Genomic DNA, 54960 nt, shown 5'->3' with positions numbered 1-54960 from the left:
GAACCATCGACGGGTGACTTTATTTTCACGGTTTCCAAGGAGGTCTCCAAATTAGCAGGCTAGTGTACGCAGATGGCCGTTGCGGCCATAGCGAAGGATGGGCTCGTCGCGCGTCACCAGAACCATGTCCAAGGCTCTCGCACTTGCCATCAGTATCCTGTCCATGGGATCGCCATGAGGCGGACCGGGCAAGTTGGAAGACGCAATCAGAATGGCTGGCGAGACAGCGCTGAGCTTTGCCGACATTCGCTCGATGAACCGGTCCACGAAGTCAAGTGGCGCCAATGGCAGATTGAGCCGGCCCTTGGCTACGCCGATTCCGATCTCCCATGCGGACATCGGCGAGAGATAGAGACGACCGTCATAGGCCGCCTCCGAAATCTCCCGGCTTGCACGCGGATCAATCGGACTGTCGTTCGCCACAAAGATCATCGCACATGTATCCAGAAGGAGGTTTGGCCCTTCGCTCATTTACGCACCGCGAGTTTGCCGTCGCGCGCATCAGCCTCGCCGCCCAGATAGCCCCGGTCCCACGGCTCGTCATCGAAAGGTTTGGTGACATCAAATCCGGCTTCGATTGTTATCAGGCCCTTCATGAAACCAAAACCGGGGTGGCGATCCTGGCGTGCCTCCTTTGGCGCAGCAGGCGCACCGCCACCGGGCGGCACCGAAACGGTCACTTTGCGAACGCGGCGAAATACCAGTTTCCCACTACCTATATTGACGGATTCCGTCTCGAACCCAGCCTCAAGCCACTCCCTTGTCATGGGATTATTGCTTGGATTGTTACTCCACCACGCAGGGTATTGCTTCGATGCTGGCAGCGGCAGATTGAGCACCCTCTCGATTTCGGCGAATGACATCGGCACGCGATCAACATTTTGGGCGACGAGAAAGTCCTTGAGCGGCGCATATTTGGACATTGCAAACTCCTGGATGTGGCGCATTGCAGTTTACAGTTGTCATATGGCACTCAGTTTCGCCGCTGTCAACATAAAGCTGTAATAAAGCTTTAGTACCGCTCGAACCCCCTGTGCAGTTCCCAATCCGTGATCCGGCGATCGTATTCGAACTGCTCCCAGCGGGCCGTATGGACATAATGTTCGAGCACATCCTCGCCGAAGGCCTGCTTCAGCATCCTCGATTTCGCCAGCGTCTCGGTCGCGTCGCGCAGCGTTTTCGGGATCTCCGGCAGACGCGACGCCTGATAGGCGTCGCCGACGAAAGGTTTTTGCAGTTCCAGCTTCTCGTCGATGCCGCCAAGGCCGGCGGCGATCAGCGCCGCAAAAGCCAGATACGGGTTGAGGTCGGCGCCGCCGATGCGGCACTCCATGCGGATGCCCTTGGTGCCCTCGCCGCACAGGCGGAAGCCGGCGGTGCGGTTGTCCTCGCTCCACATGATCTTGGTCGGCGCGAAGGTACCGGCCTGGAAGCGCTTGTAGGAATTGATGTAGGGCGCCAGGAACCAGGTGAATTCCTTGGCGTATTTGAGCTGGCCGGCGGCCCATTGCTGGCCGAGCGTCGACAGCGTCCAGTTGGCCTTCTTGTCGTAGAACAGCGGCGTCTTGCCGTCGGCGCTCCACAGCGAATTGTGGATGTGGCTGGAATTGCCGGCCAGTGCGTAATTGTACTTGGCCATGAAGGAAATCGCCTTGCCTTCGGACTCGGCGATCTCCTTGGCGCCGTTCTTCAGGATGACGTGGCGGTCGGCCATGTCGAGCGCCTCGGCATAGCGCACATTGATCTCTTCCTGGCCCGGACCCCACTCGCCCTTGGAGTTCTCTATCGGGATACCGGCCGCTTCCATCTCGTTGCGCAGCCGGCGCATGACGCCTTCTTCCTTGGTGGTGATGCCGATCTGGTAGTCGCCGATATAGGGCGAGGCCGTGTCGAGGCCCTGCCAGTGCTTCTTGCGCGCGGAATTGTAGGTCTCGCTGAACAGATAGAATTCGAGCTCGGAGGCGAAATAGCCGATATAGCCGCGGTCACTCAGCCGCTTGATCTGCTTCTTCAGTATGGCGCGCGGCGAATGCGCGAGATCTTCATGGTCGTGGTGGTCGAGCACGTCGCAGATCACCAGCGCCGTCTTTTCCAGCCATGGAATCCGCCGCAGCGTCGAAAGGTCCGGCTTCATGACGAAATCGCCATAGCCCTTCGACCAGCTCGCCGCCTTGTAGCCCGGCACCGGTTCCATGTCGATGTCGGCGGCCAAGAGATAGTTGCAGCCATGCGTCTCGCCATGCGCGGAATCGACGAAATACTGCGCCAGGAACCGCTTTCCCGCGAGCCGCCCCTGCATGTCGACGATGCAGGCCAGCACCGTGTCGACCTCGCCATTGGAGACCGCTTTCTTCAACTGATCGAACGAGAAATTTCCGGCCATTCTTGTGGCGCTCCAATGCTTGTCGATTGAGAGGGGCAAACGAAAACCATGGCCGGCGCGAGGCCGGCCATGGTCATGATGATGGATCTCAGTGGCCGGTTTCGCCGACCGCTTGCTCCGCTGCCTTGATCGCCGCCTGCCGCGCCGCGATGATGTCGCCGAGTGGCGGGCCCCGGAACCGTGCTCTCTCGAAGCCAAACCAGACGATCGCCGTCAGAATCAGAAAGCCGACGGTGATGTAGAGCGCCCAGTCGTTCGGCGGCTGGATGCCGACGATAAAGATCAGGATCATCGACACGATCGACAGGAAGGCAAACAGCATGAACATACCTTTGCCCATGTTCCACGGGCCCATCTTGTCCCACTTGGGCGTTCCCCAGGCCAGCATGCCGAGCACGATCGGTACGATGAAGGACAGGAACAGGAAGATGACGGTGCACGACACCACGATTGTGTAGGCCGAGGTGCCTGCAACCGAAACCACCGACGAACCCCAGACAAACAGCACCGACAGGATCGCCGCCGTCCAGATTGCCGCCACTGGCGTGCGATAGGTCGGGCTGACCCTCGACAAGGCGCCCGAGGCCGGCAGCCCACCGTCGCGCGAGAAGGCGAAGATCATGCGCGACGCCGAGGTGACGGTTGCCAGGCCGCAAAGCAGCTGTGCGATGAACACGACGAGGTAGACGAGCTCCTTTATGCCGGGGCTGACGCGCTGGTCGAAGGCCCAGAAGAACACGTTCCAGCCCTGCTTGGCCGCATCATCCATGTTCGGGATCATCAGGATGAAGGCGGCGAGAAACAGATAGCCGAAGACCGCCGACCAGATGACCGACATAACCATCGCGCGCGGCACCGAAGAGGCTGCCTTGATGGTTTCCTCGGAGGTATGCGCCGAGGCGTCGTAGCCGGTTATCGTGTAGATCGGCAGCAACAGGCCAAGCGCGAACACCCACCAGTTCGAAACAGCCGGCCAGACACTGCCGCCAGCATCGCCGGAGTAGTTCTTGAACGTGAACAGCCGACTGAAATCCCAGGTCTCGGCGGAGATCAGGCAGACGAGAGCGATCAGGATCGCGCCGAAGAAGATTAGGTAGCCCGAAAAGTCGGTCAGCTTCGCCGTCAGCTTGATGCCGAGATGGTTGATCAGCGCCTGGGCGCCGGTGATGATGATCAGGAAGATCATCTGGTTGGTCAGCGTGCCTTCAATGCCGAGCGTCGGTCCGAAGGCGCCGAGGAAGAACGTCCAGGTGCCGACATTGATGGCGCCGAGCACCGTGATCAGGCCGAGCAGGTTGAGCCATGCCGTCACCCAGCCGGTGCCGCGATTGCCAAGGATCGAGCCCCAGTGGTAGAGGCCACCAGCGGTCGGATAGGCCGAGCTGATCTGCGACATGGCGACCGCGAAGGTCAGCGAGACGAAGCAGCCGACCAGCCAGCCAATGCCGATGCCGATGCCGCCGGCGCCGGAGGTAGCCTGCGCCAGCGAATTGATGCCGCCGGACAGGATGCAGATGATCGAGAAGGAAACGGCGAAGTTCGAAAAGCGGCTGAGACGCCGTTCCAGTTCCTGGGCATAGCCCATGTTGTGGAGAACCTTTACGTCCTCCGCCTTGTCAAGGTCTGTATAACCCGGTGCTGCCATTGGAAGTCCCCTTTTGGTTTTTAGCTGGCCGATTGTACTGACTTTCCCACTGCGCTTGGTCGGGAGCCGCTGGCCTCGTCGGGCTCCAGATCTAGAAAAATGCCTGTAAGCAGATCCGCCCATTTCCGCTGCCCGGCCTCGCCGGAGATTTCGTCGTTGCGGATTTCGATCATCGCGCAGGGTAGCCCGCGCGAGCGCGCATGGCGTTCCAGCGTGAAATAGACACGGTCGGCCGGTGAGTAGGGTTCGTTGACGCCGACCGTGATGCCGGCGAGCCGCTGCAGCGCGGCAATGAGTGGGGACGCGAGCCGGCGATCCTCGTCATGAATGATGCCGATGTGCCATGGCCGGCTCTTGCCCTTGTAGACCGGTGTGAAGGAGTGGACGGACACCAGCCGCGTCTCCTGCCCCCGCGCCAGCCTTTTGTAGATGACGTGCCCGACCGCGTCATGGAAGGGCTGCCAGGACAAGTCGACGCGCGCGGCGCGCTGCTTGTCCGATAGGCCGGCATTGCCGGGAATGGCCGTTGTTTCGCTGACAGACGGCACGAGATCCGGTGCGTCGAGCGGCCGGTTGCAGTCGATGACGAGGCGCGAGACCCGGGTCTCGACCAGCGTGGCGTCGAGCGCTGCGGCCATGCGGCTGGCAACAGGAAGCGCGCCCGGATCCCAGGCGATGTGGCAGGTGAGGTCTTTCGCAGGCAGGCCGAGCGTTCCGAATTCTGCCGGCAGGAAGTTGGAGGCGTGGTCGCAGGTGAAGACGAAGGGGCTAGAGCCGCCGGGGTTGGTCACCCTTACGGTCTCAGAGGATGCAAGGCTGGCGGGCCGAGCTGTCTCCATTGTCTGCCGTCCCCGGGGAGCGCTGTATCGTATGTTACGTATTTTGCCTCATTGCGTCCCTATGGATGATTTCATACAGTTTGTCAGGCTTTGTCAAACGCGATTTCGGTTAGCCGGGCCAAGAGCGGGGGAAAACATGATTTCCAGCATTGCCGAACTGATCTCGGACCGTATCGGCACCATGCCGGCCGGCGAGCGGCGCGCCGCGCAGACGCTGATCGCCAACTACCCGCTGATCGGCCTGAAGACTGTCGCCGAATTTTCGGCGGCAGCCGGCGTGTCGTCGCCGACGATCCTGCGTTTTGTCGCCCGGCTCGGCTTCCAGAACTATCCGGAATTCCAGTCGGCGCTGCAGGACGAACTGGCGGCGCAATTGCAGTCGCCGGCATCGCGCACGCTCAATCCGTCATCGCCGGGTGGTGGCGCGGTGTCGCCGATGCTGGAGGCGACGCTCGATAACATGCGTGAGACTTTCAGGCACCTGTCCGACAAGCAGCTTGCCGACATCGTCGCAAAACTCGCCGACCGGCGCGGCAAGACATTCCTGATCGGCGGCCGCTTCACCGATCCGCTGGCGCGCTACATGGCCGCCCACCTCGCCATCATCCAGCCCAACGTCTTCCATCTGGCGGGGCAGGAAAGCATCTGGCGCGACCGGCTGATCGACATGGGCAAGCGCGACGTGCTGATCATCTTCGATATCAGACGCTACCAGGACAGCCTGGTGCGCTTTGCCGAGACCGCCCATCAGCGCGGCGTGCAGATCGTGCTGTTCACCGACCAATGGCTGTCGCCGATCGCCCGCTTCGCCCGCCATGTCATCGCCGGACGCACCGCCGTGCCTTCGGCCTGGGACTCTTCGGCGGCCCTTTTCGTCGTCGCCGAAACGCTGATCGGCGCCGTCACGAGGCAGCTCGAAGCCGACGGCGCCAAGCGCATCCGCGAGCTGGAAAGCCTGCGCTGACGCTGCCTGTCTGTAACTCTCGCTACTTTAGCCATCCAACGTTACATAGATTTAATGTGTGGCGGCGGCAGAATTGCCATAAAGCCATGATATCAGCGCGGTTTCGCACGTACCGGGTGCGTCGCTGCGTTTTTATGCTTGGGGAAACCGGTAGACGTTTTTTGCCAACCGGAGTGCCGATGGCCGCCTGGAAACAAATAGTCTTTGCACTTGTGATCCTGGTGGCGGCGGCTGCCGCCTGGGTTCGCTTCTTTCCCGGCGCGCCGGATGTGCTGGCGCGCTGGGGCATCGACTGGGCTTATGCCGCGACGCCCCCGGCCGAGACGGGCGCAGCCACCGACGCCAGGCAGACAGGAGGCCGAGACGGAGCCGGCCAGTTGGTGACCATCGTCGCCTTGCCGGCGGCAAAGGCTGTCATCAACGACCGCCTGCAAGCAATCGGCACCGGCCGCGCCAACGCGTCGGTGACGGTCAATCCCTACAGTTCCGGCCGCCTCGTCGAATTCCTGGTCAAGTCCGGCGCCCATATCGAGAAGGGCGAGATCATCGCCACCCTCGATTCCGACACCGAGATGATCGCCCAGAATCGCGCCAAACTTGCCTTGCAGGACGCACAGGCCAAGCTCAATCGGGTCAAGTCGCTAAGGGCGTCCAACGCCGCGACAGCGGTCGCCGTCGCCGATGCCGAGGTGGTGCTGGCCAATGCCAAACTGGCGCTCAGCGATGCGGAACTGGCCTTGCAGCGCCGTTCGATCGTCGCGCCGATATCAGGCACTGTCGGCATCCTGCCGATATCGGCCGGCAACTACGCAACCAGCCAGTCGGCGATCGCCACCCTTGACGACCGCTCCAGCATACTCGTCGATTTCTGGGTGCCGGAGCGCTTCGCCGCCGCCGTCAAGCTCGGCGCGCAATTGTCGGCGACGCCGATCGCCAATCCCAACAAGGCTTATACCGGCACGGTCTCGGCAATCGACAACCATATCGACGAGACCAGCCGCACCCTTCTGGTCAAGGCGACGATCGCCAATCCGGCCGATTCGCTGCGTGCCGGCATGTCGTTCCAGATCACCATGAAATTCCCTGGCGACAGCTATCCAGCGGTCAGCCCGCTGGCGATCCAGTGGGGCTCGGACGGCGCCTATGTCTGGACGGTCGAGGACGGCAAGGCCAAGCGCATTGCGGTGCGCGTCATCCAGCGCAACACCGAGACCGTGCTGATCGACGCCCCGATCGTCAGCGGCGACATGGTGGTGACCGAGGGTACCCAGAGCGTCAGCGAAGGCGGCGAGGTCCGCATCGCCGGCGAGCAACAGCGCGCCGCCGACGCTGAAGGCCTATGACCGGGGCCGTCAATACCGGCAGCGAGACCGGCTTCACCGCCCTGTTCATCCGCAGGCCGGTGATGGCCTTCGTGCTGAACACATTGATCGCGGTTGCCGGCCTTGCCGCCTTCTATGGCGTCGAGATCCGCGAACTGCCGGATGTCGACCGCCCCGTCATCACCGTCAACACGGCCTTTGAAGGCGCCGCGTCCGAAACCGTCGACCGCGAATTGACCGACGTGATCGAGGGCGCCGTCGGCCGCGTCTCCGGCGTCAAATCGATCTCGTCCACCTCTTCGTTCGGCTCGAGCCGCGTCACCATCGAGTTCAACGACGGTGTCGACTTGAACGTCGCCGCCTCCGATGTGCGCGATGCCGTCGGCCGTGTCGCCAACCAGATGCCCGACACCGCGGACCCGCCGCGTATCGTCAAGGCCGATGCCAATTCCGAACCCGTGATGCGGCTGGCCGTCACCTCCGACACCATGTCGGTGCAGGACATGACGGTGGTCGTCCAGGACCAGATCGAGGACGAGCTTGCCGCCGTGCCCGGCGTTGCCGACGTCCAGGTCTCTGGCGACCGCGACAAGATCTTCCGCATCGATGTCGACCAGACCAAGCTGGCGAGCCTCGGCTTCACGGTCGCCGATCTGAGGACCGCCCTTGCCTCGGTGGCCTTCGATTCCCCGGCCGGCTCGATCACCACGACCAATCAGGATCTGATCGTTCGCACGACGGCGGACGTGACCACGCCGGAAGAGTTCGAGAACATCATCATCGGTGGCACGACGCGCATTCGCGACGTCGCCACCGTCACGCTCGGCCCCGACATCGGCCAGACCACATTGCGTTCGGACGGCAAGACCGGCATCGGCCTCGGCATCATCCGCCAGGCGGAATCGAACACGCTGGATATTTCGACCGGCGTGAGGGCCGCCGTCGCCCAGATGCAGGAGAACCTGCCCGAAGGCATGTCGATCAAGGTCACCAGCGACGACGCGGTCTTCGTCAACGGCGCCGTGCACGAGGTCGAGATCGCGCTCGGCCTGTCGGTCTCCATCGTGCTGATCGTCATCTACGTCTTTCTCCTCGATTGGCGCGCCACGCTCATTCCGGGCCTGTCGATGCCGGTCGCTATGATCGGCACGATCGCCGCGATCTACCTCGCCGGCTTCTCCGTCAACATATTGACGCTGCTCGCTCTGGTGCTGGCCACCGGCCTTGTCGTCGACGACGCCATCGTCGTGCTCGAAAACATCGTGCGACGACGCAACGAAGGCATGGGCCCGCGCGCCGCCGCCGTGCTGGGCGCCCAGGAAGTCTTCTTCGCCGTCATCGCCACGACGCTGACGCTGGTCGCCGTCTTCGTGCCGATCTCCTTCCTGCCCGGCCAGACCGGCGGCCTGTTCCGCGAATTCGGCTTCGTGCTCGCCATCTCGGTGCTTTTATCCTGCGTGGTGGCGCTCACCCTTTGCCCGATGCTCGCCTCGCGCATGCTGTCCACCGCCTCGTTCCATCATGAGGGCGGCAGCGGCGTCGGCGCCCGCATTGGCGGTGCGCTGAACGCGCTCTACCGGCGCTGCCTGCACGCCTGCCTCGGCGCGCCGTGGATCGTGCTGCTGGTCGCGGTGCTGTTTGCGGCTACCGCCTTCACACTGTTCGGCACCATCCGCCAGGAGCTGACGCCGACCGAGGATCGCGCCGTCGTGCTGTTGCGCATCAATGCCCCGCAAGGCGTCAGCCTCGACTACACGACGCAGCAGATGCAGAAGATCGAGAAATTGATCCAGCCGCTGCGCGATTCCGGCGAGATCCGCAGCACCTTCGAGAACGCCGGCCAGAACGGCGCCTACAACAGCGGCTTCATGGTGATGACGCTGGCGCCATGGGACGAGCGCACGCGCAGCCAGCAAGAGATCATGGCCGAGATCAGCCGGCTCACCAAACAGGTGCCGAGCGTGCGCGTCTTCCCGGTGCAGCCCAACAGCCTCGGCATCCGCGGCGCCGGCAACGGCCTGCAATTCGCGCTGGTCGGCAACAATCGCAAGGCGCTCGGTGACGCCGCGGTCAAGGTCATCGCCGAGATGCAGAAGGACCCGCGCTTCCAGTCGCCGCGGCTCTCCGTCGATCCGACGCAGCCGCAGCTGGCCGTCGCCATCGACCGCGAACGCGCCTCCGATCTCGGCATCGACATCACCGGACTTGCCGACACCATGCAGGCCATGCTCGACGGCAATGACGTCGTCGACGTCTATATCGCCGACCGCAGCTACGGGGTGAAGCTGGTCTCGACGACCAACCCGATCAACGATCCGACCGACCTGGAAAACGTCTTCCTGAAGACGGGTGACGGCCGCTTCGTGCCGATGTCGACCATCGCCACGCTGACCGAGCGCGCCGTGCCGCCGTCGCTGACGCGCGAGCAGCAGCAGCCGTCGGTGGCGATCACCTCCAATCTCAGCGGCGATTTCGCGCTTGGCTCGGCACTCTCCCGCGCCGAGGAAATAGCAACGCCGCTGCTGCCGCCGGGCAGCCGCATCCTGCCGCTGGCCGAGGCCGCCACGCTCGGCGAAACCAACAGCGCCATGATTACCATCTTCGGCTTCGCGCTGGTCATTATCCTTCTGGTGCTCGCCGCCCAGTTCGAGAGCTTTGTCAGCGCCGTCATCATCATGGCGACCGTGCCGCTTGGCCTTGCTTGCGCCATCTTCGCCCTCTTGCTCAGCGGCACCAGCCTCAACGCCTACAGCCAGATCGGCCTGGTGCTGCTGGTCGGCGTCATGGCCAAGAACGGCATCCTGATCGTCGAATTCGCCAACCAGCTGCGCGATCGCGGGCTGGGCGTGCGCGAGGCGATCGAGCAGGCCTCCATCATCCGCCTGCGGCCGGTGATGATGACGATGAGCTGCACCGTGCTCGGCGGCGTGCCGCTGGTGCTGGCCAGCGGCGCCGGCGCCGAGGCGCGCATCGCGCTTGGCTGGGTGATCGTCGGCGGGCTGGGCCTTGCCACCGTCTCGACGCTGTTTCTCACCCCGGTCGCCTATCTCCTGCTCGGCCGCTTCGTCACGCCGAAGGTGGAAGAAGAGGGCCGGCTGAAGCGCGAACTCGAGGAAGCCGCCTACGCCAACATCGAGCCGGCGGAGTAGCTTTCCTCGCCAGAGAATGCCGGCAGCAAGTGAGGGGCAGGAGCAACCTGAAAATCATCAGATGCATGTGGGATATGAACGCACGATCGCTTGGATCTCCATACCGAATTTTTGCGCCCGTTTAGCATTGGCTCGAGCGATGTCGAGTACAGCTTGCTTGACAAACGCAATGTCGTCAGACGGGAGGTTCAAGGAGAAGCCATGGGCATGGCAGGCGGCTAAAAACTGCTCTCTCCCGCCCATCTGGGTGATGAGGTCTACGACCTCGAAGACTTTCTCTGGTGTCATCGCGGGTGGCGTTTCGGGAACGGTGCTAATTTCCATGTCGTCGAAATTTATTGCCATTTTCATGCTCCTCCTCATCTATTCTCGACGGCGCTCGAACGCCTGCTGCAATCGCACGTTATTTAGTTCATCTTCGACGCGCTGCTCCGCGATCGTGAGAGCGCGTTCGCTAGGCCCGGTTGGCATAACAAGTGTGATGGCCACCTTGTGAACCTCAGATCGACCGTTAGAGACGGACCCCGATGCTTTTGAGAGCTCAAATGGCTCACCGAGCGGATTCAGACCGAGTGACGGACCAACCGAATTTTTGGCACTCGTCGTAAACTTCAAAGTTACGGTGTAAGGGGTCTTGGATGTGTCGAGATTGCCTGATTGGTTCATGCTTAAAAACGTCTGGGCATACCGGCGCAGTTCTAGGGCTCCGGTGATTGGATAGACGTAGTTTTTTGTGCGAGGGGGCGCTCGCTCGCAGTACTCGCGGTCCCGAACAAGAGTTACCAATCGACCGAAGCTGTCTAGGACGCGGAAATTCTCGACGCCATTCCGTTCCAGTGTAGCAGATGCCGTAAGGCCCAATCCGAACGTTCCTCGGGTCAGAGCTCCGACAAAGTCAACCGAACCAAGGGCAGCGTTGGTCTCTGTAACATCCAAGTTAAATTCGTACCCTATCAGAACATTTTGATATCTCTCTATGACCTCCCGAGATTTTTCGGGAAGCTTATCAACTTTTAGATTTGTAAATTCGGCATCTGTAGTGAACTTATTGTAAAGTTCTTTGTTACGTCGAATTATAGCCTGCCGCATCAGATCGCGAACCGCGTCTCTCATTTCGCACAGCACACGAAGCACTATGTCGTAGCTAGATACTTTTGAGTAATCCTGCGAGTGCGGTGGGATGGCACACGCGGACAAAAGTAATCCGGGTGCTATTAGTCCAAAAAAGTAAGGTCGCAAAATTACCCCTCCCCCAAAAGGATACTTCCGTAACCTCTACATAAGCAATTGCTTTGGGGTTGTGTCAATGTGCGTCATAATTTTTCCCGGTAAGCGACCGGTCAATTCTAATCCAAGAATGGCCGTTTACTGGCATGAATTTCGCTAGAACTTCGCTAGATATTGAAGGCTGCTATGGGATCAGTTGTTGATATTGCTTGCAAATTCGGCGGCAGCCTGACCAATCTCGTATCCCGCATGGGCACGGGCCGGGACAAGGCGTCGAGCAGCTACTATACCCTGCCGATCATCACGGATGATCAGGTGCTCAATGCATACCGTGGCGCATGGTTGCCGAGGAAGATCGTCGACATTCCAGCCTTTAATAGCGTGCGGGCGTGGCGTGACTGGCAGGCCGAAGGCGTCGAGATCGAACCGATCTTCGGGTCACCTTCTCCCCGTGAACGGGAGAAGGGAACGCCGCGCCATGGCCTCCATCGCCTCCAACGCGTTGCCGCTCGCGGTTCTTCGTGTAACCATCACCGACCAATAGCAGCGCTTTCATCTCGGAGAACCTCCTCTATTGGCACTAGTCAGGGCCGCATCGGCTCTGGCACTTTACCCGTGGCAAGGATGACCGTACTTCGGATAGCCTTGTCAACGCGAGCCCCTCACCCGGATAGCGAGAAGGCACGGAGGAGTTGCGAATGAGCTATCTTGACGAACTGTTTTCGGTCGCCGGCAAGACCGCGCTGGTCACCGGGGCAGCGACCGGCATCGGCCGCATGGCGGCGACCGCTCTGGTCCATGGGGGCGCCAGCGTGATGATCGCCTCGCGCAAGGGTGAGGACTGCGTCAGGGTCGCCGGCGAATTGAACGGCCTCGGCGCCTCCGGCCGGGCGGAAGGCTTTGCCGGCGATGTTTCCAGCGAGGCCGGCATCGCTTCTCTAGTCGCCGAGGTCAGGTCGCGGACCGAGCGGCTGCACATCCTGGTCAACAATGCCGGCGTCTCCTGGGGCGCGCCGCTGGAGGACTTCCCATACCACGCCTGGGCCAAGGTGTTCGGCGTCAACGTCACCGCCGTTTTCCATCTGACGCGCGAGCTTCTGCCGCTGCTCGATGCCGCCGCCAGCGACGAAGACCCGGCCCGGGTGATCAATCTGGGCTCGGTGATGGGCACCCAGCCGCTCGCCGACGACGCCTATTCCTACACGGCCTCGAAGGCCGCGGTTCACCATCTGACGCGCACGCTGGCGATCGAATTCGCCGCGCGTCGCATCACCGTCAACGCCTTTGCCCCTGGACCTTTCCAGAGCCGGATGACCGCTTTCGCCACCGCGACCGAGGAACAGGCGAAACATGTTGGCGGCCATGTTCCGATCGGGCGCATCGGCACACCGGATGACATTGCCGGCGCAACGCTCTATTTGTGCAGCCGTGCTGGCAGTTATGTCACCGGCGCCATCCTGCCGATCGACGGCGGGCAGTCGGTGCAGCATGGGCTGACACTGTTCAAGGAATGAGGCCGCCCGGGCGGTTGAAATGGAGGGCATCAGCGTGGAACCGATCAGTCTCGATGTGCTTCTGGCCAGCGTCGGCAAGGAAGTCGGCGTGTCACCGTGGCGGGTGGTCTCGCAGCGCATGATCGACCAGTTCGCCGACGCCACCGACGATCACCAGTTCATCCATTGCGATCCGGAGCGCGCCAGGCTGGAGACGCCGTTCGGCGGCACCATCGCGCATGGCTTCCTGTCGCTGTCGCTATTGTCGGCGATGACCTTCGAGACCATGCCGCCGCTCGAAAACAGCAAAATGGGCGTCAATCATGGCTTCGATTCGCTGCGCTTCCTGGCCCCGGTGAAGACCGGCTCGCGCATCCGCACCCGTTTCGTGCTCGCCGACGTCAAGGTCAGGCCGTCGGGCTGGGTGCAGACGGCGCACGACGTGACCATCGAGATCGAAGGCTCGAAAAAGCCGGCGCTGACCGCACGCTGGCTGACGCTGACACTGATCGAGCGCCAGCCAGAAGCGGCATGAAAGGTCAGCGGGAGTGCCGGGCGCGCAAATTCGCAGGCATCAGCGAGCGCCGGCTGAGATGAACTTCATGTGCCGGCCGACCTGCAGGCCAAGCCGGTCTGATGCCGCCTTGCCCGATTCCGTACAGCGTATATAATTTAGCCGGCCACCAACAACCGAAGGCAGGAAAAAATTGCCGCTGAGCGTCCAGACACGCCGCGAGAAGCAAAAGGCCGAACTGCGCTCCGAACTTGTCGAGGCAGCCCACAAACTTGTCCAGGAAGAAGGCTATGAGGGCCTCACCATCCGCAAGCTGGCCAAGCGCGTCGGCTATGCGCCGATGTCGGTCTATTCTTATTTCGCCGACAAGCAGGACATATTGTTCGCCCTGGCCGAGGACGCCTTCGAGACGCTTGCCCAGCGCATCGAGGAGCATCCGTCCGACGATCCGATCGAGGCATTGCAGGCGGTCATGACGGAATATGCCGCCTTCGGACTTGGCAATCCCAATGAATACCGCACCGTGTTCATGACCGAAAAGACCAGGCCGCCAGGGGGCAAGACCTTCGCCGAGATGCACGAAGCCAACCCGGCGATGAAGGTGCTGATCAGCAGAGTCGAGGCGTGCGTCGCCGCCGGCAAGCTCAAGGGCGATCCGCGCGCCATCGCCACCACGCTGTGGGCGGTCGGCCATGGCACGATCTCGCTGCTGATCACCTTCCCCTTCTATCCCTTCGGCGACCCGCAGGCTTTCGTGAAGCGGATGTGCGATTTCGCGCTGGCCGGTCTGATGACGCAAGATATGCCGCCGCTGACCGAAACGCCGCCCAACTGCTGACCACCTGCATGCACAGTTTGATCCGGCCTCACCGTGCGACATTTTGGTTTTTAAGAAAATTTGATTGTACGTGTACGATTTCTGACTTGAAGTCCCGCGTCTTCGGGCGTATTTGTACATTGCATCGTACATGTACGGAAAGATTTGACCGGAGACAGATGATGAAAAAGACAGTCCTCACCCTCGCCGCCGTGCTTGTTTTCTCGGGCGCCGCCATCGCCGGCAGCAGCCAGCCGGCGAAGCAGGCGCCGGCGGCGGCCTGCATCCACACCAACGCCAATGTGAAGCTCGATTGCGTAGCAACCGGCTCGGTCGAAAAGGTCGGTGGCGCGACCAAGACCGGCCCGGTCGACCGCAAGGGTCCGAAGCTTGGTATCGACATCAATCCGTGGATCGTGCCCAGCACGTTCTAAGGTTCGGTAACGCAACCCGAACGGTTGTGACGACCCCGATATGACGACAAAGGGCGGCAGGAAATCCTGACCGCCCGTTTTCTTGACCACCAAGCACAGCTTCGCCAGATGGATTATTTCTTGCGCTTCTTCATTCCCGCTACGGTCTTGGCTTTGCCCGGTCTTGCGGGAGCGCCGGAAATGGACGTTCCGGTGATCGACACCGGATCGCTGGCCGGAAACGTATCCTCGAGACCTTCGTCGAGTTCCTCTTCCGCGACCTCGCGATCTCTTTCCTGCTCGAGCGAGCGGACAGCCGAGGTTTTCCCGGCTGGCTTCGGCGCTGATTTCGGCGGCATCGGCACTCTCCCTCGACTTGCTCTGGCAAACGAGCCAGCGCGGCGATGGTTCCTGAAATCCATTCCGTCGGAGACTGTCGCGCTTTTCTGCTTCAAGCCGCCGCGTCGCCTGCCGCGTAGGATAGAAAAGTAAAGACATAATCGGAGAAGGAACGCCAGCATTCGACCCGGAATGCGTCCTCGGCGGTGCGCAACAGCACGATCTCGACCTTGCCCAGTATGGTGCGCGACGCTGCCCCCACCGGAAAGGCGTCGAGCGACAGATCCTGCGGACAGCCTGAGTTGATTGCCGAGGCAGCCGCCGGACCGGTAACTGAAATGGCGACGTTGCGGTGCGAGATGCCGACCGCCGAATGCAACGCCGTCACCTCAGCGCAATCGGCGAGCGGGTCCTTGCCGGCTTCGTCGATGACCAGCCATTCGTCCGGTCCAAGCCACAATGCCGTGCGCCCGGCCTTGGACGCCGAGGTCTTCGGCTTTCGCGGCAAGGTCACGCCAAGTGCTTTCGAAAGCGCTGCGACAGAGGCCTCCGGTGCGCGCAGCGAAATACGCTCCGCCGTCGGCAGCACGGCAAGCTTGACGCCGGTGGCGGAAAGTTCCTGGCCGGCGAGTGCGGCGCGGCGTTCGACTGACGGTGTCGCGGCGGCAGTTTTCCTGGTGGCGGCCTTAGCCATTGAGGCGCTCTCCCTTCTCGTCGAAGAACACCATTCCGCTAACCTCGACCTCGATCGTCCCGTTCGGCATCGGCACGTATAATGTCTCGCCCATGCGGTCGCGGCCGTCGGCAACCAGCGCCAGCGCGATCGAACGGCCGCAATTTTCCGACCAGTAGCTGGAGGTGACATGGCCGATCATTGTCATCGGGACCGCTTGCTTCGGATCCGCGACGACCTGCGCGCCCTCTTCCAGCACCACTTTCGGATCCTTGGTCTTCAGGCCGACAAGCTGCTTGCGGCCCTTGGCGACCAGGTCCGGCCGCGCCATGCCGCGAATACCGACGAAGTCGGTCTTCCTTTTGCCGACCGCCCAGTCGAGACCGGCATCGTTCGGCGTCACCGTGCCGTCGGTGTCCTGGCCGACGATGATATAGCCCTTTTCGGCGCGCAGCACGTGCATCGCCTCGGTGCCATAGGCGGTGGCGCCATGCTTCTGGCCCTCGGCCCATAGCGCCTCCCAGACCGCCTGACCGTAATCGGCGGGCACATTGACCTCGAAGCCGCGCTCGCCGCTGAACGACATACGGAACAGCCTGGTCGGCACGCCGCATATCCTGCCCTCGCGCACCGACATATGCGGCAGCGCCTCGTCCGACATGTCGATGCCTGCGACCAGCGGAGCGATGATATCGCGCGACTTCGGCCCCTGCACGGCGATGACCGCCCATTGTTCGGTGGTCGAGGTCAGCCAGACATTGAGATGCGGGAACTCGGTCTGGAGATAGTCCTCCATGTGGTTCATGACGCGCGGCGCGCCGCCGGTCGTCGTCGTCACATGGAAACGGTCCGGCGCCAGCCTGCCGACAACGCCGTCGTCATAGATGAAGCCGTCCTCGCGCAGCATGATACCATAGCGGCAGCGGCCGGGCTCGAGCTTCTCCCAGGGGTTGGTGTAGAGCAGTTCCATGAACTTGGCCGCATCCGGCCCGACCACCTCGATCTTGCCCAGTGTCGAGGCGTCGAACAGGCCGGCGGTCTTGCGGACGGTGACGCATTCGCGGTCGACGGCAGCGTGAATGTCCTCGCCCGCTTTCGGAAAATACCAGGCGCGCTTCCATTGGCCGACATCCTCGAACACCGCGCCTTGGGCCTCGGCCCAGGGATGGATCGCCGTCTTGCGGGTCGGATCGAAGAGCGGGCCGCGCGCATGGCCGACGATCGAACCGAAGGTGACCGGCGTATAAGGTGCGCGGAACGTCGTCAGCCCGACTTGCGGGATCGGCTTGCCCAGCGTCTCGGCGGCAATGACCAGGCCATGCATGTTCGAAGTCTTGCCCTGGTCGGTCGCCATGCCATTGGTGGTGAAGCGCTTGACATGCTCGATCGAGCGCATGCCCTCATGCACGGCCTGGCGGATGTCCTTGGCGGTGACGTCGTTCTGGAAATCGACGAAGGCCTTGACCGTCGTATTCGGCCCGGCTCCGGGGGCCGCACCAAGCATGCCGCGCGACCAGCTTTCGCTGGCATCGACCTTCGGCTTCGTGCCCTTAGCCACCTTCGCGCCGGCATCCTTCGCCGCCTTGGCGCCCGCCGCGTAGGCTTCGTCGATCGTCGCCGACAGCCCGTCCGTGCCGTTGCAGGCGCCGACCGAGACACAGTCCTGCGCGTAGGCGCCGGGCACGAAGCGCTTGGTTTCGTCATTGAAGGCGACCTTGCCGCGCGATTGCGAGAACAGATGCACCGAGGGCGTCCAGCCGGCCGACATCAGGATCGCATCGACGGGGATGATGCGCTCGCCGCCGCCATTCTTCGGCTGCACGGTCATCGACGACACCCGCAATTTGCCGCCGGCGCGGATCACCGCGCGGCCGAAATTGATCTCGATGCCAAGCGCCCTCGCCTCGTCGATCACCGGCCCGGTCGGATTGTCGCGCAGGTCGACGATGGCCGCCACGTTGACGCCGGCCTTCTTCAGGTCGATCGCCGCCGCATAGGCGGAATCATTGGCCGTATAGACGCCGACATTCCTGCCGACGGCGACGCCATAATGATTGAGAAAAGTGCGCGCGGCCGAAGCCAGCATGATGCCCGGGCGGTCGTTGTCGGCGAACACCATGTGGCGCTCGATGGCGCCGGTCGCCAGCACCACGCGCCTGGCACGGACCTGCCAAAGCCGCTCGCGCGGCAGGTCGCGGCCCGGGTTTTGCAGATGGTCGCTGACCCGCTCGACCAGCCCGACAAAATTCTGCGCATAATAACCGAAGGCCGTGCTGCGCGACAGCACGCGGACATTGTCCATAGCCTTGAGGCTGGCGACTGCTGCCTGCGCCCAGGCAAAGCCGTCCTGGCCGTCGATCCCAGCACCACTCTCGAAACGCAGGCTGCCGCCGAATTCCGCCTGCTCGTCGGCAAGGATGACGCGCGCGCCGGTCTCAGCCGCGGCAAGTGCGGCGGCGATGCCGGCAGCACCGCCGCCCAGCACCAGCACGTCGCAATGGGCGTAGCGCGCTGAATAGTGGTCGGGGTCCGGCTGGTCGGGCGCGACGCCAAGGCCGGCTGCCGCCCGTATCTTCGGCTCGTAGAGGTTTTTCCATGCTGCCTTCGGCCACATGAAGGTCTTGTAGTAGAAGCCGGCCGAAAACAGCGGCGAGGCGATGTCGTTGACCGCGCCGACGTCGAAGGCAAGCGACGGCCAGCGGTTTTGCGACTGCGCGGCGAGCCCATCATAGAGTTCCTGGACCGTCGCCCGCACATTCGGCGTCTTGCGCGCCGCGTCGCGCCTGATCTCGACCAGCGCGTTGGGCTCCTCGGCGCCGGCCGACAGGAAGCCGCGCGGCCGGTGATACTTGAACGAACGGCCGACCAGATGGACGCCGTTGGCGAGCAGCGCCGAGGCCAGCGTGTCGCCCTCGATGCCGGCGTAAGACTGGCCGTCGAAGCTGAAGCGGGCCGTCTTTGCCTGCTTAAGGCGCCCGGCACCGGGAATGCGGAAAGCGCCGCTCATTTGGCAACTCCCGGCACCTTCGCAGGTTTTGGTTCGCCGGCCTTGTAGGTCATGATGAACTTGTCGGTGACGGTGTCGCGTACGGCGTTGAAGAAACGCGCGCAGCCATGCATGTGCCGCCAGCGCTCATAGATGATGCCCTTGGGGTTCGAGCGGATGAAGAAGAACTTTTCGAAGTCGTCGTCGCTCTCGCCCGTAATGTTTGCCGAACGCGCAATATGCGCTTCGCCGGCGTTACGGAATTCGAGTTCCGGACGCTCTTCCTCGCAATAGGGGCAGCGGATGAGAAGCATTCTGTTTGTCCTACAAGTCGCCGTGGCCGATGGCCGGTTGGTCGCTAAGCCTCTCGACGGCCATCAGTGCGCCACCGCCGCCGCCGCCGCCTCGTCGATCAGGCGGCCGGTGCGGAAGCGCTCGATGGTGAAGGGCGCGTTGATCGGGTGCGGATCGTCCCTGGCGATGGTGTGGGCAAAGACGTGGCCCGAGCCCGGCGTCGCCTTGAAGCCGCCCGTGCCCCAGCCGCAATTGACATAGAGGCCGGGCACCGGCGTCTTGGCCAGGATCGGCGAGCGGTCGGGCGTGACATCGACGATGCCGCCCCAGGAGCGCAACATCTTCATGCGCGTGAAGATCGGGAACATCTCGCAGATGGCGTCGAGCGTGTGCTGGAGGATGTGCAGGCCGCCGGTCTGCGAATAGGAGACATACTGGTCGGTGCCGGCGCCGATGACCAGTTCGCCCTTGTCGGACTGCGAGATATAGGCATGCACCGTGTTCGACATCACCACGCAAGGCACCACCGGCTTGACCGGCTCCGACACCAGCGCCTGCAGCGGATAGCTCTCCAGCGGCATGCGCACGCCGGCCATGTTCATGATGACGGACGAATGGCCGGCGGCAACGACGCCGACCTTCTTGGCGCCGATGAAGCCGCGTGTCGTCTCGACGCCGGTGACCGCGCCGTTGGCCGCCCGCTTGACGCCGGTGACCTCGCAATTCTGGATGATGTGGACGCCGCGCGCCGAGGCGCCGCGCGCATAGCCCCAGGCGACGGCGTCGTGGCGAGCGGTACCGCCGCGACGCTGCAAGGCAGCCCCCACCACCGGATAACGCGCCTGCTTCGAGATATTGAGCGGCGGGCAGAATTCCTTCGCCTGCTCCGGCGTTAGCCACTCATTGTCGATGCCGTTCAGCCGGTTGGCGTGCACGTGGCGCTTCAGCACCTGGATGTCGTGCACATTGTGGGCGAGCATCATGACGCCGCGCGCCGAATACATGACGTTGTAATTGAGCTCCTGGCTCAGTCCATCCCACAACTTCAGCGCATGGTCGTAGATGCCGGCGCTCTCGTCATAGAGGTAGTTGGAACGGATGATGGTGGTGTTGCGGCCGGTATTGCCGCCGCCGAGCCAGCCCTTCTCCAGCACCGCGACATTGGTGATGCCGTGCACCGTGGCGAGATAGTAGGCGGTGGCCAGGCCATGCCCGCCGGCGCCGACGATGATGACGTCGTATTCCTTCTTCGGCTCGGGCGAGGACCATTGCTCTTCCCAGCCCTTATGGCCGCGCATGGCCTCGCGGGCGATGGCGAATACCGAATATTTTTTCAACGCTCAAGCCTCGCAGATAGCGGCCGGACATCCAATCGAGCCCCGGCGCGCCAGGTGTATCACTAGCGAAACAGCGCTGCCACCCTTGCGCTGTTTGCGACGGCGCTTGCCGTTTTGCGCCGTGACGGAGCAACGCCTCCGGAGCGATGAGCCAATCAGATCAAATGCGGACGCTTCGCAGGTATCGGGTGGCTCGCGGCGCCGTCATTTGCGACCAAGCCCCCGACCGCCGGCGAGGCCGGCAAGGAAAGCAAAGGACGCTGAAAAATGTTCGCACTCGCCAACAAGGTCGCTATCGTCACCGGCGCCAGTTCCGGCATCGGCCGCGCCACCGCGAAGCTCTTCGCCGAACAGGGCGCCAAGCTCGTCGTCGCCGGCCGCCGTCAGGCCGAGCTTGACGCGCTTGTCGGCGAAATCGAGGAGGGCACGGCAATCGCCCTTGCCGGCGATGTCAGGGACGAGGCCTATGCCAAGGCCCTTGTCGATCTTGCGGTGGGCCGGTTCGGCGGGCTCGACATCGCCTTCAACAACGCCGGCTCCGTCGGCCAGATGGGACCGGTTCCCGACATGTCGCTGAAGACGTGGCACGAGACCATCGACACCAACCTGACCGGCGCCTTTATCGGTGCGAAATACCAGGTGCCGGCGCTGCTGGAGCGCGGCGGCGGCTCGCTGATCTTCACCTCCAGCTTCGTCGGGCGCACCGCCGGCATACCGGGCATGGCGGCCTATGCCGCGGCCAAGGCCGGCCTGATCGGGCTGACGCAGGTTCTGGCCGCCGAATACGGGGCACAAGGGTTGCGGGTCAACGCACTGCTGCCCGGCGGCACCGACACGCCGGGCGCGACGACGACCACGCCGGAGGCACGGGCCTTCGTCGAAGGCATCCACGCCCTGAAGCGCATGGCGCAGCCGGAAGAGATCGCCCGCTCTGCGCTTTTTCTGGCGTCTGACGCATCCAGCTTCACCACCGGAACCGCGCTGTTTGCCGACGGCGGCGTGTCGATCAACCGGACGTGAACTGTCCGGCGGCGCGGTGATATCCATCAGCCGAAATGTCGCAAAACCGCCCCTTGATTTTCAGTGCGATTTGACGATTTCGTTTTCCCGTCGAAAACGAGCCGGAAAACATGCTGCTGATCAGAACCTATATCGCCCAGAGCGCAATCGAAGGCGTCGGCGTGTTCGCCGTCGAGCCGATCAAGAAAGGGTCGTCGATCTGGCGCCTCGATCCGGACTTCGACCGGCTGATCCCGATGGAAAAATACAAGGCGGCGCCGCCGCACCTCAAGGAATTGCTCGACAGATACGCCTATCCGAGCCCGGACCGGCCGGGATTCATGGTCTATGAAGTCGACAATGGGCGCTTCATGAACCATGCCGAACGGCCGAACACGGACTTTTCGCAATATGGCGGAGCAACCGCCACCCGCGACATTGCGGCCGACGAGGAGATAACCTGCGACTACGGCGAGTTCTTCGAGGATTTCGCCCGGCTTCATTTGGCGACGGCATAGCGGCAGGACCGAGGGGCGTCGTCGCGACTCGTCGTGTTTTGGCCTGGCTATCTGCATTCGGCAGTGGACAGGACGGCATGATTCTGCTATCAGCCGCCCCAATTCGTGGTGGAATTCGCCGCGGAGGCTTTCGGCTATGGCCGTTTGCCTGTTGATTTCAAACCCGAAAGACAGGATTGCACGTGCAGGTACTCGTCCGCGACAACAATGTTGATCAGGCGCTTCGCGCGCTCAAGAAAAAGATGCAGCGCGAAGGCATCTTCCGCGAAATGAAGATGCGCGGACATTATGAGAAGCCCTCCGAAAAGCGCGCCCGCGAGAAGGCGGAAGCCGTTCGCCGCGCCCGCAAGCTGGCCCGCAAGCGTGCACAGCGCGAAGGCCTGTTGCCGATGACGCCGCGCCCGGTCGCGGCCGGTGCTGCCGGCGCAGCGCGTCCGCCGCGCTGATACCGCCAATTTTTCGTCCTTTTCGAAGGATATCCAAGGTGGCGCGATGCGGAATCGCCGCCACCTTTTTGTTTAGAGCGACCTGCATCCATTTGGACGCGCAAGGTACGCTTTAACGCTTGGTGACAATTTCGACCCGGTTCGGAGGGGAAACGGACCTGACGGCGCGGCTGCAGTTAAGGACAGAGCAGACATGAACGCAAATACCGTGGAGCGCAGAACCGCATTGCACGGCTTTGCACTGACGGCAGCCCTGCTTTCCGGCCTGGCGCTGGCCGGCTGCCAGACGGCCCCGACCGGCGAATTCAACAATATCGACAAGGCGCAAGGCTCGACCGAGAACATCTCCTCGCTCTCGGCCGTGATCCAGCGCAATCCCCAGGATCCGGAAGGCTACAATGTGCGCGGCTCGGCCTATGGCCGCGGCGGTCAGTACCGGGCGGCGCTGAAGGATTTCGACACCGCCATCCAACTCAGTCCGAATTTCTACCAGGCTTATTCGAACCGCGCCCTCATCCAGCGCTTCCTCGGCAACCAGGAAGCCGCCCTTGCCGATTACAACCGCGCGATCCAGATCAATTCGAGCTACGACGCCGCCTATATCGGCCGCGGCAACCTCTATCGCAAGGCCGGTCGCACCCAGGACGCCTTTAACGATTTCCAGAAGGCGATCCAGCTCGACACAACCGATGCCCGCGCCTACCACAATCGCGGCCTGATCTATCAGAGCCAGGGCCAGCACGCTTTCGCCATCGAGGATTTCTCGACCGCCATCTCGCTGTCGCCTGACGCGGCCGAGCCCTACAACGGCCGCGGCCTGTCCTACCTCGCCATGAACGACGAAGACAACGCCTTCGCCGACTTCAACATGGCCGTCAAGCTCGACGGCAAGAACGCCGAAGCCTGGTCCAATCAGGCGCTGATTTACGAGCGGCGCGGCGACAAGGCCAGGGCGTCGAAATCATACCGCGAAGCGGTCCGTCTCGATCCGACCTACCAGCCGGCCAAGGACGGCTTGGCGCGCACCAACGCCGGCTGATCGAAGGCGGTTTCGGCTGAAGACGGAGCCCGTCATCGGTCCACGGCCGACGGCGGTTTGGCACGCCTATAACGCCGCATTACAGCGCCGCGCGTCCTTGGACGCGCAAAGGACGCTGTAACACTTTGATTTTGCGCATGATCCTTTCCGAAAATCGATTCGATTCCCGGGGTCATGCACGAACTCCCGCCTTGATCGCGCCAAGTTTTCGGCGGAACGCTCAGGATGCTCAGCCGTTGTTCAAGGCAATTCGCGAAAGGACCTCCCCATGATCAAGAAAACCGGCTGCGCCGCAGCGCTCGCCACGACCCTGCTTGCCGTTCCCGTCAACGCCGGAACGCTCCGGCTTGGGACGCTTGATTGCACCATCGACGGTGGCACCGGCTATGTCATCACGTCAAACAAGGGCGTGTCCTGCACCTTCCGCCCCTATGATCGCGGGCCGTCCGAGAAGTACACCGGGATGATCTCCAAGCTCGGCGTCGATATCGGCCAGACGCATCAGGGCCAACTGGCATGGGCGGTTCTGGCCGCCACCCGCAGCCATGACGAGGGCGACCTTGCCGGCAGATATTATGGCGTCAACGCCGAGGCGAGCGTCGTGACCGGCGGCGGCGCCAATCTCCTGGTCGGTGGACTGGACGGCGCCTTCATGCTGGAGCCGCTCAGCGTCCAGGCGCAGACTGGCGTGAACTTGGCGGTGGCGGTCGCCTCGTTGGAGCTGATCCACTCCTTCAAGTAAGCGGGCACATTTGCTCCCTCTACGCACGGCGCGGAACAGGATACTGTTTCGCGCCGTATACTTTTTTATGCATGGCGCCCAAGCAGCGGTTTTGGGATAACGACATTCATGCGCTTTAGGGGGACTCACCGTGCAGAAAATCATCATCGCCGCTGCCATTATCGGCATCTGGGCAGGTCAGGCTCACGCGCGCGATCAGGGCGTCGAGCTTGGCGTGCTCGATTGCGCCATCGGCGGCGGCACCGGCTTCATCTTCGGCTCGAGCAAGGATCTGAGCTGCACCTTCACGCCCGCCGACAGGACGTTTGCGCCGGAAGCCTATTTCGGTGTCGTCAACAGATACGGGCTGGACATCGGCACCACCAGACAGAGCGTGATGCAGTGGCTGGTGCTGACGCCGCTGAAAAACATCTACGCGCCGGGCGCGCTGGCCGGCGATTATGTCGGCGCCAGCGCCGAGCTGACGGCCGCGGTCGGCGCCGGCGCCAACCTGTTGGTAGGCGGCTCCTCGCAGGCCTTCACTCTGCAGCCGCTCAGCCTGCAGACACAGACCGGCGCCAACATCGCCATCGGCGTCAGCCAGTTCCAGCTGCGCAGCACGGCCGATTGATCGCGATGGCGGAGGCGCGATCGGAACTGGCGTTCGTCTCGATCCCATGCTAGGAACGAACAAACAGTGAACATATGTGGATCATTCGACAATCACCAAGAAAGCCAATTGACGTCTAGACGTCTTAGCGATAGCATATTTCTGGTGGTTTTGGGGAGACTCATGCGTCGAGCGCCGGGAAGTGTCAGAGATTCGATCGTAGGTTATCTTGCTGCAGCAGAATGCGCATCGTTGGGGGAGATCCACCAAGCCGTAGCCCTTAAGCTCGGGGGCGTTGCGCCATCCTCAATCCGTTCCTACATCAATCTCAATACGCCGGCACTTTTTGAGCGAACAGCGCGTGGACACTACAGGCTTCGCGACGGGCACGGCGAAGGGGCTGGGATCGAGGCGCAGCAACAAACCTACTATCTCGGAAAGTCCACGCTGATTCATGCTGATTGTTTCGGCTGGTTAAGGGATTGTGCGCCTAGGTCAGTACAGGCGGTGGTTACAGACCCGCCCTACGGATTGCTTGAATATACAGAAGACGAACAAGAGAAGCTTAGGCGAGGAATGGGGGGCGGGGTTTGGCGCGTGCCGCCGTCCTTCGACGGACATAGGCGTTCCCCTTTGCCACGCTTCACCGTACTCGATGAAGGCGCACATGCTGCGTTACATGACTTTTTCCTAGAGTTCGGCAGGCTTGTGCTCCGCGCGACGGTGCCAGGTGCCAACGTGATCGTCGCGAGCAACCCGCTCCTTGCGCATCTGGTTGCAGGTGCAATGACACAGGCCGGCTTGGAGCTTCGAGGGAATATTGTTCGTCTGGTTATGACCATGCGCGGCGGCGATCGGCCGAAGAACGCGCACTTAGAATTTCCGGACGTAAGTGTAATGCCACGCTCAATGTTTGAACCTTGGGTGGTTCTGCGTCATCCTTTGGACGGACGAGTGCAGGACAACCTACGCAAATGGAAGACAGGCGGCTTCCGTCGCATCTCGGCCGATAAACCTTTCGGCGACGTCATCAAGTCAAATCCTACGCCGGTGGGTGAAAAGCGCATTGCTCCGCATCCGTCCCTGAAGCCGCAGGCATTCCTGCGACGTCTCGTCTATGCCTCGCTGCCCATGGGGGACGGTATCGTCCTGGATCCCTTCGCGGGGTCCGGTTCTACCCTCGCCGCCGCCAATGCGGTCGGCTACGAAAGTATCGGCGTGGAAAGGGACCTGACCTATGTCACGATGGCCCGCAGCGTCGTCCCGAAGCTCGCCGCTCTATCTGTTCAGCAAATAGATCCAATTTGATCGGAGTTTTTGAACACCGGCGCGATCGAGTGTCGCCGTGCGGGTGCCAAGTTCGCCTCGCGGATTCTTACGAAAATCGGTCTCTTTCACGTGAGCAATATAGACTTCCGAGAAACGCATCGGGCGGCGATCACGAGCCGGCTCCGTAACGTGATCGGTCTCATATACAAAGACGCACATATGCTGCTCGCGCGCACCATGGGTATCGACAGCGCCACCTCGCTTGCGGGTACTCTTGATTTCGACGCCTTCCGTGCCGGATTTCACCGAGTTGTTGGGATAGACTCCTTGCACCAGAAGGTCGGGATGGCCGTTGAAGTGTCGGTTCTCGACAAGTGAGCGCGCATGCTTCGCCATGGAGGCAGTCAGCATGTCGGACATCATACCGGACATGGCGGCTGGCCGAAGCATGTCGTCGAGACGATGTAGGCCCCGATCCACAGCATGTTGTTTACATCATGGAAAAAATCATAGACGTCCTGCATCGCAATCTCGAAATCTTTAAGCCGAAGCTGATACGGCAGGACAGCTGCTGCGTTGAATTTTGACGTATCTACCGTTTCGCGATGCATAAGATTGATTCCCCTTACTCTATGACTAGGGGGAACCGTAATAGTCGTCCAGCAAAGAATCCCAAAAGTCCCTGGGTCGCTTTTTGGCAATTTCGGTTACCGAGGCGCCCCACCGAGATCGACGCTGCCTCGACGCCATAAGTGTTTAAAAAACCGCTTGAGCTCAACCGCGGTTGAGGTCCTACAAGCCATTCCCGAAGCGCCGCGTGCCCCATTTGGTCGCGAAGGACGCTCCAGCATTTTTTAAAATCGGCGTATAGGAAAGTTCGGGAGGACGGGGTGACCGAGACCAGCACAAACAGAGTGGACTGGGCCGCGCTGTGGGCGAGCGGCGATCTGGCGCGCTTCTGCTTCATCAGCCTTGGCATCCTGCTGCACGCCACCAACGAGACGATGGTGGCGACGATCATGCCGGCCATGGTCGGCGAGTTGGCTGGCGTGCAACTGGTCGGCTGGTCGCTGGCGATCTACGAGCTTGGCGCCATCGTCGCAGGGGCCGCCGCCGGACGGCTGGTTAGCTTTGTCGCGCTGCGCACCAACATGGTGGTTGCCGCCCTGCTCTACGCAGCCGGCGCCTTGGTCTGCGCCACCGCGCCTTCCATGCCACTGTTTCTCACCGGTCGCCTGATCGAGGGTTTCGGCGGCGGCGCGCTGGTATCGCTGGCCTTCGTCTCGGTCGAGCGGCTGTTTCCGCGCGCCATCTGGCCGCAGCTCTTCGGCGTGATGTCGGCGATCTGGGGCGTCGCCGCCTTCAGCGGGCCGATGTTGGGTGCCTTGATGGCCGAGTTCCTGTCCTGGCGCTGGGCCTTCGGCATGTTCACGCTCGGCGGCACCACCATGGCCTTGGCGAGCTTCATCGTGCTCGACACGCCCGGGGCGACCAGGCCGCAGTCGATCGTTGGCAAACTGCCGCCCTTCCCCTTTGCCGCGCTCGGCTGCCTTGCCGTCGCCGTGGTGCTGATCGCCTTGGCCGGCGTCGACATCGCCCTGCTGCGCTCGTCCCTGCTGCTGGCCCTCGGCTTGATCGGCCTTGCGCTGTTCGTTCGCATCGATGCGCTGAAGCCGCGCTCGCGGCTGTTCCCGTCGAGGCTGTTTTCATGGCGCTCGCCCGTCGGCAGCGGCATGACCATGGTCGCCGCCTTTTCGGTGGCAACCTGCTCCTTCGGTGTCTATGGGCCGCTGCTCCTAACCAGCCTGCACGACATTCCGCTCCTGACCACCGGCTACATCATCGCCGCCGAATCGATCGCGTGGTCGATCCTGTCGATCCTCGTCGCCAATGCGCCGCCGGAGCGCGAACGACTGATCATCACCGGCGGCGCGGTAATGATCGCGGCCGGCATCGCCGGCTTCGCCTATACTGTGCCATTGGGCTCGATTCCGCTGATCCTGCTTTGCGCCCTGTTGCAGGGTGGCGGCTTCGGAATTGCCTGGCCTTTCGTCACGCGGGTGATCGTGGCATCGGCCAGGGCCGACGAGCAGACGATCGCGTCGGCTGCGGTGCCGACGATGCAGCGCATTGGCTATGCGGTGGGTGCGGCACTTGCAGGCATCATCGCCAATGCGAGCGGCTTTTCCGACGGCCTCGACCGCGAGGCGGCGGCGAACGTCGCAAGCTGGCTGTTCCTCGCCTTCGTGCCGCTCGGGATCTTGGGATGCCTTGCCGCGCTGAGGATTTCGGTGGCGACCGATAGGCCACAGGAAGCTGTCACGTAGAGCGTTAGACGACGATCGTCTTCAGCCGTCCCGCGATCAAGGCGGCAAGCCGCGCCGCCACCTCGTCCTTGCTCATCTCCGGCCATTCCTCGACGCCGGCCTTCGAGACGATCCGCACCTTGTTGCGGTCGCCGCCCATCACGCCCGGAGGGCCGACGCCGCTTTCATGCGACACGTCGTTGGCGACGATGAGATCGGCGCCTTTCTTCCTCAGCTTGGCCTCGGCGTTGCTGACCAGATCCTGCGTTTCGGCGGCAAAGCCGATGACCAGCCCCGGCCTCAGCCTGTGATGGCCGACCCCTGCCAGGATGTCCGGGTTCTCGACCATCTGCAGCGCCGGCGGTCCCTCGCCCGCCACCTTCTTGATCTTCTCGCCGGCCGTACCTGCGGTGCGCCAGTCGGCGACCGCCGCGACGAACACCGCCGCATCCGCCGGCAGAAGCTGTTCGACCGCGTCCTTCATCTCGGCCGCCGTTTCGACATGCAGTGTGGTGACGCCGACCGGATCGGCAATCGACACCGGACCGGAGACGAGGCGCACATCGGCGCCCTGCCTTGCCAGCGCAGCGGCAATCGCATGGCCCTGCTTGCCGGACGAGCGGTTGGCGATATAGCGCACCGGATCGATCGGCTCATGTGTCGGCCCGGAGGTGACGATGATCCTTCGCCCTGAAAGCGGTTTCGGCCTGGTATCGAGCAACGCCTCGATGGCGGCGACGATCTCCAGTGGCTCGGCCATGCGGCCCTCGCCCGCCTCGTTGCTCTCGGCCATCTCGCCCTTTGCCGGACCGATGAAGGCGATGCCATCCTTGGCAAGCGTCGCACGATTGCGGCGGATCGCCGGATGCGACCACATTTTTGGGTTCATGGCCGGCGCCAGCAGGACCGCCTTGTCGGTGGCGAGCAGCACGGTCGAAGCCAGGTCGTTGGCGTGGCCATTGGCAAGTTTCGCCATCAGGTCGGCGGTGGCCGGCGCGACGACCAGAAGGTCGGCCTCGCGCGACAGCCTTATATGCCCGACATCGTGCTCGTCATTGCGATCGAAAAGTTCGGTGAAGACGTGATCGGCCGACAGCGCCCCGGCCGACAGCGTGGTGACGAATTCCTGTGCGGCGGAGGTCATCACCACCCGCACCGCGGCGCCGCGCTCGCGCAGCCGGCGGATCAGATCGAGCGCCTTGTAGGCGGCAATGCCGCCGCCGATGATGAGCAGGATGCGCTTGCCGGAGAGGGTCATGGCCGAGACCAGTTCTTGTCCAACGTCATGCTGGCTTCAGTGCCGGCGTGATATCGGTATGGATGAAATCATCGCCCTTGAAAAGCAGTGGCAGATCTCGGGTCTTGGCGAGAGCGTAGGCGAAGCAGTCGCCCATGTTGAGGTTGGCGGGGTGGCGGGTGCCGCGGCCATAGGTTGAATAGGCAAGGCGAGCTGCGAAAAGTTGCACCAAATCGAAGGCTAGAATTTCGAGTTGAAGCTCCGAGACTATCGCTTCAAGTCGGGCAGTTCCCTCCGGATATCTGCCTCGCAAGGCGACGCAGTATGCTTCATATAGCGTGCCAGAGCTGATCGTCGGCAACTCCGATCGGGCGATGGCGTTGGCAAACAACACGTTGTCTGATTCCCGCCCCAGAATGGAAATCAATGCCGACGTATCGACGACAAGAGCGCTCACCGGAGGCCTTCGTCCCACATTTCATCTGTGAGTTTCTTCAGGTCGAAAGGCTCCGCTGGTTTCACGCCAAGCGCCAGAACCTTGTCAACGTCGATCCTTCGTCGTGCAGGGCTTTTAACCTCTCTCGCAAGAACTTCCCGAGCCTCCTGCTCCATCGAAACACCGCGCGCGGCGGCGCGCTCGCGAAGGGCCTGCTTCACGCTGTCGTCAAGATTGCGAATGGTAAGAGTGCCCATGGCATTGCTCCTTCTCATCCAACATAGTCGATGAAAGGAATGCTTTCAATGACAGCGTCGCTAGCACTGCTGTCATTGCTTGCATTTCACAACAACCTCCAGGCGATATAGAGCAGCGTCAGCGCGATCACCCACAGCGCCAGCCGGCCGGACCTTGTATAGTGCGCCTCGGCCTTGCCGATGGCGCGCGCGGTTGTTTCGTCGAAGCGCAGCCCGTGCTCGGCCATCAGGTCGATCTCGCGCGACAGCCGCTCGGTGCGCGCGGCCAGGTCCGGCGCCTGACGAGCCAGCGTCAGCATCGCCTTGGCGCCATCGCGGGCATCGGTGAGCAGGCCGCGCGGGCCGAGATTGCCCGCTATCCAGTCGCCGACCACCGGTTCGGAGGTCTTCCACATGTTGAAGGCGGGATCGAGCGTGCGGGCGACGCCTTCGACCACCACCATGGTCTTCTGAAGCAGCACCAGCTCCGTCCGCGTCGCCATGTCGAAGAGATCAGTGACCTCAAACAGCAGCGTCAGCAGCTTGGCCATCGAGATGGTCTCGGCCGACTGACCATGGATCGGCTCGCCGATGGCGCGGATCGCCTGCGCGAAGGCGGCGACATTGTGCTGGCGTGGCACGTAACCCGCCTCGAAATGCACTTCGGCGACGCGCAGATAGTCGCGGGTGATGAAGCCGTAGAGGATTTCGGCCAGGAACCGGCGCTCCTTCTTGCCGAGCCGGCCGGCAATGCCGAGATCGACGGCGACGATGGTGCCGTTGGCCTCGACGAACAGGTTTCCCGGATGCATGTCGGCATGGAAAAAGCCATCGCGCAGCGTATGACGCAGGAACGACTGGATCAGGTTGGCGGCAACCGCCTTGAGATCGTGGCCGGCATCGATGAGGCCGGCAATGTCGTTCATCTTGACGCCGTCGACCCATTCCATGGTCAGCACGTCGCGCCCGGTACGTTCCCAATCGACGGACGGGACACGAAAGCCGGGATCGTCCTTGGTGTTCTCGCCGAGCTCCGAAAGCGCTGCCGCCTCTAGCCTCAGATCCATCTCGATCTTGGTGGTCTGGGCAAGTGTCTCGGTCACCTCGACCGGCCGCAGCCGGCGCGACGACGGGATGTATTTCTCCTGCAGGCGGGCGGCGAGGAAATAGCTTTCGAGATCATGGAAGAAGCGGCGGCGCACGCCCGGTCGGATGACCTTCACCGCCACCCTTGAAGCAACGCCGCCATGGACGGTTTCGGCGGAATGGACCTGGGCGATCGAGGCGGCGGCGACGGCATCGCCGAAACTGAAGTAGAGATCACCGATCTTGCGCCCGAGCGAGGCCTCTATCGCCGCGATGGCCTCGGCCTGCGGAAATGTGTGCATCTTGTCCTGCAGCATGGCGAGATCGAGCGCCATGTCGTTGCCGACGACATCGGGCCGCGTCGCCAGGAACTGGCCGAGCTTGACATAGGAGGGGCCGAGCCGCACGACCGCCTTGGCCAGCCGGTCGCCGCGCTCATAGGCGAGCGCGCGGCGGCGCGTGAACAACCGCGCCAGGCGCCAGCCGAACTTCGGCAGGCCGGAAAGCTCGTCGCCCGGCAGAGCCGCGACGACGCCTTCGCGGACCAGCACCCAGCCGGCCCGTACGAGCCTGAAAGCAGCGCCGACGGAACTCATGATCGGGCCAGCCTCAAAGCTTCCAGCCCGAATGCAGCGCGGCGATGCCGCCGGAATAGTTGCGGAACGAGGCGCGATCGAAGCCCGCGCGGGTGATCATGTCAGCAAAATTCTGCTGGTTGGGAAATTTGCGGATCGATTCCACCAGATAGGAGTAAGGCTCGCCATCGCCGGTGACTGCCTTGCCGATCCTGGGGATGGCATTGAACGACCAGGCTTCATAGGCCTTGTCGAGCAGCGGCATCTCGACCTCGGAAAATTCGAGGCAGAGAAAGCGCCCGCCGGGCTTCAGGACGCGATAGGCTTCAGCAAGCGCGACATCGATGCGCGGCACGTTGCGGATGCCGAAGGCGATGGTGTAGGCGTCGAATGTGGCGTCGGGGAAAGGCAATCCTTCCGCATTGGCCTCGACGAAATCGGTGTTGTCGGACAGGCCCTTTTTCTCGGCCCGGTCGCGGCCGACGGCAAGCATCGAGGCGTTGATGTCGAGAACCGTGGCGTGCGCATGGCCGCGGCTCGCCTCGACGATCCGGAAAGCGATGTCGCCGGTGCCGCCAGCGACGTCGAGAACTTTCCAGCCCGGTCGCTTCGGCGGATTGAGCCACGTCACCATGGCATCCTTCCACAAACGGTGCAGCCCGGCCGACATCAGGTCGTTCATCACGTCGTAGCGGTTGGCGACCTTGTGGAAAACGTCGTTGACCAGGGATTGCTTGTCGCCTGCCCCTACGCGCTTGAAACCATAGGAGGTTTCCATGCCGCCCGCAGCCGTGGTTCTCTCAACTGACATTATTTTGATCCGTCATAAAACCGGCGGAACCATAGCCGATCGATGGTGCGGGCGCTATTGTTTAAGGCGCGGTGTTCGGCCGCGCTTCCAGGTGGTGGGCTTATACGACCTGGACCGACCTGACGGGATGATTGAATGCCTTTGAAAGCGGAACTGCACTGCCACATCGAAGGGGCAGCGGCGCCCGAACTCGTCATCAGCCAGGCACAAAAATATGGCAAGGACGCCTCGCCCTACATCCAGGACGGCTCATTCGTCTGGCACGATTTCAGTTCTTTCCTCGCCGCCTATGATTTCTCCTCAGATTTGTTCCGCACGGAGGAGGACTATGCGCGGCTGGCCGATCATTATCTGACCAGCCTCGCCCGCGACGGCGCCATCTATTCCGAAATCTTCACTTCGCCTGACCACGCGACAAAGGCCGGACTGTCGCCCAAGGCCTACACCGACGCGCTTGGCGAAGGCATGGCCCGCGCCAAGGCCAAGACCGGCATAGAGGGCCGCATGATCGTCACCGGCGTGCGCCACATCGGCGTCGAGGCGATCGAGCAGGCGGCGCGTTTCGCCGCCCGCTGCGGACATCCGCTGGTCACCGGCTTCGGCGTCGCCGGCGACGAGCGGATCGGCGACCTGGAGGACTATGTTAGGGCCTTCGAGATCGCCCGCGAGGCCGGTCTCGGCATCACCGTCCATGCCGGCGAACTGATGGGCTGGGAGAGTGTGGCGGCAGCACTCGACCACATCCGCCCTTCCCGCATCGGCCATGGCGTCCGCGCCATCGAAAACCCCGACCTGGTCAGGCGCATCGCCGACGAAGGCGTCGTCCTCGAATGCTGCCTCGGCTCCAACATCGCGCTGAAGGTTTTCGACAGCTTTGCCGACCACCCTTTTCCCGTACTCAAGGCAGCGGGCTGCAAGGTGACGCTCAACTCCGACGACCCGCCCTATTTCTGGACGTCGCTGAAGCGCGAATACGACCTTGCCGCCGAGCATTTCTCGATGAACGACAAGGCGCTGGCCAGCATCACCAGAACGGCAATAGAGGCCGCCTTCGTCGACAGGAAGACCAAGGCGATGCTGCTGGGCCGGCTCGACGTCAAGGGCAGATGAATGGTGAATGGTGAATGGTTCGCCCGGCGCTTCGGTCCGTCAACCGCGAGTTTTTCCGCTGAACCAAGGACTCGCAAACCTATTCACTATTCACTATTCACTATTCACCATTCACCATTCACCATTCACCTGCGCAGCTAGGAGAACACCATGCAGGGCGTCACCGTCGTCGACCATCCGCTTGTCCAGCACAAGCTGACCATCATGCGCAAGAAGGAAACCTCGACGGCCGGCTTCCGGCGGCTGTTGCGCGAAATATCGCTATTGCTGGGTTATGAGGTCACCCGCAACCTCGAATTGACGACGACCACCATCGAAACGCCGATCGAGACGATGGAAGCGCCGACGCTGGAGGGCAAGAAGCTGGTCTTCGCCTCGGTGCTGCGCGCCGGCAACGGCCTGCTCGAAGGCCTGCTCGACCTGGTGCCGGCGGCGCGCGTCGCCCATATCGGCCTCTACCGCGACCATGAAACGCTGGAGGCGATTGAATATTTCTTCAAGGCGCCGGGCGATCTCGCCGACCGGCTGGTGATCGTCGTCGATCCGATGCTGGCCACCGCCAATTCGGCGATCGCGGCCGTCGACAAGCTGAAAGGGCGCGGCGCCACCAACATCCGTTTCCTGTGCCTGCTGGCGGCGCCGGAGGGCATCGAGCGCTTCACCAAGGCGCACCCGGATGTTCCGGTTTTCACCGCCTCGATCGACCGCCAGCTCAACGAGAAGGGCTACATCATGCCAGGTCTCGGCGACGCCGGCGACCGCATGTACGGGACCAAGTGATCGGAGCCTCCGGCCGCAGGTTTCTGCCGTTTACCTCTCGTTTACGCAACAGCGCGGTTTCAGCCCCCGTTAAAGCGGCAAACACCATATCGGGATTAGGCATCGGCGTTCACGAAGGCCGATCCATGTTGCGCAAGCTTCTCATTCTAGGCGTGTTCGCCGGAACATCGGCGTCCATCCCGATGCTCTATCAGTCGAATCCGCAAATGCTGGACGGCCTGCTGAAATCGGCGGCCGGGTTCAAGCCGGATGTCGAAGCGCCAACGGACGTGAACCTGGCCACCGTTCCCAGCAAGCCGGCGACATCGCAGCCGCTCGGCCGCAAGGTCGTCGTCGTGGCGGACGCGCGTGGGCATTTCACCTCGACATTCAAGCTCAACGGCCGTCAGGTCGACGGCATGATCGACACCGGCGCAACGCTCGTCGCCCTCAACACCTCCACCGCGCGCCGGATCGGCATTTCGCTGAACGCATCCGACTTCCGCCACCAGGTCAACACCGCCAATGGCACGATCAAGGCTGCATTGGTGACGATCGACCGCCTGCAGATCGGCAAGATATCAGTCGAAAGCGTCCAGGCGGTCGTGCTCGACGACAGGGCGCTGCGCACCAACCTGATCGGCATGAATTTTCTCCAGCGGCTCGAAAAATACCAGGTCGAAAACGGCGCGCTGCTGCTGGTGCAGTAGACCATGATCCCGAAAAGTGGAAACCGGTTTTCGGACAAGATCATGGTCAAAACAAAAGAGATTACCCGCGCGGCAGGATCCGCCGGATGACGGTTTTTTCCGCCGCCGGCTTCGACGGCCCGACCGCATAGGCCGAAAGCACGGTGGCTGCCGCCGCCTCGGCAGCCGCGGTAGTGCGGGCATGGATCAGTGCCAGCGCCTCACCGGCCCGCACCTCCGCCCCGACCGGCAACAGCCTGGTGATGCCGACCGCGTGGTCGATCCTGTCGTCCGGATGCCTGCGTCCGCCGCCGAGGCCCACCACCGCAAGCCCGACGTCACGCGTGGCGATGCCGGTGACAAAGCCGTTTCCGGTCGCCTTGACCGCAAGTTCCACCGCCGTCTTCGGCAGATATCTTTCCGGCTTTTCGACGAAATCGGCCGGACCGCCGAGCGACGCCACCATACGCCCGAAGACAGAAGCCGCGCGGCCGCCGGCAAGCGTCTCGGTGGCGCGACGCATGCCGTCCTGGTTGGACGACACAAGGCCTGCCGACTGCAGCATGTCCGCTGCCAGCGCCAGCGTCACGTCTTCCAGCCGGCGGTCGCGAAAACGGCCGGTGAGGAAGTCAACGGCATTGCGCACCTCGACCGCGTTGCCCGCGGCTGACGCCAGCGGCTCGTTCATGCCGGTGACCAGCGCCGAAGCCTTCAGTCCCGCGCCATTGGCGACTTCGACGAGGCTGTTCGCCAGCGCGGTGGCATCGCGCGACTTCTCCATGAAGGCGCCATTGCCGACCTTTACGTCGAGCACCAGCGACTGCAGGCCGGCGGCCAGCTTCTTCGACAGGATCGAGGCGGTTATCAACGGCACGGATTCGACCGTTCCCGTCACATCGCGGATCGCATAGAGCCTGCGGTCGGCGGGCGCCAGATGCGCGGTCTGGCCGATGATGGCGCAGCCGGTTTCGAGCACTGCCTTGTGCAAGCGCGCCACATCCGGCTGGCTGACATAGCCGGGGATCGCATCCATCTTGTCCAACGTGCCGCCGGTATGGCCGAGACCCCTTCCTGAAATCATCGGCACATAGGCGCCGCAGGCGGCAACGATCGGCGCCAGCATCAGCGAGACATTATCGCCGACGCCGCCGGTCGAATGCTTGTCGGTGACCGGGCCGGGCAGGTCCGACCAGTCGAGCACACCGCCGGAATCGCGCATGGCAAGCGTCAGCGCGATAGCCTCGTCGCGGCTCATGCCGTTGAAGAACACCGCCATGGCGAAGGCCGCGGCCTGGCCGTCCGAGACCGTACCCGATGTCAGGCCTTCGATGAAACCCGCGATCTCCTGCGGCGACAATCTCTGGCCGTCACGCTTGCGGCGGATGATTTCCTGGGGAAGCATCAGCTCTCCGGCAACCCGTCCTGGAACACACGCTGGAGAATGGTCGCCAGCCGCGCGCCGCCGACCGGCGCCATATCCTTGGTTTCCTGGTGCGAAAGCTCCGCCCCAGTCATCCCCGCGGCAAGATTGGTGATGACCGAACAGGCGGCAACGCGCAGGCCGAGGAAGCGCGCGAGAATGACCTCCGGCACGGTCGACATGCCGACGGCATTGGCGCCCATGATGCGCGCCATGCGGATCTCGGCCGGCGTCTCGAAGCACGGCCCCGAGAACCACATGTAGACGCCCTGGTGCAGCGCGGTAGCCGTCGCCGCCGCTGCCTTCTCGATCGCCTTGCGAATGCCGGCATCATAGGCTTCGGTCAGGCCAACGAAGCGGCGGTCGCTCGGCTCGCCGATCAGCGGATTGGAGCCCGAGAAATTGATGTGGTCGGTGATCAGCATCACCGAGCCTGGCCCCATCTCGGGATCGACCGAACCAGCCGCATTGGTGAGGATCAGCTTGGTGACGCCGATGCCGGCGAGCACCTCCAGCGCCGGTCGCATGGCGGCAGCATTGCCGTGCTCATAGTAATGCGCGCGGCCGGACAGCATCAGCACCGGCGTACCGGCGAACAGGCCCGCCACGACCTCGCCGGCATGGCCGCTGACGCCGCTTCGGGGAAAGCCAGGCAAGTCGGCATAGGAAATGCGAACCGCGTCCTTGACCTGATCGACAAGCCCGCCGAGGCCCGAACCGAGCACCAGCGCGGTTGTCGGCGCCAGTCCGTCCAGCCTTTCGACGAGATGATCGAGTGCTTTTTCCGTCATTTCAGCCAGTTCTTCATTTCAAGATGTCGGCCTGAAAGCCGTAGGGCAGCATGTCGCCCATCGTCATGGTCTCGACCACACCGCTATTGTCACAGAGATAAACTTTGGTTTCGGGCTGGCAGAATTCGGCCAGCCGCTGTCGGCAGCCGCCACAGGGCGAGCATTTGGCCATGCGCTCGGCAATCACCGCGATCTCCGTGATCTTGCCGCCGCCGCCCATGATGTAGTGGCTGAGCGCGGTGGTCTCGGCGCACCAGCCTTCCGGAAAGGCCGCGACCTCGATGTTGGCGCCGGCAAAGACCCGCCCTTCCTCGGTGCGAAGTGCGGCCCCCACCGGGAACTTCGAATAGGGCGCATAGGCCTTGGCCATGGCAGCCTTGGCCGCTTCGAACAGATCATGCGACATTCAGTTCTTCTCTCCGATGATCTTGTTCAAAACCCGGCGCTTCCTTCCCGCGAGCCTATCCACATTTTCGGGTTCAGTTCAGCGTTCCTTGACATAGGGCACTCCGCCGGCGCGCGGCGGGATCGCCTTGCCGATGAAGCCGGCGAGCAGGATCACGGTCAGCACATAGGGCAGCGCCTGCATGAACTGCACCGGCACCTTGCCGATGACAGGCAGCGGCGTGCCTTGCAGGCGGATCGACAGCGCATCAAGGAAACCGAACAGCAGGCAGGCGAACATGGCGTTGACCGGCTTCCACTTGGCGAAGATCAGCGCGGCCAGCGCGATATAACCCTTGCCGGCGGTCATGTCCTTCACGAAGCCGCCATTCTGCACCATCGACAGATAGGCACCGGCAATGCCGGTCAGCACGCCGGTGCAGATCAGCGCCCGGTAGCGCAGCCAGGCGACGGAAATGCCAGCGGTGTCGACGGCCGCCGGGTTCTCGCCGACGGCGCGCAGCCTGAGGCCGAAGCGGGTGCGGAACAGCACCCACCAGGTGAACGGCACCATCAGGAAGGCGATATAGACCAGTATGGAGTGGCCGGAGATCAGTTCGGCATAGATCGGTCCGAGGATCGGTACCTCCCTCAAGGCATCGGCGCCCGGCCAGGTGATCGCCTCGAAGCGCTCGCCTGGCGCCAGCGCCGGCGTGCGGCCGCCCTGCTGGAACCAGGCCTGGCCGAGCATGATGGTAGAGCCGGCGGCGATGAAATTGATCGCCACGCCGGAGACGATCTGGTTGCCGCGATGGGTGATCGAGGCAAAGCCATGGATCATCGCGAAGGCAACCGAGATCAGGATGGCCATGCCGAGGCCGATAAGGGCTGAGTGGAAGACCGAGGCGGCCGCGGCGCCGGCGAAGGCGCCGACCAGCATTTTGCCCTCGAGCCCGATATCGAAGACGCCGGCGCGCTCCGAATAGAGGCCGGCGAGGCAAGCGAGCAGCAGCGGCACCGACAGGCGGATGGTCGAGTCGAGTATCTGGATGATGGCGTTGAACAGATCCATCTCAGGCACCCTTCCCCTTGGCCGCTTCCATGCCGACCGTTCTCGGGCTGATGGAGGCGAACAGCGCCTGGACGTAAGGGCGGAACATGTGCTCGAGCGCGCCGGCGAACAGGATGACCAGGCCTTGGATGATGACGATCATGTCGCGGGAAATAGCCGGCATTTCGAAGGCGAGCTCGGCGCCGCCCTGGTAGAGCATGCCGAACAGGATGGCGGCGAGCACGATGCCGACCGGATGCAGGCGCCCCATCAGCGCCACCGCGATGCCGACGAAGCCGGCGCCCGAGACGAAATCGAGCGCGACATTGTGCTGGTCGCCCATCGTCGGATTGAGCGCCATCATGCCGGCCAGCGCGCCCGAGATCATCATGGCGATGATGATGATGCGGGTTTCCGAAATGCCGGCATAGCGGGCCGCTTTCGGGCTGTGGCCATAGGTGCGCATTTCGTAGCCGAGCCTGGTGCGCCAGATCAGCAGCCAGACCAGGAAGGCCATGACCAGCGCCAGCAGGAAGCTGATGTTGAGCGGCGCCGAGCGAATCTTGGCGCCGAACAGTTCGATGACCCAGTTGAGCTTCGGCAACTGCGCGCCGTCGAGGAAGGTGCGCGTCTGCGGCGCCATCGAGCTGGGCGGCTTCAGGAACCCGACCAGCGCATAGACCATGACGCTGGCGGCGATGAAATTGAACATGATCGTGGTGATGACGATGTGCGAGCCGCGCTTGGCCTGCAGATAGGCCGGGATCAGCGCCCACAGCGCGCCCATCGCCGCGGCGGCGATGATTGCGATGGGGAAAGTCAGCCACCACGGCAGCACGCTGTCGAAGGCGAGGCTGACGATGCCGATGCCGAGACCGGCAATATAGCCCTGGCCCTCGCCACCGATGTTGAACAGGCCGCAATGCGCCGCCACCGCCACCGAAAGCCCGCTGAAGATGAAGGTGGTGGCATAGAAAAGCGTGAACGCGATACCCGTCCCCTTGCCGAAGGCGCCTTCGACCAGGATGACGGCCGCGCGGAACGGATTCTCGCCGACGAGCATGACGACGAAACCGGCGACGATAAAGGCGACGGCGAGATTGATCAGCGGGATCAACCCGTAATCGGCCCAGGCCGGCAGCTTGGCGTAAGGCGTGCTCATTCCGCGGCCTCCCGCTGCTCGACGCCGGCCATCAGCAGGCCGAGTTCGCCTTCGCTCGCCTCGGGGCCGCGCTCGCCGACGATACGGCCGGCGAACATCACCAGGATGCGGTCGGAGAGCGAGCGAATCTCGTCGAGCTCGACCGAGACCACCAGCACCGCCTTGCCCTGGTCGCGCATGGCGATCAGCCGCTTGTGGATGAATTCGATGGCGCCGACATCGACGCCGCGCGTCGGCTGGCCGACGATCAGCACGCCCGGATGCTGCTCCATCTCCCGCGCCAGCACGATCTTCTGCTGGTTGCCGCCGGAAAAATTGGCGGTCTTCAGCCGGCAGTCGGCCGGGCGGATGTCGTATTTGGTGATCTTGTCCCTGGCGTCGTTTCGAATGGCATCGATGTCGAGGAACGGCCCCTTCAGATAGCGTTCGTCGTCGTGATAGCCGAGGATCGAATTCTCGTTCTCCTCGAAGGCCAGCACCAGGCCGACATGGTGGCGATCCTCCGGCACATGGGCCAGCCCGCGGTCACGCAACTCGCCGGGATCGGCGGCCCCGGTGAGGTCGATCGGCTTGCCTTCGAGCATGACCGAGCCGGACACGGCGTGCCTGATGCCGGAGATCGCCTCGAGCAGTTCGGACTGCCCGTTGCCGGCGACGCCGGCGATGCCGACGATCTCGCCGGCACGCAGGTCGAAGGAGATATCGTCGACCATGGTGACGCCGCGCTGGTCCTTCACCGTCAGGTTCTTGACCGCGAGCTTGACGCCGCCGGCTTCCGCCTCGCCCTTCTCGACCCGCAGAAGCACGCGCCGCCCGACCATCAGCTCGGCCAGTTCCTCGACCGTGGTCTTCCTGGTCTCCCTGGTCGCCACCATCGTGCCCTGGCGCATGACCGAGACGGTGTCGGTGATCGCCATGATCTCGCGCAGCTTGTGGGTGATCAGCACAATCGTCTTGCCCTGCTCCTTCAACTGCTTGAGGATGCGGAACAGATGGTCGGCCTCGGCCGGCGTCAGCACGCCCGTCGGCTCGTCGAGGATCAGGATCTCGGCGCCGCGATAGAGCGCCTTCAGGATCTCGACGCGCTGCTGCAGGCCGACCGGCAATTCCTCGATGATTGCATCGGGATCGACCTCCAGCCCATATTCGCGCTCGAGCCGCTCCAGTTCGGAGCGCGCCTTGGCGATGCTCTTCTTCAAGAGCGCATCGCTCTCGGCGCCGAGGATGACGTTTTCCAGCACCGAGAAATTGTCGACCAGCATGAAGTGCTGATGCACCATGCCGATGCCCAGCGCGATGGCGTCATTGGGCGTCTTGATCGAGGCAGGCTTGCCGCCGACGCGGATTTCGCCGCTGTCGGCCTGGTAGAAGCCATAGAGGATCGACATCAGCGTCGACTTGCCGGCGCCGTTCTCGCCGACAATGCCATGGATGGTGCCGCGCGCGATCTCCAGATTGATGTCGCGGTTGGCGCGAACGGCGCCAAAACTCTTGTTGATGCCGATCAGCTCGATTGCGGCTTGCGCCATGCAGCCAGTCCCACTCTTATTTTTTATCGCTTGGTCAAAACGCCTAGCATGACGCCCCGCCTGTGCCAATTGGCCGGAACGGCATCCACTCTCGACAAATCCCGGCGCGCTTGTCAATTTCGAACGTGGCCGCAGCCTTCACATTCGCTATAGCATCGGCCCGAAAATCGGATTCGATTTTCGGAAAGCACGATGCGACGATTGCAAGCGTTAGAGCGTACTTTGTGCGTCCAAGCGGACGCACGTCGCGCTAATGTTGACTTCCGCATCACTTTGGGCTGCGTAGCCAAGATCCGAGGATTTTCGAATGATCATGCCCGCCGACCGGCTGACGACGCTGGAGATCCGCGCCGCCGAGCAGGAGAAGACCATCGAGGAACTGTCCGGCCAGATCGCCGAGCAGTGGAAGGTGATCGAGCGCATGCAGCGCAAGCTCGATGCGCTGACCGACCGCTTCCTGGCGCTGGAGGAACAGGCCGCTCCCGACGTGCCGGTGACCAAGCCGCCGCATTGGTAGAGGAGGAGCAAGGCCATGGACGATGAGAATGGCCGCATCGGCCACGACAAGGCGAAACCGCCGGTGATCGACAGCTTGCGGCAGCCGCCCCAAGGCATCGGCCTGCACACATCAGGCGGCCGGCGTGGATTTGTCATCGCCATGGGGCTGATTGCAGCCTTCGCGCTGGGCTATGTGGCGGGGGTATGGTCGGGGGCACTGCCCTGAGATGAAGTCAGGCAGCGGCGTTCGAAGGCTGCCACAAAGCAAAACCGCCGGGTTTTCACCCGGCGGCTTCGATCGGATCGACGGTGTCGGTCGATCAATACGGGCAGGCGTTGTCCGACATGTAGTCGTGCACCTTGATGGTGCCGGCGATGATGTCGGCCTTGGCCTTTTCGACCGCAGCCTTCATCGCATCGTCGACAAGCGCCTTGTTGTTGTCGTCCATGGCGTAGTCGACGCCGCCTTCCTTGAGGCCTAGATCGTTGATGCCGGCGGTGAACTTGCCGTCCTTGGCGTCCATGAAGGTGCTGTAGACGGCAACGTCGACGCGCTTGACCATCGAGGTCAGCACCTTGCCCGGCTGCAGGCCGTTCTGGTTGGAATCGACGCCGATGCCGAGCTTGCCGGCATCCGCCGCCGCCTGCAGCACGCCGACCCCGGTGCCGCCTGCCGCCGCGTAGACCACATCGGCGCCCTGGTCGATCTGCGTCTTGGCGATTTCGCCGCCCTTGGCCGGATCGTTCCAGGCCGCCGGCGTGTCGCCGGTCATGTTCTGGAAGACTTCGGTAGCACCTGCCGCCTTGGCGCCGCCGACAAAGCCGCAGCCGAACCTGCGGATCAGCGGAATGTCCATGCCGCCGATGAAACCGACCTTCTTCGACTTGGAAGCCATCGCCGCCATCACGCCGACGAGATAGGAGCCTTCCTGCTCCTTGTAGACGAGGGAGCGGACATTGGGCTTGTCGACGACCATGTCGATAATGGCGAATTTGGTCTCGGGAAACTCGGTGGCGATCTTGTCCAGCGCATCCGACCAGGAAAAGCCCGCCATGACGATCGGATTGCGGCCATCCTCGGCGAAACGGCGCAGCGCCTGCTCGCGCTGGGTGGCGTTGGAGACCTCGAATTCCACATAGGGGATGCCGGTCTCGGTCTTGAACTTTTCGGCGCCGTTGTAGGACGCCTCGTTGAACGACTTGTCGAACTTGCCGCCCAGATCGTAGAGAATCGCGGGCTGGATGTCCGCGGCGAAGGCCGGAAGAACCATTGCAGCTGCGGCCAGGAGGCCGAGAACGATACGTTTCATGTGATCCACACCCTGTCGGTTATTTTTTCCGTTACGCACCGCCTGCCTGCCCGGTTCTCCGGCAGGCATGCGGCATCAGGCAGGAGTGTCTTCCTCCCGCTTGGGGCCAATCTGGCACGGCCCGAAACAAAATTCACGTGGAATTTTGACCTCTTGGAAAAGCGTGGCGCCGCACATCGGCGCCACGACAAAATTCCATTCGCCAAAGGACTCAGGCTTTCGCCAAGGCCATCAGGCGGAGACAGCAGCCGGGATGGCACAAGTGACGCCGGTGCCCTGCAGGTTGCAATAGCCGTAGGGATTCTTCGCCAGATATTGCTGGTGATCCTCCTCGGCGAAGTAGAACTCGGGTGCCGGCGCGATCTCGGTGGTGATCTTGCCGCGGCCGGCGCCGCGCAACGAGGCCTCGTAGGCGTCGCGCGAGGCGATAGCCGCCTGGTATTGCGCGTCGCCAAAGGTGTAGATCGCCGAACGGTAGGTGGTGCCGACATCATTGCCCTGGCGCATGCCTTGCGTCGGGTCGTGGCTCTCCCAGAACAACTTCAGCAGTTCGGCATAGGGCACGATCTTCGGGTCGTAGACGACCAGCACAACCTCGGCATGGCCGGTGAGGCCGGTGCAGGTTTCCTGATAGGTCGGGTTCGGGGTGACGCCGCCGGCATAACCGACCGCAGTGACCCATACGCCCTCGACCTGCCAGAACATGCGCTCGGCGCCCCAGAAGCAGCCCAGCCCGAACAGCGCCGTCTCCAGCCCTTCGGGATAAGGCCCCTTGAGCGGTCTTTTCGAGACAAAGTGCTTGGATGCCGTCGGGATCGCCTTGGCGCGGCCCGGCAGCGCCTCGGCAGCCTTCGGCAGATTGAGCTTCTTGTTCAGCACGTCGCTGAGAAAAAACATTAAGCAGTCTCCCTTTCTCTTATTTGGGATTTCTCTTCGCTTAGGGACGCCCAGAAGGTCATCAACGTCATGTCGGGGCAAACCGCCCGGTCGGCCGCTCCCGCCTGTGGCCGATCATATAAAGAATGAGCGCAAGCACCGCGAACACCGCAAAGCCTGGCTGATTGAGCACCCAGCCGATGACGCCGTCCCACAGCAGCGACCCGGCCTTGTCGCGGACAAAGCTTTCGAAGGCGCTTCGCGTATCGGGCGAGACGGCGAGCCAACTCGTATTGAGCGGGGTCAGCACCAGTGCGGAGGCCGCCACCGACCGCGTTGTATCGAGCACTGCCATGATGACGGAAACCGAAAGCGCCACCATCGCCGCGAGACGGAAAAGAAAGCGGAGCATCCAGACCTTCCCTCCCCAGGGACTTTTGCCAGATTTGTCTGTTTCGGCCAGATTTGTCTGTTTCGGCCAGATTTGTCTGTTTCGGATTGAGAGATAGTGCGCGCACGCCTTGTTCGCAATCGCGACACGCGAAATTGAAGCTTCTGATCAATCAGCGTCATCGATCGGCTGGCCCTATTGCGCATCGCTGGCGCTGCCTCGGCGGCGTGACAAAACCACCTTTGCCCGGCAAAGCGAATAGAGCGCCGTTATGGCTTGGCATTCGACGCCGGATCGACTAGATGAGCCCCGCGCCTGTTGCTTTGACGGCTTGGGCGCCAAGGGCATGCCGCTGGTTGACGGCGCCCACGGTGCGGAGATTCCGGACCGGATTTCCAGGGGAGTTGCATGTTCCCCAACCCGCGCGGCGAAACCGGCCGTGCGACATGCCAAGACGGAGAGGTGGCCGAGTGGTTGAAGGCGCACGCCTGGAAAGTGTGTTTACGGGAGACCGTAACGCGGGTTCGAATCCCGCTCTCTCCGCCATTCCACAGAATAGCTGAATTTCTGTAGCAAAATCAGTGTCTTGGCCGATCGGCTGCTGGCGGCTTAGACCAATAACTTAGACCAATCTGGCATCATTCCTCAAGCGGCCTTCCTCACGTCCTCGACGTACCACTGCAGGGCCTGCCACGGGTCATCCTCAAGCAACCTCACCGCCTCGGCGTAGGCTTCACCCTCGCCACAGTATTCCTTGACGCGCTCAATGTGGCCCTTCATCCACTCGGCCACGTCGGCTTCAAGGGTGCTGTAGTTGATGCTCATTGGTCCCGCTCCTATTGTGACCGCGTCATCGCGGCCCCAGTGGGGTAGAAGACCGCACGACAATCCGTCAAATCAAATAAATTCAATGTGTTAGAGGAACTGTTCCCTTGGCGGAACCATCCCGCGAGCGGGTCGATCTATTGCCCTCGTTTTCAACTTCCAGCATTCTGCGCCAAACCGGGAGGGATTGATGCGTTCCATGTTCATAGCCGCGCTCGGCTTGGCGCTTGTCGGGTGCAACAATACGACGTCGTCAGGGCAGTGGCGTGAGGTTCAGGCCACAACAAAAGACAGCCGTTTCGAGAGGGCCAAGGCAATTTGCAATGGTCGCGCAGGCGAAACGCAGGTGATGGCGGGACGGCTCTGGATTGCCGGGGCGATGGCAGCGAACAGCACCTTCAAAGCCTGCATGGCGGAACAGGGGTTCGTGCAATGAAAGGCCCTGCTCCCGACGCACCTCTTGGGGCGATGCATCGGGAGCAGGAAGGGGTTAGTCGCTGTAGGCCGAACCGTCCTTGCGAGCGGCTGCTATGGCCTGAGCATGCCTCTGAAAGACGTGCCATTCGCCCTTGGCCGCAGCCCTGCGGAGCGCGGGGTAGTCGGCCTCGTCGACATGCTCGAAGTAGGTCTGAAGGTTCAGCCCATGCTGCCGCAGAACGTTGCGGTCGAGGTGCTGGCTGAATGCAGTCTCGACCACAGCCGCCTCCACAGGATCAATCCCGTAGGCTTCGCCAGTAAGGATTTCTCCAGTCGCCACGTAGGCGTCAACAATGAACTGCTGTTGGGGCTCGCTGTGAGTGTCCCTGAAGCGGTCAAGGCTCTGGTCGGCCATGCGCACAAACTCGGCATGCTGCTTCTCTTCCTTCTCTTCATCGGTCAGCTCCTCAACGTCGTCTACCTTGTCATCCACGGCAGGCAACTCAGGGGCCAAAGCCCCTTCGTCACTCTCGGCCTCCGTGGTTATCTGAAAGACTTCGGCGCGGCGTAGCCACGGGCAGCCAGCCCGTCGACCACGGCCTTGTTGAACTCGGCCTGCGTGATCTGCCCGACCTCGGCCATGTCCTTGGCCTGCTGATACGAGACCTCAATGCCGCCGAGAACCCTGACCGTGGTCTTCTCGACCTCTGCCATGGGCGGGATCACCCCGGCGCTCTGCGATGTGATCACGCGATTGGTGGTGATGCCCATACGCTCGGCCTGAAGCTGGGGATTGTTCCTAACAGAAAGCTCGACCGCGCGATCGATCTCTTCCTTCTGGGCTCGCTCTTTCGCCTCAACAGCAAGTGCGTCCTGCTTGGCCCTGTCAGCTTCGGCCTGTGCAACCTGAGCCCGTATCATGGCCTGACCAAGGGCGGTCTGATCGGTCTGGTACTTGTTCGGGTTGTCGATGTAGTCGGTCATGTTGTTCGTTCCTTCATTGCTTGCGCTCCCCGACCACCATGGTCGAGGCTCTGCGCTGGTTGGATTGTGTTGTGGTTGGACGAGGTGTCAGCGGCGTGGTGTGAAGCCGTAGGTCATCGTCTGTGAGCCCTCAGGACGCGCGTCGGGCGTGGCTGGGGCAGACGCTCTGGAAAGGCCGTCTCTGCCTCCGGCGACCCCTTCCTGTGGCGCTGAGCGGGCGGGCCTCAGGGACACCTCGGCAACCCTTCGGGCAACCACCACGGCCTCCAAGTCGGGATAGCCGTAGACCTCGAAGCACCTCTCAGTGGCGGCATGGAAACTTTGGGTCCACCCGATGCCGACCCCGTCAAGCCTCTTGTCGAGTTCTGACACCCGCTCCCAGTCGTCCGCCTTGATCCACTCGACCAAGGCAAGGGCCGCTTCCCGCGTCGGGTAGGTCGCCACCCAATCGCGCCGCTTGATCCAATCGGGGGTCATACCCGGTCCCCCTTCTTCATGCTCGGTCCCCTCGCGAGGTCATCCGGCCCATGCGATAGAGGTGCGCCATGGGTGACCGCTCGGCGTTCTCGTATTCATCGACCATGTGCGGATCGATGGTCCCCATGGCCACCAGCCTGTCGAGGGTGGTCTTGTACTGCTTCACTTGCTCGGGGTTCATCGCCCGCCATTCCTCCTTCTTCATCTGGATCACGACACCCTCGGCAGTCTTCCGCCTAAGGTCTCGTCTCGCCTTCGCTTCTTTCAGTGACTTCGTTCGGCGCATCTTGGCGCGGTGTGGAAGGGCCTCGTCGGGGATCACCCGCTGGCCTGTGATGTGGTCGAGTGTCAGCCGTTCCCGGCCTCCTCGCTCGGCCCTCTCGTCGTTGTCGAGGGTGTCACGCTTGTTACGCCTGTCCTCGTCACGCTTGACCTTGGCCTCAAGCATCTTACCTTCGACCATCGCGTCCCAATCGGCCTTGGTGTAGCTGTCGGACGTGGTCGAGGTCATGACCAAGTACAAGACTTCCCGGTCGGTCAGCCCTACGGGGTCGTCATGCACCTGCATGATCTGGAACGCGGTCGGGCAATAGACGCAAGCGCCGGTCTCACTCACCGGCCCCCACCAAGGCTGCCCTAACCGGTGTTCGATGGTCGAGGCCCCGTCCGGGTGCTGGTCAAGGTATTGCGCCATGAACGCCGTGACGGCCTCATGGGTGACGTAGTGGTCAACATGGTCGTTAGGGTCCCATCTGGGGACCCTCAGCGTGACCAGCGCTTTCTCATCTAGGCTCATTGTCTCCTTCATGCGTGAATGTGGAAAGAGCGCCCCGCTGCCGGAGCGCCCTATGTAAATTGCACCCCGTAGTGATTACACAGGCGGGCCTCAGAACTCGTCGTTGTCCACCTCAATGGCCCTTCTATCATCCTCGCCTAGATGCTCCCTAAGGAACCCATAGACCTCGGGCAGTTTCCGCCCGAAGTAGCTCGCCAGTGCCATGGCTGCGATCTCGGGGTTGAGTGCTAGCTTGGTCGAGAACTTCTTGGTCAACTCGTCGGCGTACCTGTCAGCAACCTGTTGCATCCATTGCTCCCGCTCGTCTTCTCCTTTGGGCTCATGATCCTTTCCGTTGGCCGCAAGGCGAGCCCGGAACCACGACGAGAAATCCCCCGCCTGTTCTCCTAAGGTCCGCTTAGCGCGCCTCATGATGGACACTTGGGCTTCCGAGATACCGGACGCCCTGGCGACCTCAGCCTTGCTGTGCCTATCAATCAGCACCAGCCGCCAAGCGAAGTTCTGCCGGTCGGTGTTGTCCATCGGCAGCTTGGCCTTCGAGTTGGCTTCACCAGCCACCAAGACGGCCTCCTCAGGTGTGCCCTCGAAGTACCTGACGGGCATCGGAGTGGCCCACTTAACGGCCTCGTATGCCTCGATCCGGTGATGTCCATCAATCAGAATGGTCCTCTTCCCGACCATCATGACGGTGACAGGGTCGAGGGGACCGATTGCCTTGATCGCCTTGATCAGGTCCGACACATGCCGCTCGCTGATCCCGCCCCTCGGCTGGAACAATCCGGGCACCGTCTCGATGTCCTGAAGGCGCAACTCAGGTGGACCTTGGGCTGCCCCGATAAGTTGCTCCGAAAGGCCTGCTTCATAGGCTTGCATCAATTCCTGAAGTTGATCTCCCGCGCTCATTCTCACTCCTTGTTGTTGTGGTCTTTGGCCGCGCTGTGGCGGCTATCAGTTTCAGCCTGTCCACCGGGAAATGCATGGATAGGCAGACACGCGTCTGAACATTCGTAGGCCCACACCTCACCAAGACCGACCACCCCGGAGACACCTTCAGACGCCCCCGGAAGGGAGCAACGAGGGTGCCTATCAGGGTCTTCAACAGGGTGATCGATCTGGGTGAGGAGCGAGGGCTCGGACCGATGGTCTTGCGTTGCGTAGGTGCTAGTGGGTGGGTTATGGCCCTGCGTAGGTGCCAGTGGGGGCCTTAATCGCCTCGGTATGCCAGTGGAGGCCCTATTCGCCTCCGCAGTGCCAGTGGTCACCTTATTCAGCAGCGTCTAATGTTCGCCTGCCATAGCTAGTGGGCCACCTATTCGCCTTCGTAGCTAGTGGAAGGGTTATGGTCAGCCTGCCTCCAGCAGCCGCTGCACCTGTGAGGCTGAGAACGGCTGACCTGTCACTGTCATGTATCCAAGCTGGGCAAGCCCCGCCGCGATCTCCCGTAGGCTCCTCGCCTTGCCGGTCTTGGGGCTCTTGCGGGCCAACCGCTTCGCTTGCCGGATCACATCAGGGTTGGACACTCGATATCCGTGGTTGCCCTCCACGCGCCTCCCAGCGGCCTTAGAAGCCCTATCACGGGCACCCCGGAGCTTCACCACAAGTTGCGCCTTCTCAAACTCCGCGACGGCACCCAGTATCTGCCGCACCATCGCAGCGGTCGGCGTGTCATTCGTGAAGCTGTCTGGCGCGTCGACCGGGATCAATTCATAGCCGAGACCCTGTAGGAGCTTGTGCCCCGCGATCTGCACAGCAAGGTCACGGGCGAACCGGCTTGCGTTCTCGATAAGGATCACCCGAGCGCCATTGCCGGCCATGTATTCAAGGAGGCCTTGGAAGCCCGGGCGTGTGTCAATCGGGTCAGCCCCGCTCACAGCCGCGTCGTGGAACTCCCGAACCACCGTGATCCCGTGTCGCTTCGCATAGGCCTCGATAGCCTGCTGCTGCCGTGGTGCGCTGTCGCCGTCGACATTGGTCCGTGAGGAGGTCCGAAGGTAAGCAACTGCCGTAGTCATTCTCTGAGGTCCAATCCTTTGCGCTGCAAGCCTTCAGGCTCGCTGTTTGTACCTTGTACTTGAGAATAAGGTACAGATCAACGGCATAGTGGCGCGCAAAGCTGTCGGATAGTGCTAGTGGGATGGGTATGGCTATCAGCCGCCTTGCCTGTCCCTCGGCAAACCACCCGACGATCCACCAAGCTGACCCCGTCGCGCCACAGCCACCTCGTTCAAGGCATCACAACGGCCATCGTCATCGAAACCGGTCGGGCCGCTCATCGTGGGACCTGAGGCGGTACGGGGGGTCGGGGCGCGTGCCTGTTATCCGATCACCCCCGGACATTTTTTCATCAGATATTCCGCACCAAACCAAAGCTGGCTTCATTCGCCAATCTGGTGTGATAAACCTTCAGCTAACAGTCGCTTACGAGGCGAGCCCGTGAACAAAGAAATCCAGAAGCAAGAAATCATCCGTGCGATCCGTTCCATTGCAGCCGCTTCTGGAGGGGTTCCACCGGGCCAGCGAAAGTTCCTGTCGGAAACCGGGATTACCGATCACACTTGGAAAAATCGTATCTGGCGAAAGTGGACCGACGCCCTGGCCGAAGCAGGTTTCGCGCCCCTTGAATGGTTCGCCGGGTACGACAAAAGTGAAATCCTCCAGCAAGTTAATGACCTTGCGAGGCGCTTAGAGGCATTCCCTAACTATGGCGACCTCACTTTTGAAGGGTCCAACAACCCGTATTTCGTGAGCATAGCGGCGATCAAAAGGCGGTGGCGCATTGGCGACCTTGCGGCGGAGTTGAGGACCTTCGCGGCAGACCGTGGGGACCATCAGGTGGTTGCCTATTGCGACGACTTTCTTGCCACCACGAAATCCCTCCCGGATGCCGGTGAAGCGCCCGACAAACCCGCACTCGGCTACGTCTACCTCATCAAGTACGGCAAGGACTTCAAGGTAGGGCGCACGTCATCCATAGCGCGCCGCTCAAGGCAGGTGCAAATCGAGTTGCCTGATGAAACCGTTCTCGTTCATGCCATTTTGACTGACGATCCTGCCGGCGTTGAAGCGTACTGGCACCGTCGCTTCGCTGACAAGCGGGGAAACGGCGAGTGGTTCAAGCTGAGCGCGGCGGACCTTGCAACGTTCAAGAGGTGGACCAAGATCGCTTAATGTTCTTTCGCCGGCAGCTTCACGGCCTTCACACATGCCACCTTCTGTGCATCGCTCGGTCCTCCTGAGTACACCCCGAAGGTGATCGACTTGCGCCCCTCGACGTGCCCGACAACAGCCGCCACGGTTGTCTCAGGTATGCCCGCCTGTTCCGCCTGAGAGACGAACCAGCGCCGGAACGAATGGAAGTTGACCAAGCTCCTGCGCCTGCCGTCCCGCTTGTCGTCGACACCACATGCGACCCGGTAGCGCGTGAACCGCTTGGTCGTCACCGCTGCCGCGTCCCGCTCGTCGGCCAATTCTTGGAACAGCCAATCCGCTGCCTTCTTGCCCCGCGTCCGTCTGCCGATCAGCTTGGTCAGCCCCGCGTGTATCGGCACCCGCCGCACCCCGGCCTGTGTCTTCGCGTCCCGTATGTCGAACCAGCCCCCGGCGCATTGCCCGACCCGAAGCGTCACGATCTCCTCCAGGCGCATTCCAGACAGCGCCCCGACCAACGCCGCGTCCTGTAGCTGGTGGTCGAATTGCCCCGCCTCTATCCTGTCGCCACTGTCGAGCTGCTGCCCATACAGGACCGCGTTCAATTCCTTCGGGGTAAATGGTCGTTCTCCCTGCGTGGCCTCCGCAGAGCCCTTCTTGCGCCGCTGGGGCTGTAGCTGGCGGTCCCATGGGTTGCCGCTCTGCTCCGTATCGACGAGGCCCCGCCGCGCCAGATAGTCCCAATAGCCCCGCACCGCCGAAAGGTGCTTCTTGGCTGTCTTAGGGTGCATGTCTGCGATCTCTTCCGAGACGTACTTGCCGGCGTTCCTGCGGTCTATGTCGACAAGCCTGAGGCTCTTCTCGGCACACCACCGGGCAAACCGCTTGATCAGCCCCCGCCACTCAGCGGTCGTCTTGTCCGCCAGCTTGGCCTCCTTCAAGTAGGCTTCAAGGTGCTGATCGACGGGCACCTTCCCAGACACTGCAGCATCGAACAGCTTCCGTTCCTTGCCCCGGTAATGGTCACGCTCGTCCTCAGCGGCGCTCACAGCGTTGTGTAGCGCGTCGGTATCGCCAGCATCTTGAAGGGCCTTGATCGCTTCCCGAACGATGGCGCCCCGGGAGGTCGCGTCGATCTGCTCGGGTGTCACCGCTTCCCCGGCCTTGATGGCCTTAAACAGGTCAAGGGCTGCCCGCTCTCTCGCGTCTCGCCTTTCCATTGCAACCCGGATGTCGCCAGTTTCGAGGCTTTCTACGATGGCCGTGCGGCGCTTGAACTCATGGCGAGCCGCCGCCGGTATCGCCATCTTGAACCACCACGTCCGCCCCCTCAGCGAGAGGTGCCGCCGCGCTCTGCCCTTGAAACCTGCCATGCTTAGACCATCCACTTAGACCAATTCCAAGCGGCGGTTACCAAGCACAATCAACGATTTCAAGGGGATAAAGCCGTTTGGCGTCTAATCCCGCTCTCTCCGCCATTCGTCGCTGATTACACGCTATGGCGCGATATTCTGCGAAGTAGCCGCTAAATTGCTGCCGATTTGCCGCACGAAGGGGACGGTCGCGCCATGACCGGACCGCCAATGCGTTAACGTCAAAGCGAACGATTGCGTGACGCTGTCATCAAGAAACGCGCCGCGGCTCGGGCGCAAAGGTACTGAGGGTAAGCCATTTCTGTATGGCATTGGCAATCGGCCGCTCGCCCTGGAGCTCAAGGCGCCCCGCGGCCAGCTCGTGCGGAATGGGCGCAAAGCCCATCCAGATCGCCGTCATCGTACGGAGCGAACTGCGGACAAGCAGATTGATCTCGTAGCCGGGGTCGAAGCCACAGAGGTCGACCTTGCCCTTTTCAATCACCATCCACCAATTGCGCTGCGGCTCGGGAAGTTCGGGGTATTGAAACTGAATCGTGCAGCGGCCGGGTAGAAGCGGCTCGGGATTGAGGTTTCGGCGAATGTCCCACATCAGCAGCGACGGATCGAGGTTCTTCAGCGAAAGCTGCGATTCTACCCAGCGCTGGCCCCAGAAGCCCATGCCGAGGATGATCGAGCGCAAATCTTCGCCGGCCGGCGAGAGATGATACTCGACAGCACCGGACTCGCGCGGGGCGGTTACGATCACACCAATTTTCTCTAATTCTTTCAAGCGCTTGGAAAGAAGCGCCGGTGACATGCGTGGCACTCCGCGGCGAAGTTGGTTGAACCTGGTACTGCCGCAAAGAAGCTCGCGTATAACCAGCGCCGTCCATCGCGTGCACAGGATTTCGGCCGCCATGGATACAGGGCAAAACTGTCCGTATCCTCCGCGATCCTCCATGCCCGTCTCCTCCGACAACTGTCACATCACTATAGATTACCGGCGCGAGCGCAGCATGCCAAGGACTTGTACGGGGTGAATTCGATTGGCCGGGCTTGCTGCCTGGTACAGTTCGTGAACTGGAATCCGGGCCGCAGGTGTGGGAGTCAGACCTCTCTCACTAACCATCTTGGAGAAACCGAAACATGATCAGTCCCCTGAAAGTGGAAGCCCAAGGGCAATGCAGCGACGAACTCGTGACGATCGCGCGGGCTATGGGCGCCAAGTTCGCCGAACGCGCGGCCGACGCGGACGCAAACGATCGCTTCGTGACCGACAACTACCAAGCGTTGAAGCAGGCCGGCCTGGTTGAAGCGGGTGTTCCGTCCGAACTCGGTGGAGGCGGCGCGGAGGTGCGTGAACTGGCTGCGATGTTGCGCGAACTCGCGTATCACTGCGGCTCAACCGCGCTCGCCTTTTCCATGCACACCCACCAGGTGGCAATCCCTGCTTGGCGTTGGCGTCATCAGAAAGTTGCCGCCGTCGAGCCGCTGCTGAAGCGCATAGCCAACGACCGCATCATCCTCCTGTCCAGCGGCGGGTCCGACTGGATCGGCGGCTCGGGCCGAGCGGCGAAGGTCGAGGGCGGCTATCGCATCACGGCCCGCAAGATCTTCACCTCGGGCGCCGAAGCGGGCGATGTGCTGATGACCACCGCTGTCGTCCAGAGCGAGGGGGAGCCCGACACCGTGATCCATTTCCCGGTTTCGATGAAGGCGCCGGAAGTGACGGTGCTCGACACCTGGCGCACGCTCGGCATGCGCGGTACCGGCTCCAACGACGTGCTGATCGAAGGCCTGTTCGTGCCGGACGCCGGCGTGGCGGTGTCGCGCAAGGCAGGCGAATGGCATCCGCTATTCCAGGTGATTGCTACGATAGCTTTTCCGCTGATTTATTCGGCCTATCTCGGCGTCGCCGAGAGTGCCCGCGACATCGCCATCGGACTGGCGAAGAACAAGCGGCAGACGCAGCACACGCTAGCGTTGGCTGGCCGGATGGATACGGCGCTGCGCACCGCGCAGCTTGCCCATGGCTGGATGCTCGATATCGTCGAGCGCAACGCGCCATCGGTCGATACGGTGAATGAGGTGATGATCGGGCGTAGTCTCGTGGCGGAAAACGCGATCAAGGCCGTCGAGCTCGCGATGGAGTTGGCAGGCGGGGCGGGCTTCTATCGCGAGAACGGGCTGGAGCGCCGATTCCGCGACATACAGGGCGCGCGCTACCACCCGCTCCAGACCGGCCCACAAGCTGAATATGCAGGAGCAACAGCACTGGGCTTGCCCACAGCGAACATTTACTAGT

General features: G+C 62.4%; 61 protein-coding genes, 1 tRNA gene and 1 pseudogene (1 of these 63 only partly in view). 25 read left to right on the top strand and 38 right to left on the bottom strand.

The features are described from left to right. The 6 genes from MESS2_RS11575 to MESS2_RS11550 form a co-directional block, all read right to left on the bottom strand. On the bottom strand, positions 1-38 hold the 5' end (the start) of the coding sequence (locus tag MESS2_RS11575) for an aldehyde dehydrogenase family protein (protein ID WP_040592723.1). It extends 1348 nt beyond the left edge of the window; the window shows 38 of its 1386 coding nt (coding positions 1-38); it begins with the start codon at positions 36-38; the stop codon falls past the left edge of the window. 13 nt (positions 39-51) lie between these two features. Next, a complete protein-coding gene (locus tag MESS2_RS11570) occupies positions 52-471 on the bottom strand; it encodes a type II toxin-antitoxin system VapC family toxin (protein WP_008874412.1) in 420 nt (139 codons plus the stop codon). After that, the gene (locus MESS2_RS11565) at positions 468-923 is read right to left on the bottom strand and encodes a DUF7662 domain-containing protein (protein WP_008874411.1); all 456 of its coding nucleotides are present in this window, start codon (positions 921-923) and stop codon (positions 468-470) included. Before MESS2_RS11565 ends, MESS2_RS11570 begins: the two co-directional genes overlap by 4 nt. 89 nt (positions 924-1012) lie before the next feature. Next, positions 1013-2383, bottom strand: a complete 1371-nt coding sequence (locus tag MESS2_RS11560) for a glutamine synthetase family protein (RefSeq protein ID WP_008874410.1) — start codon at positions 2381-2383, stop codon at positions 1013-1015. 88 nt (positions 2384-2471) lie between these two features. Beyond that, positions 2472-4028 (bottom strand): amino acid permease, encoded by a 1557-nt coding sequence (locus MESS2_RS11555; protein ID WP_008874409.1) that lies wholly within the window; start codon positions 4026-4028, stop codon positions 2472-2474. 20 nt (positions 4029-4048) lie between these two features. After that, positions 4049-4867: an N-formylglutamate amidohydrolase gene (locus MESS2_RS11550; RefSeq protein ID WP_008874408.1), complete on the bottom strand. Its 819-nt coding sequence runs from the start codon at positions 4865-4867 to the stop codon at positions 4049-4051. Positions 4868-5003: 136 nt separating this feature from the next. On the opposite strand from MESS2_RS11550, the gene MESS2_RS11545 reads away from it, so the two are divergent. From MESS2_RS11545 to MESS2_RS11535, 3 genes are all read left to right on the top strand, one after another. Beyond that, positions 5004-5831, top strand: coding sequence for a MurR/RpiR family transcriptional regulator (locus tag MESS2_RS11545; protein ID WP_008874406.1), 828 nt, complete (start codon positions 5004-5006; stop codon positions 5829-5831). Between the two features lie 179 nt (positions 5832-6010). Then, on the top strand, positions 6011-7174 hold the full coding sequence (locus MESS2_RS11540; protein WP_008874405.1) for an efflux RND transporter periplasmic adaptor subunit: 1164 nt from the start codon (positions 6011-6013) through the stop codon (positions 7172-7174). Next, a complete protein-coding gene (locus MESS2_RS11535) occupies positions 7171-10302 on the top strand; it encodes an efflux RND transporter permease subunit (protein ID WP_008874404.1) in 3132 nt (1043 codons plus the stop codon). The genes MESS2_RS11540 and MESS2_RS11535 overlap by 4 nt, the downstream gene beginning before the upstream one ends. Before the next feature lie 57 nt (positions 10303-10359). Here MESS2_RS11535 and MESS2_RS11530 read toward each other — a convergent pair whose 3' ends face one another. Beyond that, complete coding sequence (locus tag MESS2_RS11530; protein ID WP_008874403.1) at positions 10360-10647, bottom strand: hypothetical protein; 288 nt, start codon at positions 10645-10647, stop codon at positions 10360-10362. Positions 10648-10665: 18 nt separating this feature from the next. Next, complete coding sequence (locus tag MESS2_RS11525; RefSeq protein WP_040592717.1) at positions 10666-11415, bottom strand: hypothetical protein; 750 nt, start codon at positions 11413-11415, stop codon at positions 10666-10668. 300 nt (positions 11416-11715) lie between these two features. Here MESS2_RS11525 and MESS2_RS33260 point away from each other — a divergent pair. The 5 genes and pseudogenes from MESS2_RS33260 to MESS2_RS11505 all read left to right on the top strand — a co-directional run. Further along, a pseudogene (locus MESS2_RS33260) lies at positions 11716-11961 on the top strand (DUF1073 domain-containing protein); the annotation flags it as partial. Positions 11962-12227: 266 nt separating this feature from the next. Continuing rightward, positions 12228-13043 carry an SDR family oxidoreductase gene (locus MESS2_RS11520; RefSeq protein ID WP_008874400.1) on the top strand — a complete coding sequence of 272 codons (816 nt, stop codon included), beginning with the start codon at positions 12228-12230 and terminating at the stop codon, positions 13041-13043. Between the two features lie 19 nt (positions 13044-13062). Continuing rightward, complete coding sequence (locus MESS2_RS11515; RefSeq protein ID WP_008874399.1) at positions 13063-13557, top strand: MaoC family dehydratase; 495 nt, start codon at positions 13063-13065, stop codon at positions 13555-13557. A 172-nt stretch (positions 13558-13729) separates the two neighbouring features. Then, positions 13730-14374 carry a TetR/AcrR family transcriptional regulator gene (locus MESS2_RS11510; protein WP_008874398.1) on the top strand — a complete coding sequence of 215 codons (645 nt, stop codon included), beginning with the start codon at positions 13730-13732 and terminating at the stop codon, positions 14372-14374. A 161-nt stretch (positions 14375-14535) separates the two neighbouring features. After that, the gene (locus MESS2_RS11505; RefSeq protein ID WP_008874397.1) at positions 14536-14787 is read left to right on the top strand and encodes a DUF680 domain-containing protein; all 252 of its coding nucleotides are present in this window, start codon (positions 14536-14538) and stop codon (positions 14785-14787) included. A 113-nt stretch (positions 14788-14900) separates the two neighbouring features. Here the strand turns inward: MESS2_RS11505 and MESS2_RS11500 are convergent, their stop codons facing one another. From MESS2_RS11500 to MESS2_RS11480, 5 genes are all read right to left on the bottom strand, one after another. After that, entirely contained in the window at positions 14901-15125 is a 225-nt protein-coding gene (locus MESS2_RS11500) for a hypothetical protein (RefSeq protein WP_008874396.1), read from the bottom strand. A gap of 92 nt (positions 15126-15217) precedes the next feature. Continuing rightward, on the bottom strand, positions 15218-15799 hold the full coding sequence (locus MESS2_RS11495; protein ID WP_008874395.1) for a sarcosine oxidase subunit gamma: 582 nt from the start codon (positions 15797-15799) through the stop codon (positions 15218-15220). Next, complete coding sequence (locus MESS2_RS11490) at positions 15792-18785, bottom strand: sarcosine oxidase subunit alpha (protein ID WP_008874394.1); 2994 nt, start codon at positions 18783-18785, stop codon at positions 15792-15794. The genes MESS2_RS11495 and MESS2_RS11490 overlap by 8 nt, the downstream gene beginning before the upstream one ends. Beyond that, positions 18782-19078 (bottom strand): sarcosine oxidase subunit delta, encoded by a 297-nt coding sequence (locus MESS2_RS11485; RefSeq protein ID WP_008874393.1) that lies wholly within the window; start codon positions 19076-19078, stop codon positions 18782-18784. Before MESS2_RS11485 ends, MESS2_RS11490 begins: the two co-directional genes overlap by 4 nt. 63 nt (positions 19079-19141) lie before the next feature. Further along, positions 19142-20395, bottom strand: a complete 1254-nt coding sequence (locus MESS2_RS11480) for a sarcosine oxidase subunit beta (RefSeq protein ID WP_008874392.1) — start codon at positions 20393-20395, stop codon at positions 19142-19144. A 267-nt stretch (positions 20396-20662) separates the two neighbouring features. Between MESS2_RS11480 and MESS2_RS11475 the strand changes: the two genes are divergently transcribed. From MESS2_RS11475 to MESS2_RS11445, 7 genes are all read left to right on the top strand, one after another. Then, complete coding sequence (locus MESS2_RS11475) at positions 20663-21415, top strand: SDR family oxidoreductase (protein ID WP_008874391.1); 753 nt, start codon at positions 20663-20665, stop codon at positions 21413-21415. A 110-nt stretch (positions 21416-21525) separates the two neighbouring features. Further along, positions 21526-21912: an SET domain-containing protein gene (locus tag MESS2_RS11470; RefSeq protein ID WP_008874390.1), complete on the top strand. Its 387-nt coding sequence runs from the start codon at positions 21526-21528 to the stop codon at positions 21910-21912. A 182-nt stretch (positions 21913-22094) separates the two neighbouring features. Beyond that, positions 22095-22358 (top strand): 30S ribosomal protein S21, encoded by a 264-nt coding sequence (gene rpsU / locus MESS2_RS11465; protein WP_008874389.1) that lies wholly within the window; start codon positions 22095-22097, stop codon positions 22356-22358. A gap of 193 nt (positions 22359-22551) precedes the next feature. Continuing rightward, entirely contained in the window at positions 22552-23397 is an 846-nt protein-coding gene (locus tag MESS2_RS11460; protein ID WP_008874388.1) for a tetratricopeptide repeat protein, read from the top strand. Positions 23398-23665: 268 nt separating this feature from the next. Next, complete coding sequence (locus MESS2_RS11455) at positions 23666-24139, top strand: DUF992 domain-containing protein (protein ID WP_008874387.1); 474 nt, start codon at positions 23666-23668, stop codon at positions 24137-24139. Positions 24140-24269: 130 nt separating this feature from the next. Then, positions 24270-24749 carry a DUF992 domain-containing protein gene (locus MESS2_RS11450; protein WP_008874386.1) on the top strand — a complete coding sequence of 160 codons (480 nt, stop codon included), beginning with the start codon at positions 24270-24272 and terminating at the stop codon, positions 24747-24749. Positions 24750-24911: 162 nt separating this feature from the next. Beyond that, positions 24912-26036 carry a DNA-methyltransferase gene (locus MESS2_RS11445; protein ID WP_008874385.1) on the top strand — a complete coding sequence of 375 codons (1125 nt, stop codon included), beginning with the start codon at positions 24912-24914 and terminating at the stop codon, positions 26034-26036. Here MESS2_RS11445 and MESS2_RS30875 read toward each other — a convergent pair. Beyond that, positions 26007-26429, bottom strand: a complete 423-nt coding sequence (locus MESS2_RS30875) for a hypothetical protein (RefSeq protein WP_008874384.1) — start codon at positions 26427-26429, stop codon at positions 26007-26009. The two genes, MESS2_RS11445 and MESS2_RS30875, sit on opposite strands and share 30 nt — an antisense overlap. Then, positions 26417-26608, bottom strand: a complete 192-nt coding sequence (locus tag MESS2_RS32950; RefSeq protein WP_008874383.1) for a hypothetical protein — start codon at positions 26606-26608, stop codon at positions 26417-26419. The genes MESS2_RS30875 and MESS2_RS32950 overlap by 13 nt, the downstream gene beginning before the upstream one ends. Positions 26609-26887: 279 nt before the next feature. Here MESS2_RS32950 and MESS2_RS11430 point away from each other — a divergent pair, with 279 nt between their 5' ends. Next, positions 26888-28324, top strand: a complete 1437-nt coding sequence (locus MESS2_RS11430; RefSeq protein ID WP_008874382.1) for an MFS transporter — start codon at positions 26888-26890, stop codon at positions 28322-28324. A 4-nt stretch (positions 28325-28328) separates the two neighbouring features. Here MESS2_RS11430 and coaBC read toward each other — a convergent pair whose 3' ends face one another. The 5 genes from coaBC to ubiE all read right to left on the bottom strand — a co-directional run bounded on the left by coaBC (position 28329) and on the right by ubiE (position 32684). Continuing rightward, the gene (gene coaBC / locus MESS2_RS11425) at positions 28329-29561 is read right to left on the bottom strand and encodes a bifunctional phosphopantothenoylcysteine decarboxylase/phosphopantothenate--cysteine ligase CoaBC (protein WP_008874381.1); all 1233 of its coding nucleotides are present in this window, start codon (positions 29559-29561) and stop codon (positions 28329-28331) included. 25 nt (positions 29562-29586) lie between these two features. Continuing rightward, a complete protein-coding gene (locus MESS2_RS11420) occupies positions 29587-29997 on the bottom strand; it encodes a type II toxin-antitoxin system VapC family toxin (protein WP_008874380.1) in 411 nt (136 codons plus the stop codon). Further along, positions 29994-30233 carry a FitA-like ribbon-helix-helix domain-containing protein gene (locus MESS2_RS11415; protein WP_008874379.1) on the bottom strand — a complete coding sequence of 80 codons (240 nt, stop codon included), beginning with the start codon at positions 30231-30233 and terminating at the stop codon, positions 29994-29996. The genes MESS2_RS11420 and MESS2_RS11415 overlap by 4 nt, the downstream gene beginning before the upstream one ends. Before the next feature lie 86 nt (positions 30234-30319). Further along, entirely contained in the window at positions 30320-31894 is a 1575-nt protein-coding gene (ubiB, locus tag MESS2_RS11410) for a 2-polyprenylphenol 6-hydroxylase (RefSeq protein WP_008874378.1), read from the bottom strand. A gap of 13 nt (positions 31895-31907) precedes the next feature. Beyond that, on the bottom strand, positions 31908-32684 hold the full coding sequence (ubiE, locus tag MESS2_RS11405) for a bifunctional demethylmenaquinone methyltransferase/2-methoxy-6-polyprenyl-1,4-benzoquinol methylase UbiE (RefSeq protein WP_008874377.1): 777 nt from the start codon (positions 32682-32684) through the stop codon (positions 31908-31910). Between the two features lie 135 nt (positions 32685-32819). On the opposite strand from ubiE, the gene MESS2_RS11400 reads away from it, so the two are divergent. The 3 genes from MESS2_RS11400 to MESS2_RS11390 all read left to right on the top strand — a co-directional run bounded on the left by MESS2_RS11400 (position 32820) and on the right by MESS2_RS11390 (position 35263). Then, complete coding sequence (locus tag MESS2_RS11400) at positions 32820-33794, top strand: adenosine deaminase (RefSeq protein WP_008874376.1); 975 nt, start codon at positions 32820-32822, stop codon at positions 33792-33794. Between the two features lie 150 nt (positions 33795-33944). Next, positions 33945-34574 carry a uracil phosphoribosyltransferase gene (gene upp, locus MESS2_RS11395; RefSeq protein WP_008874375.1) on the top strand — a complete coding sequence of 210 codons (630 nt, stop codon included), beginning with the start codon at positions 33945-33947 and terminating at the stop codon, positions 34572-34574. A gap of 125 nt (positions 34575-34699) precedes the next feature. Continuing rightward, entirely contained in the window at positions 34700-35263 is a 564-nt protein-coding gene (locus tag MESS2_RS11390) for a TIGR02281 family clan AA aspartic protease (protein WP_008874374.1), read from the top strand. A 61-nt stretch (positions 35264-35324) separates the two neighbouring features. On the opposite strand, the gene deoA is transcribed toward MESS2_RS11390, so the two are convergent. The 6 genes from deoA to MESS2_RS11360 form a co-directional block, all read right to left on the bottom strand. Next, positions 35325-36644, bottom strand: coding sequence for a thymidine phosphorylase (gene deoA / locus MESS2_RS11385; protein ID WP_008874373.1), 1320 nt, complete (start codon positions 36642-36644; stop codon positions 35325-35327). Then, complete coding sequence (locus tag MESS2_RS11380; protein WP_008874372.1) at positions 36644-37453, bottom strand: purine-nucleoside phosphorylase; 810 nt, start codon at positions 37451-37453, stop codon at positions 36644-36646. The genes deoA and MESS2_RS11380 overlap by 1 nt, the downstream gene beginning before the upstream one ends. A 13-nt stretch (positions 37454-37466) precedes the next feature. Then, a complete protein-coding gene (gene cdd, locus MESS2_RS11375) occupies positions 37467-37859 on the bottom strand; it encodes a cytidine deaminase (protein ID WP_008874371.1) in 393 nt (130 codons plus the stop codon). A gap of 78 nt (positions 37860-37937) precedes the next feature. Next, the gene (locus tag MESS2_RS11370; protein ID WP_008874370.1) at positions 37938-38909 is read right to left on the bottom strand and encodes an ABC transporter permease; all 972 of its coding nucleotides are present in this window, start codon (positions 38907-38909) and stop codon (positions 37938-37940) included. Position 38910: 1 nt separating this feature from the next. Continuing rightward, a complete protein-coding gene (locus MESS2_RS11365; RefSeq protein ID WP_008874369.1) occupies positions 38911-40050 on the bottom strand; it encodes an ABC transporter permease in 1140 nt (379 codons plus the stop codon). Continuing rightward, on the bottom strand, positions 40047-41579 hold the full coding sequence (locus tag MESS2_RS11360) for an ABC transporter ATP-binding protein (protein ID WP_008874368.1): 1533 nt from the start codon (positions 41577-41579) through the stop codon (positions 40047-40049). The genes MESS2_RS11365 and MESS2_RS11360 overlap by 4 nt, the downstream gene beginning before the upstream one ends. Before the next feature lie 310 nt (positions 41580-41889). Between MESS2_RS11360 and MESS2_RS11355 the strand changes: the two genes are divergently transcribed. After that, the gene (locus MESS2_RS11355; RefSeq protein ID WP_123151274.1) at positions 41890-42096 is read left to right on the top strand and encodes a SlyX family protein; all 207 of its coding nucleotides are present in this window, start codon (positions 41890-41892) and stop codon (positions 42094-42096) included. 15 nt (positions 42097-42111) lie between these two features. Beyond that, positions 42112-42303 (top strand): hypothetical protein, encoded by a 192-nt coding sequence (locus MESS2_RS11350; RefSeq protein ID WP_008874365.1) that lies wholly within the window; start codon positions 42112-42114, stop codon positions 42301-42303. 94 nt (positions 42304-42397) lie between these two features. Here MESS2_RS11350 and MESS2_RS11345 read toward each other — a convergent pair whose 3' ends face one another. The 3 genes from MESS2_RS11345 to MESS2_RS11335 form a co-directional block, all read right to left on the bottom strand. Further along, complete coding sequence (locus MESS2_RS11345) at positions 42398-43387, bottom strand: BMP family lipoprotein (RefSeq protein ID WP_008874364.1); 990 nt, start codon at positions 43385-43387, stop codon at positions 42398-42400. A 231-nt stretch (positions 43388-43618) separates the two neighbouring features. Beyond that, positions 43619-44284 (bottom strand): peptide-methionine (S)-S-oxide reductase MsrA, encoded by a 666-nt coding sequence (msrA, locus tag MESS2_RS11340; RefSeq protein ID WP_008874363.1) that lies wholly within the window; start codon positions 44282-44284, stop codon positions 43619-43621. A gap of 67 nt (positions 44285-44351) precedes the next feature. Then, complete coding sequence (locus MESS2_RS11335) at positions 44352-44675, bottom strand: hypothetical protein (protein WP_008874362.1); 324 nt, start codon at positions 44673-44675, stop codon at positions 44352-44354. A 435-nt stretch (positions 44676-45110) separates the two neighbouring features. Between MESS2_RS11335 and MESS2_RS11330 the strand changes: the two genes are divergently transcribed. Further along, a tRNA-Ser gene (locus MESS2_RS11330) sits at positions 45111-45200 on the top strand. 99 nt (positions 45201-45299) lie between these two features. Here the strand turns inward: MESS2_RS11330 and MESS2_RS11325 are convergent. Then, on the bottom strand, positions 45300-45479 hold the full coding sequence (locus MESS2_RS11325) for a hypothetical protein (RefSeq protein WP_008874360.1): 180 nt from the start codon (positions 45477-45479) through the stop codon (positions 45300-45302). A 190-nt stretch (positions 45480-45669) separates the two neighbouring features. Between MESS2_RS11325 and MESS2_RS11320 the strand changes: the two genes are divergently transcribed. Continuing rightward, positions 45670-45915, top strand: a complete 246-nt coding sequence (locus tag MESS2_RS11320) for a hypothetical protein (RefSeq protein WP_008874359.1) — start codon at positions 45670-45672, stop codon at positions 45913-45915. A gap of 54 nt (positions 45916-45969) precedes the next feature. Here MESS2_RS11320 and MESS2_RS11315 read toward each other — a convergent pair whose 3' ends face one another. The 6 genes from MESS2_RS11315 to MESS2_RS11290 all read right to left on the bottom strand — a co-directional run bounded on the left by MESS2_RS11315 (position 45970) and on the right by MESS2_RS11290 (position 50165). Then, positions 45970-46389 carry a hypothetical protein gene (locus MESS2_RS11315; RefSeq protein WP_040592713.1) on the bottom strand — a complete coding sequence of 140 codons (420 nt, stop codon included), beginning with the start codon at positions 46387-46389 and terminating at the stop codon, positions 45970-45972. A gap of 50 nt (positions 46390-46439) precedes the next feature. Next, a complete protein-coding gene (locus tag MESS2_RS11310; protein ID WP_008874356.1) occupies positions 46440-46880 on the bottom strand; it encodes a hypothetical protein in 441 nt (146 codons plus the stop codon). Between the two features lie 87 nt (positions 46881-46967). Beyond that, the gene (locus MESS2_RS11305) at positions 46968-47324 is read right to left on the bottom strand and encodes a hypothetical protein (RefSeq protein ID WP_157357669.1); all 357 of its coding nucleotides are present in this window, start codon (positions 47322-47324) and stop codon (positions 46968-46970) included. A 49-nt stretch (positions 47325-47373) separates the two neighbouring features. Then, entirely contained in the window at positions 47374-48153 is a 780-nt protein-coding gene (locus MESS2_RS11300) for a hypothetical protein (RefSeq protein WP_008874354.1), read from the bottom strand. Positions 48154-48243: 90 nt separating this feature from the next. Next, positions 48244-49056, bottom strand: coding sequence for a ParB/RepB/Spo0J family partition protein (locus tag MESS2_RS11295; RefSeq protein WP_008874353.1), 813 nt, complete (start codon positions 49054-49056; stop codon positions 48244-48246). A 440-nt stretch (positions 49057-49496) separates the two neighbouring features. Beyond that, entirely contained in the window at positions 49497-50165 is a 669-nt protein-coding gene (locus MESS2_RS11290) for a recombinase family protein (RefSeq protein WP_008874352.1), read from the bottom strand. A gap of 421 nt (positions 50166-50586) precedes the next feature. On the opposite strand from MESS2_RS11290, the gene MESS2_RS11285 reads away from it, so the two are divergent. Continuing rightward, complete coding sequence (locus tag MESS2_RS11285) at positions 50587-51321, top strand: GIY-YIG nuclease family protein (RefSeq protein WP_008874351.1); 735 nt, start codon at positions 50587-50589, stop codon at positions 51319-51321. On the opposite strand, the gene MESS2_RS11280 is transcribed toward MESS2_RS11285, so the two are convergent. Then, a complete protein-coding gene (locus MESS2_RS11280) occupies positions 51318-52673 on the bottom strand; it encodes a site-specific integrase (RefSeq protein WP_008874350.1) in 1356 nt (451 codons plus the stop codon). The genes MESS2_RS11285 and MESS2_RS11280 overlap by 4 nt on opposite strands. A 250-nt stretch (positions 52674-52923) precedes the next feature. After that, positions 52924-53616: a winged helix-turn-helix transcriptional regulator gene (locus MESS2_RS11275; protein WP_008874348.1), complete on the bottom strand. Its 693-nt coding sequence runs from the start codon at positions 53614-53616 to the stop codon at positions 52924-52926. A 185-nt stretch (positions 53617-53801) separates the two neighbouring features. Here MESS2_RS11275 and MESS2_RS11270 point away from each other — a divergent pair, with 185 nt between their 5' ends. Then, positions 53802-54959: an acyl-CoA dehydrogenase family protein gene (locus tag MESS2_RS11270; protein ID WP_008874347.1), complete on the top strand. Its 1158-nt coding sequence runs from the start codon at positions 53802-53804 to the stop codon at positions 54957-54959. Position 54960: the final 1 nt, after the last annotated feature.

It is taken from the genome of Mesorhizobium metallidurans STM 2683 (assembly GCF_000350085.1).
Taxonomy (GTDB): Bacteria; Pseudomonadota; Alphaproteobacteria; order Rhizobiales; family Rhizobiaceae; genus Mesorhizobium; species Mesorhizobium metallidurans.
This window is presented reverse-complemented; position numbering and strand designations above follow the sequence as displayed.

Bases quoted from the DNA above. Each gene is read 5' to 3' on its own strand.
- MESS2_RS11275 (WP_008874348.1), bottom strand. From the start codon at position 53,616: ATGGAGGATCGCGGAGGATACGGACAGTTTTGCCCTGTATCCATGGCG.
- coaBC (WP_008874381.1), bottom strand. From the start codon at position 29,561: ATGACCCTCTCCGGCAAGCGCATCCTGCTCATCATCGGCGGCGGCATT.
- MESS2_RS11485 (WP_008874393.1), bottom strand. From the start codon at position 19,078: ATGCTTCTCATCCGCTGCCCCTATTGCGAGGAAGAGCGTCCGGAACTC.
- MESS2_RS11525 (WP_040592717.1), bottom strand. From the start codon at position 11,415: ATGAGAGACGCGGTTCGCGATCTGATGCGGCAGGCTATAATTCGACGT.
- MESS2_RS11550 (WP_008874408.1), bottom strand. From the start codon at position 4,867: ATGGAGACAGCTCGGCCCGCCAGCCTTGCATCCTCTGAGACCGTAAGG.
- MESS2_RS30875 (WP_008874384.1), bottom strand. From the start codon at position 26,429: ATGTCCGGTATGATGTCCGACATGCTGACTGCCTCCATGGCGAAGCAT.
- MESS2_RS11460 (WP_008874388.1), top strand. From the start codon at position 22,552: ATGAACGCAAATACCGTGGAGCGCAGAACCGCATTGCACGGCTTTGCA.
- MESS2_RS11570 (WP_008874412.1), bottom strand. From the start codon at position 471: ATGAGCGAAGGGCCAAACCTCCTTCTGGATACATGTGCGATGATCTTT.
- MESS2_RS11390 (WP_008874374.1), top strand. From the start codon at position 34,700: ATGTTGCGCAAGCTTCTCATTCTAGGCGTGTTCGCCGGAACATCGGCG.
- MESS2_RS11500 (WP_008874396.1), bottom strand. From the start codon at position 15,125: ATGCCGCCGAAATCAGCGCCGAAGCCAGCCGGGAAAACCTCGGCTGTC.
- msrA (WP_008874363.1), bottom strand. From the start codon at position 44,284: ATGTTTTTTCTCAGCGACGTGCTGAACAAGAAGCTCAATCTGCCGAAG.
- MESS2_RS11455 (WP_008874387.1), top strand. From the start codon at position 23,666: ATGATCAAGAAAACCGGCTGCGCCGCAGCGCTCGCCACGACCCTGCTT.
- MESS2_RS11320 (WP_008874359.1), top strand. From the start codon at position 45,670: ATGCGTTCCATGTTCATAGCCGCGCTCGGCTTGGCGCTTGTCGGGTGC.
- MESS2_RS11380 (WP_008874372.1), bottom strand. From the start codon at position 37,453: ATGACGGAAAAAGCACTCGATCATCTCGTCGAAAGGCTGGACGGACTG.
- MESS2_RS11400 (WP_008874376.1), top strand. From the start codon at position 32,820: ATGCCTTTGAAAGCGGAACTGCACTGCCACATCGAAGGGGCAGCGGCG.
- MESS2_RS11290 (WP_008874352.1), bottom strand. From the start codon at position 50,165: ATGACTACGGCAGTTGCTTACCTTCGGACCTCCTCACGGACCAATGTC.
- MESS2_RS11505 (WP_008874397.1), top strand. From the start codon at position 14,536: ATGAAAAAGACAGTCCTCACCCTCGCCGCCGTGCTTGTTTTCTCGGGC.
- cdd (WP_008874371.1), bottom strand. From the start codon at position 37,859: ATGTCGCATGATCTGTTCGAAGCGGCCAAGGCTGCCATGGCCAAGGCC.
- MESS2_RS11270 (WP_008874347.1), top strand. From the start codon at position 53,802: ATGATCAGTCCCCTGAAAGTGGAAGCCCAAGGGCAATGCAGCGACGAA.
- MESS2_RS11415 (WP_008874379.1), bottom strand. From the start codon at position 30,233: ATGGGCACTCTTACCATTCGCAATCTTGACGACAGCGTGAAGCAGGCC.
- MESS2_RS11475 (WP_008874391.1), top strand. From the start codon at position 20,663: ATGTTCGCACTCGCCAACAAGGTCGCTATCGTCACCGGCGCCAGTTCC.
- MESS2_RS11565 (WP_008874411.1), bottom strand. From the start codon at position 923: ATGTCCAAATATGCGCCGCTCAAGGACTTTCTCGTCGCCCAAAATGTT.
- MESS2_RS11325 (WP_008874360.1), bottom strand. From the start codon at position 45,479: ATGAGCATCAACTACAGCACCCTTGAAGCCGACGTGGCCGAGTGGATG.
- MESS2_RS11350 (WP_008874365.1), top strand. From the start codon at position 42,112: ATGGACGATGAGAATGGCCGCATCGGCCACGACAAGGCGAAACCGCCG.
- MESS2_RS11520 (WP_008874400.1), top strand. From the start codon at position 12,228: ATGAGCTATCTTGACGAACTGTTTTCGGTCGCCGGCAAGACCGCGCTG.
- MESS2_RS11365 (WP_008874369.1), bottom strand. From the start codon at position 40,050: ATGAGCACGCCTTACGCCAAGCTGCCGGCCTGGGCCGATTACGGGTTG.
- ubiE (WP_008874377.1), bottom strand. From the start codon at position 32,684: ATGTCAGTTGAGAGAACCACGGCTGCGGGCGGCATGGAAACCTCCTAT.
- MESS2_RS11345 (WP_008874364.1), bottom strand. From the start codon at position 43,387: ATGAAACGTATCGTTCTCGGCCTCCTGGCCGCAGCTGCAATGGTTCTT.
- MESS2_RS11540 (WP_008874405.1), top strand. From the start codon at position 6,011: ATGGCCGCCTGGAAACAAATAGTCTTTGCACTTGTGATCCTGGTGGCG.
- MESS2_RS11370 (WP_008874370.1), bottom strand. From the start codon at position 38,909: ATGGATCTGTTCAACGCCATCATCCAGATACTCGACTCGACCATCCGC.
- MESS2_RS11360 (WP_008874368.1), bottom strand. From the start codon at position 41,579: ATGGCGCAAGCCGCAATCGAGCTGATCGGCATCAACAAGAGTTTTGGC.
- MESS2_RS11280 (WP_008874350.1), bottom strand. From the start codon at position 52,673: ATGGCAGGTTTCAAGGGCAGAGCGCGGCGGCACCTCTCGCTGAGGGGG.
- MESS2_RS11470 (WP_008874390.1), top strand. From the start codon at position 21,526: ATGCTGCTGATCAGAACCTATATCGCCCAGAGCGCAATCGAAGGCGTC.
- MESS2_RS11545 (WP_008874406.1), top strand. From the start codon at position 5,004: ATGATTTCCAGCATTGCCGAACTGATCTCGGACCGTATCGGCACCATG.
- upp (WP_008874375.1), top strand. From the start codon at position 33,945: ATGCAGGGCGTCACCGTCGTCGACCATCCGCTTGTCCAGCACAAGCTG.
- MESS2_RS11560 (WP_008874410.1), bottom strand. From the start codon at position 2,383: ATGGCCGGAAATTTCTCGTTCGATCAGTTGAAGAAAGCGGTCTCCAAT.
- MESS2_RS11295 (WP_008874353.1), bottom strand. From the start codon at position 49,056: ATGAGCGCGGGAGATCAACTTCAGGAATTGATGCAAGCCTATGAAGCA.
- MESS2_RS11495 (WP_008874395.1), bottom strand. From the start codon at position 15,799: ATGGCTAAGGCCGCCACCAGGAAAACTGCCGCCGCGACACCGTCAGTC.
- ubiB (WP_008874378.1), bottom strand. From the start codon at position 31,894: ATGAGTTCCGTCGGCGCTGCTTTCAGGCTCGTACGGGCCGGCTGGGTG.
- MESS2_RS11530 (WP_008874403.1), bottom strand. From the start codon at position 10,647: ATGGCAATAAATTTCGACGACATGGAAATTAGCACCGTTCCCGAAACG.
- MESS2_RS11335 (WP_008874362.1), bottom strand. From the start codon at position 44,675: ATGCTCCGCTTTCTTTTCCGTCTCGCGGCGATGGTGGCGCTTTCGGTT.
- MESS2_RS11310 (WP_008874356.1), bottom strand. From the start codon at position 46,880: ATGACCGACTACATCGACAACCCGAACAAGTACCAGACCGATCAGACC.
- MESS2_RS11490 (WP_008874394.1), bottom strand. From the start codon at position 18,785: ATGAGCGGCGCTTTCCGCATTCCCGGTGCCGGGCGCCTTAAGCAGGCA.
- MESS2_RS11535 (WP_008874404.1), top strand. From the start codon at position 7,171: ATGACCGGGGCCGTCAATACCGGCAGCGAGACCGGCTTCACCGCCCTG.
- MESS2_RS11445 (WP_008874385.1), top strand. From the start codon at position 24,912: ATGCGTCGAGCGCCGGGAAGTGTCAGAGATTCGATCGTAGGTTATCTT.
- deoA (WP_008874373.1), bottom strand. From the start codon at position 36,644: ATGCTTCCCCAGGAAATCATCCGCCGCAAGCGTGACGGCCAGAGATTG.
- MESS2_RS11300 (WP_008874354.1), bottom strand. From the start codon at position 48,153: ATGAGCCTAGATGAGAAAGCGCTGGTCACGCTGAGGGTCCCCAGATGG.
- MESS2_RS11555 (WP_008874409.1), bottom strand. From the start codon at position 4,028: ATGGCAGCACCGGGTTATACAGACCTTGACAAGGCGGAGGACGTAAAG.
- MESS2_RS32950 (WP_008874383.1), bottom strand. From the start codon at position 26,608: ATGCATCGCGAAACGGTAGATACGTCAAAATTCAACGCAGCAGCTGTC.
- MESS2_RS11515 (WP_008874399.1), top strand. From the start codon at position 13,063: ATGGAGGGCATCAGCGTGGAACCGATCAGTCTCGATGTGCTTCTGGCC.